Raw genomic sequence first — 57,671 nt, forward strand, 5'->3', positions numbered from 1 at the left:
CCTTTTTCTTGCAACCCCTCCAAGAGGTTTTGAACCCTTGGAGGGTTTAGTGTGATTAATTCACCACCACCTTCCTGCTCACCGCTTTCCTTGAGTCGGTAGCACTTAGTAAATAGACACCAGTTGATAGCAGCCCTTCGGTGTGAACGGTCATTTCATTTCCTTCGGTAGTCAACTCGTGCACCAGCTTGCCTCTCAGGTCATATATTTTCACCAGAGACTGGTTCTCGAACCCCGACAGCCGGATAGTAAGCTCGCTGGTGACCGGCATGGGAAAGAGCTGGATTTCTTCATTAGGTTTGTTCTCGGCTACGGCAGTTACATCATAGAATCTGTACATGTCGGGCATTTCGTTCCCAAATATCGCTGCGGACGAACTTTGGAAGGCAATGAAGCTTGCTTTTGCAGCCTCGCTGCTATTGGCGTAGGGCACGTAAGGAAACGACCAGGCCGCATTGATCCAGGTAAGCACCCAGGCGATGTTTTGGGATCGGCCGGTTGGGTCTCCTGTGATGGCAGGCAATATTGTATCCAGCCAGTATCGGGCTGCATCATCTCCGTTGGAGACCCCTCCGTTGGTTCGGTTGCCAGTTTCTGTAAACACTGCTACTTTGCCGCTGGCAAATGAGTAGTCGACAATGGGCGCCAGAATGTTGCGCAAGCCCGAAACAGAAACCTCATAGGCATCTACGCCCACAATGTCCACATAGTCGTCGCCAGGGTAGTAATTGAAATCGACTGGATTGTTGGGCGACCAGGCAAAGAGCACGGTGTTCGTCCGTTCTTCTATGTATTGCTGCGTGAGCCGGTAAAGGGCCTTGTAAGTTTGCGGAGTAGTGGCTTTGCTGCCCCACCAAAACCAGCCGCCATTCATTTCGTGGAGGGGCCGGAAAACGATGGGGATGTTTTCACCATCGACCACCAGCTCGTTATTGATAATGTCAATTACTTTGTCGAGTTCTCCCAGGTACCAGTCTTTGTCGCCGTTCAGGTCATCCACAATATTGCTCACAAGGTCTTTCACATCATCCTTATATTCATAGCTGTTAGTGCCCCTGGCACTGAGGTGCCAATCGTAAGTGATGACATAGCCTTGCTGGTAAGCCCATTTCACAGCCTCTGTGTGGTAGCGTCTTTCTCCTTCCGATTTCTCCAAATAGTAGTGAAAATCGGACCCTAATACAGCAGGGTGTGTCCCTGTCACGTCTTTACTGTCCGATGATTCCTTGTCTCCGTGGGCTGAACCAGAAGCGTAACTGAAGCTGTTGAAAAACTCCTGACCGAAAAGAAACTGGTTGCTGGCTTGTACCCTTCTTAGGTTGTCGTAGAGATAGAAGGTTTTGTCAGAAGCATCCGGATCGACCTGACACAATGCCCGGGAACAATAAATGGATAAGCCGAGACAAAGAAGGGCTAATGGAATCAGTTTCATAAACCAAAGTGTTAGGAGGTAAGTTACATATTGTTATGTGGAATCTAAAAACGGGAAATGACAGGATGACTCGACTTTGCCTGGCAAGTCGAACAATTTCCCAATTCCTCCTTACCTTTGTCGCATGCAAATCAAACCGTGGATTTCGGCCTTCAGGCTCCGCACTCTTCCTTTGGCGCTTTCGGTCATCGCTATGGGCTCGTTTCTGGCTGCTGCCCACGGCCAGTTTCGCTGGTCGGTATGGTGGCTGGCGGCCCTTACCACTTTGCTGCTCCAAATTCTTTCTAACCTGGCCAATGACTACGGTGACTCCATTCATGGAGCCGACAAAGGTGACCGCAAGGGGCCAAGCAGGGCGGTACAGTCGGGGCAAATAACTTCTGCTGCCATGAAAAAGGCGATGGTGGTTACAGCGCTTTTTTCATTTGCCAGCGGCTTGGCATTGCTGTGGGTAGCCCTCGGGGCTGAGTTGAAACTGCTGCTTATTTTTCTGGGACTTGGCATATTGTGTATCCTGGCAGCCATAGGCTACACCAACGGAAAGCGACCGTATGGCTATGCCGGCCTGGGCGATATTTCTGTACTTATTTTCTTTGGCTTGGTGGGAGTGGGCGGCTCTTATTTTTTGCACACCCAAACCATTGACTGGCCTGTACTGCTTCCGGCTTTGTCTGTTGGGTTTTTCTCTGTGGGCGTGCTCAATGTGAACAATATTCGAGACATAGAAAGTGACAAGGCGGCCGGAAAATATTCCATCCCCGTGCGTATTGGTAGGTCAAAGGCTGTTATTTACCATTGGATACTGCTAACGGCGGGCCTTTTTTGCGGCGCTATCTATGTTTTGCAAAATGCCGGGGGCTATAGCAGTTGGCTGTTTCTCGTCAGCTTGCCACTCTTCTGGAAAGTGGGGAGGGGTGTGCAAACCATAGAAGATCCAATGCAGCTCGACCCATTTTTAAAAATGATGGCTTTGAGCACAATGCTTTTTGTCATCACCTTCGGAATAGGCATTCTGATTTAAATCAGTTACCTGTTTGTTTAAAAAGCTTAGTAAATGCTGAGGTATTTACTATTTTTAGGTTCATTCTAACATCACAATTTTTACGACATGAAGAATATCCTTGTTCCAACCGACTTTTCAAAACAAGCCAAATATGCTTTAGACTTTGCAGCTGTCATCGCCAAAAAAGCGTCAGCTAAAATCAAACTTGTTCATGTGCTTGAAGTGCCCAGCAGCTCTTCTCTCCATGTAACCGGCGAAGTGGAAAGCGACGATCCGATGGAGAAAATATTCACCATCAAGCTGATTGAAAGCTCCGAAAGAAGATTGGCTGAGCTTGCTGCGAGCGTGTCGGGAGTAACGGTGGAAACACATATTCATTCTGGCAACCCTTTCCAGGTTTTGACCCATGAAATCAACGACAGCAATGTTGATTTGCTGGTAATGGGAACTTCAGGCTCTTCCGGAATCGACGAGCTGACGGTTGGCTCCAATGCCGAGAAAATGGTTCGTCATGCTACCTGCCCGGTGATTACTTTAAAAAGACCCGTGACGATTGACATTAAAGACATTGTGTTTGCTTCCGATTTCACTGAAGACCAACCTGCTTTGATTGAGCAGCTTAAACTGCTTCAAACATTTTTCGGTGCCAAGCTTCATGTTGTAAAGGTGAACACCCCTCATGACTTCCATCCATCTCACGACGATATTATCGCCATGGATGCCTTCATTAAAAAATACGGACTTGAGAACACCTCAAGAAGTATTTACAATGATTTGAATGCTGACGAAGGGATCATGCACTATGCTGGTGATATAAAGGCGGATATGATAGCCATGGGCACCAGTGGCCGGACCGGTATTGGTCGATTCTTCCTTGGAAGTATTGCAGAGGACGTAGTTAATCATGCTGAAAGACCAGTATGGACCTACCGCCTTCATAAATAATAAAGAAGGTTTAGTTCATGTCGAAAAAAAACAGTCATAAGGATAGGGTGGGCATTGTGTACTCCACTGCGTCGGACTTTGATTATACCACAGATCAGGAGGAAGAGGCGGATACACTGCCTGCTAATCAGCAGGTGCTGAAAATTTTTTATGAGAACAAGGGCCGGGGAGGCAAGCAGGTCACGCTTGTGAAGAACTTCATTGGAACCAATGCTGACCTGGAGACACTTGGTAAAAAATTGAAAGCCCACTGTGGCACTGGCGGCAGTGTGAAAGATGGCGAGATTTTGATTCAGGGAGATTTAAGGCCCAAGGTTGCTGAGTTTCTCAGGAAGCAGGGCTATCAGGTGAAAGGAGCATAGAGCTATTGCTTAAAATAAGTCGTAAAACATAAAAACCCCGGCACACAATGCCGGGGTTTTACTTTTCCCTGAGAGGGAATTTGATCGCATAAACCAGTGAGCCATCGACCAGATGGCCGGTTTACTGATGAAAGGGACTTATGCTGCCATGCCCTTTCGTTGTCGTTGTGGAATTACTCTTTGATGATTCTGTAGGATTTTATTTTCCCTTCGGTTGAGACTTGCAGCACATACACCCCTGCGGTTAAGCCAGTCAAACTGATAGATTCGACTTCATAGATACTACTGCTGACCTGATTGATGATGGCGCCGTTGAGAGTTACCAGTTGAAGGCTGCTGCCTTTGGATAGCCCCGCCACTTTTATTTGCTCAGTTGCAGGGTTGGGGTAAACGGTGACGTTGGCGAAGGCTTCGGCAATACCTGTTTTTGTCCCTTCTTTAACTGTTACCCTAGCCGTCCATTCTTGTGTGCTGCCATCCTCAGCCGTAACGATGTACACAACTGCTGATGAAAAATCCTGGGCCACTTCACTACCAGGGCTTATCGAGGCATTGTCTGACACGGTAATCGCAGGACTAAGGTTACTGACGTCAGTGCCAGCTTCCACCTCCACAGTCACGGTGTGATCCGTGGTATTAATTAGTGCATCACCTGTTTGTTCGTGAAGCGAAAAGCTGATGATGTCCTTAGCGGCGCTTAAAGGTTCAGTGGCTGGAGCTACTGTCACGGTTGCTGTCCACTCCTGGCTACTGCCGTCTTCGGCCGTCACCGTGTAGACCACGGCACTCGTGAAATCCTTAGGGGCACCACTTGCAGGACTGATAGAAGCAGCAGCTGAAGTGGTAATGGTAGGGGTAAGGCTGGTTATATTGGTGCCAGCAACTACTTCGATGGCCACGGTATGTGTAGTAGCGTCAATCACTGCTGGCCCGGTTTCTTCCGGCAGCGAGAAGGTGAGGATGTCCCTGGCACTGCTCAATGGCGCAGGCTCAACTGTTACCGTGACTGTCCATTCCTGGGTGGCACCATTCCCGGCAGTTACCGTGTAGGTGACTGGAGCAGAAAAATCTTGTGCTGCACCACTCGCCGGACTAATTGTCGCCTGATTCGAAACAGTAATGGTGGGGGCAAGCACTGTGGCATTGGTACCAGTGGCAACAGTCACCGATACGCTATGATTTTCTGCGTCGATCACTGCATCACCAGTTTGCTCGGCCAACACGAAGGTCAGAATATCGGTGGCGGAATTCATAGCAGACGTTACTGTTACAGTCCACTCCTGCGTGCTACCGTCGCCAGCGGTTACGGTATAAACGACAGCAGAAGAAAAGTCGACAGCGGCCTCATTTGTTGGGTCAATGGTTGCCTGCTCGGAAACCGTAATGGTTGGAGTAAGGGCGGTCAGGTCGGTGCCGTAAGGGACTCCAATGGCTACCGTATGGTCTGTTGCGCTGATCGTTGCGTCGCCTGTTTGCTCAGCCAGCACGAAGGTCAGGATATCGGTGGCTGAATTCATAGCGGGCGTTACTGTTACTATCCACTCCTGAGTGCTACCGTCGCCGGCAGTCACTGTATAAACGACCGCAGAAGAAAAGTCGACCGTGCTTTCACTTGTTGGCGCAAGAGTTGCCTGGTCGGAAACGGTGATGGTTGGTGTAAGCGCCGTAAGATCTGTGGCATAAGGAACACCTATCCCTACCGTATGATTTTCGGAATCGATCACAGCGTCACCTGTTTGCTCTGCCAATATGAAGGTGAGGATGTCGCTGGCTTTATTGGGAGCGATGGTAACTGTCACCGTCCACTCCTGCGTATCTCCGTTTTCGGCAGTGACAACGTACCCTACAGGATTGGTGAAGTCTTGTTCAATACCGCTTTCAGGATCAATACTGGCTTCCTCGGAGATAGTGATGGTTGGTGTGAGCGCAGCAAGACTGGTGCCGTAAGCGACCTCTATTGCCACCGTGTGGTTGGTTATACTAATTACCGCATCTCCAGTTTGTTCAACAAGGGCAAATGAAAGGATATCAGTGCCCGTGTTTGGAGCCTCTGTGACAGTTATCGTCCATTCCTGTGGAGTGCCATCTTCGGAAGTTACAGTGAAGACTGTAGGTAAAGAAAGATCAACACTAGTGCCGCTGGCGGGGCTCACGGTTGCGCCGAAACTCATAGTTACAGTAGGAATAAGCGTTGATAAATTGGTACCCAGTGCAACCTCGATGGTCACTGTATGATTTTCTGAATCAATCAGGGCATCGCCTGTTTGCTCGTCGAGTTCAAACGCCAGGATGTCGTTTGCTGATGATAGCACCCGCAGGACAGTGACTGTCCATGCCTGTGTGCTGAGATCTTCGGCGGTGACTGTGTAGGTAACAGGGGCGGAAAAGTCCTGAACAGCTCCGCTTGCGGGCGTTACAGTTGCTCCGTATGATACGGCCACGGTGGGAGTTAGAGCAGTCACATCCACTTCTGTTGGAACTTCCAGGGTCACTGTGTGGGCAGTGCTATTGATAATGGCGTTGTTGAGCTGGTCTTCCAGTTCGAACGTAACAATGTTTGCTTCCGGGCAAGTCTCAAAAACCTCGATAGTAATGAAAGCGCAAATACCCTGATCGGCGCAGCCGCCTTCACCTCTCACGTAGTAGGTAGTTGTGCTTGTTGGACTTACCTCAACAGAGGCACCCGAGCCTACGAATGTGCCATTGCAGTCTCCAGCATACCATTCCCAGGAAGTAGCGCCATTCAATACTGCGTCGCCTACGGAGAGTGTTACGGTTGTTCCCTGGCAAATTTCCGCATCAGATGCAGTTATCTCCGGTAAATCTGGATTTTCGCAAAGACTAAATAGGTAAGCTGAACCAGCACTACTAAGAAAGTTTAAGCCTTCTGCATCTTCTGAATCACGTTCTGAGGTTATCAATGCGAACTGTCCGTCTACCGCTATCACACCACCAAAATCGTCATTTGAAGTACCATCCGACGAAGTTAAGGTGCCAGTTGTTACCCATTCACCCTCGCTATTTTTACTGTAGATAAAAACGGCAGGTAGGTCCACAGACTCCTCCATTCGTTCAGCTGATATCATCAGCGTTTCATTTTCAATGGCCACACTACGCCCAAAATATTGTTCTTCAAATGGTGTTGAAAACAATATTGTTTGGGACTGCTCCCAAACCCCTCCTGCCGATCGTGAAAAAACGTAGACTGCTCCGGCATCTGATGTTGATTCATCAAAACCTTTATTTTCGTCAGTCATGACAATGGTTTCTCCACTCATGGTGATTGCATAGCCTGCGTAGTCGTATTCTTCACCCTCGGCTGCAGTGAGTTTTTGAACTTCTACCCAAACCCCGCTTTCGTTCCTTTCAAATACATAGATAGCGCCTGTGCTCTCAATTTCGGTGATTCCATCGGTATCCAGGCTGTAGCTTTCAGGAGCTCCGATCGCCAGGTAATCACCTGAAATAGCTGCCGACTCACCAAAATAGTACCCTCGGGTGCCCCTGTCACTGGCAACAATTTTTTGCACTTCAATCCATTCTCCTGATTCATTCCTTTCAAAAACGTAGGCAGCACCTGCATCATCTGCATAGTTCATCCCGTTTTCGTCGTAGTATTCATACAATGCTGTAACCACCAGCCGTTCGCCTGAGATGGCAACTGCAGTACCAAATTCTACGCCTTCGTCTTGTCCATCCGAAGGAACAAGCTTGTTAATCAGTTCCCATGTGCCGCTTGCGTTTCGCTCATATACATAAGCTGCACCGTCTGAATTTCCGGTTGTTTGATCCTCGTCGTTTGGCACCCCAACTACTGCATAGTTTCCGGAAATGCTCACGCTGTAGCCAAAAAACAAATACCCGGTACGAATCGGAGCCACTAGTTTTTGCACCTGCTCCCAGGTGCCATTTTCCTGCTTTTCAAATATATAAGCAGCACCTGCGCCATTTACATAGTTGGCACCGTTCTCGTCAAAGTCACTATTAGTTGACCCAACGATGGCATAATTTCCTGAAATAGCTCCTGCCCCTCCAAAATTATCACCTGTGCGTCTGTCGCTTGCCACAATTTTTTGTAGCTGGCTGCCAGAGATGCCCTGAGCACCAGCAGAGAAATCTTTTATGGCAATGGTAAAAGCCTCTTCGGTGAAGTTTGCCCCATTGTCCGTTGACCGAATTCTAACAGAATAGCTTGAGCCCATGTTAAAATCGAAACTCTTTTTACTGATCAGTTTATCGCCGCTGATATCGAAGAGGGAATTGTTAGCGTCGCCCGCCCCGCTTGCAAGCGTATAGGTGTGCTCATCACCAGCATCTAAATCTTCTGTGCTGAGCAAGCCAACGGTTGTCCCGGCAGGAGCCCCCTCATCCAGGCTTAAGTTGTCAATGCTGATGGCAGACGGTGTTTCATCAGGGAGGTCGTTTACGCTGATGGTAAAGACTTTCTCGAAAGTCCCGCCATAAGCCACCTGGTCGTCAGTTCGCACCCGGATCGAATAGCTGGTTTTGGTTTCGAAATCCAGCGAAGTGTTGACTTTTAGGTTGGACCCATCGATAGTAAAGGAGCCGTTGTCGGTACTTCCTGTTCCACCAACGAGGGTGTAAACGTGAGTGTCGTCGCCATCGGCATCAGTGGTTGAAAATATTCCGATGACAGTACCTGTGGCAGTGTTCTCGTCTACATCGGCATTGCTTAGGATTATATCAGTTGGTGCGTCATTTTTATGAACAAGTGTGACGGTCCAGGTATCTGTCGTCACGCCGTCTTCTGCTGTTACTGTATAGGTCACCGGTGAGGTGAAGTTTCTTGTTACACCGGTAAGTGGGCTAATCGTAGCGCCGTAATAGGTAGTTATAGTGGGCGTTACGGCACTAAGATTTGTAGCTGTGGTTACCTCCTGAAACACCGTGGAATTTGAATTATCGATAATGGCGTACTCATACTGGCCGGCATGGCTGAAAGTTAGGATATCAGCCACCATATTGGGTGCCTCAAATGCTCCTTTGCTGGGCCGGGCCGGATGACGGGTTGTGCCTTCTATGTCTTCTGTGACCGTCGTGATAAAGCTGGAACGGAAGTCTGGATTAGTAAGCGATGCACCTGCCAGCGACAGGTCGCCATTTACCGCATCTGTAAAGCTGGGCTCTGCAAATGTCGTCGTAGCGTCGTAGGCCAGGGCAGCAGCCTTATCTCCTCCGGCTGTGTTGCTATAGTATTTAATTGTGCTTACGCCGTCATCTTTTATGTAGATGTTGTTGCTCTTGGCGCTGAAGCTGCCGGCGAAAATGCCGGTTTTCCCTCCCGTGGCATCACTTTCGCTTTGAATGCTGATCAGGTTATTTTGTATTTTCCCGTTGGTCTCGCTGTAAATGGCGCCATTGTTAATGCCAACTGACGAGTTCCTCGAGCTGGTATTGCCACCGTCGAACAATATGGTGTTGTGCATCACCTCGATGTCGCCCCTGTCGGAATGAATACCAATGTTAGTTGGCATGGCAGTGCTGTGGGTAAGATGAATATAGTTATTGTAAGCCCGCAGGGCGTTTCGGACGTAAATAGCATATACATTGCCCGAATTGTTGGTTCTTTCGATTTTGTGGAAAAGGTTGTTCTCCACTCTGAAATTGGTGGGCCACTGAGAAACTGCTGTTGATGTCGGATACGATATAATCGCATATATATTGCCTGTTAAATCAAGTGGAGTTTCTGTAAAGAACTCGTTTCCTTCTATAGTAACATTATGCCAGTGAGCGGTGCTGGAAACGTTGTTTCCGCAGTAAATACCGTATCTGTCCACCATATTGATTTTCATGTTCTTGATGGTAATGCCATCATTCAAATATTGGATCGTGATTACCCCATTCAGCTGGATGACCCGATCTCCACTCACCGGATGTGCACCGTCGAAGATTACATTTCGCTCACCACTGAAAGTGATGTCGTGATTCAGTTCGATAAATGTTACGTCGGCCGCCGGCTTCACTGTGAGAGAATAATCCAGATAATTTGGAGGACTTGTCACGCTCAGGTCAGTTGATGATGTGTAACCTGCTTTTAATTCAAACACCACATCAGCTGTGAATGGGTTCGATGGCGAAATATCATTGAAGGCATCTTGAAGAGTCGTGTAGTTGCCCCCTGTTCCTACGGTATAAGTACCGCCTGTTACCTGAGCTCTGGCTTTCTGACTTGAAAAAAATGCAAATACTCCCAGCAAGGCCAGTGTGCTGAGGCACGAAGTTTTCAATTTGTAAAAGGTTTTCATGGCATAAAGGTTTTTGCGATTTATGCCAATGAAGTTGCGCCCAATACAGAAGAAAAGGCCTATCCTACCGGGGTAGTTTCGCACCTACCCGGGTGGGTAGTTTTTTTAACTAACTGATAATTAGATTGTTGAATTCTACTCTTTGGGAGTGCTCAATGCGAACTGTAGCGCTTCTTTGCGGTTGGTGACGCCTAATTTTTCGTAGATATTTTTCAAATGATACTTCACTGTATTCACCGAAACGAATACTTTCTCGGCGATTTCAGAATTGTTGAGGTTACTCAGTGCGTGGGTGAGTATTTCAAATTCACGCTCAGAAAGAGGTTGGGCAAGTCTTTGGTTGATGTCATCAAGCTCCATGTTCAGTGCCTGGGTATCCGGGTTAAGCACGACTTTTATCTTTGTGCGCATTTCGTTGACCTCCGCTTCCAGTTGCAGGCGCTTTGCCCTGTACCTCGACATTAGCGCCAGTGTGATCGACAACAATGAAATAACCACGATAGCAAGCGAAAACATGAGCCATCTTTCACGAACCTCCTGGCTCGCTATCTCGCTTTGTTGCACCTCATTCTCAAGCCGGAGTATGGTGTTTTCCTGCTCCTTTACATCCACTGCATATTTGATGTTGAGTTCGGAGATGGCATTTCTATTAAAGATGGTAAGGGTAGAGTCTTCCAGTAGTTTATATTGTTTGAATGCATCAAGGGCTTCGATATATTCACTTTTATACTCTTTTACCTCAGCAAGCAAGCGGTAACTCTCTTTCAACTGAGTGAGGAGTTGGTTTTTTTTACTAAAGTTGAGGTTCTCGGTCAGCAGGGCCTCTGCTTGTGCAAACTGGCCGGTTAACATAAAGTTTTCTGCCAGTGTTAGCCTCGCAGAAGACAGGTGCTCACTTTCTTCCAGCCCCTCATAGTAATGCATGGCCTGCTCCACCAACCTTCGTGCCTCACGGTATTTCTTTTGCTGGTTGTAGATGGAGGCAAGATTCACCCAGCGCTCAGCTATATTGATGCTGTCGTTGAGTGCCTGGTGGGCCTGAAGGGATTGCTGTACATAGTACAGCGCACTGTCGACCACGCCTAGTTGCTGATAGGCTAACCCAATACTGTTCATTCGCTCGGCAACTGAGTTGGCATTACCACCACCTTTTTTGTGCATCAGTATGGATTCCTTGTAGTGAGTGATGGCTCTGTTGTAGTTTCCATTTTCCTCACTGAGGATACCCATCTGCTTTAAATCAAAAGCTATGGCCGATGTGTCTCGTTTGACTCTGTCGATTTCGTAGGCTTTGTTAGTATAGTCAATAGCATTGGCAAAATCACCAAGCGACTGATAGCCAGACCCCACGTTGTAGTAGGCAGTGGCCAGTTCGGTAGAATCCTGCAATGAAACTGCATAGTCCAGCGCTTTGAAATAGTAGTCCAGCGCTTTGGAATAGATGCCCAACTCCCGGTAACAGAAACCAGCATGAGAGTTGCATTCCAGCATCAGCAGCAGGTCGCTTACTTCTGATTTTGACGCAGCCTCGATGGCCAGCAGGTAGTTCTCGAGCGACTCGGGCAGGTTGTTAATGTAGTATAAAGCATCGGCTTTTAGCTGGTAGAGCCTGGCTTTTTCAAGCGGGTCTTTTGAATTTTCGAGCAACTGATTTGCAACGGATACCACCTGCTCGTACTCTTCCGCCCTGACCATTTCTTTCAAACGATCAATAGTGATTCCCTGTGCCAGGCAGTGAATACTGATAAAAAAAACAACGACAAATAGAGAGGCACCTTTCTCAGGAACTGGACACCACATACTCAACAGCTTCTTTTCGGTTACTTACCCCCAATTTAGCATACACATTCCTCAAATGGAACTTAACGGTATTAATAGACACAAATAGCTTATTTGCTATTTCCTGGTTTGTTTGGCCTGCCAGGCTGAGCGTGAATGTTTCGAATTCACGTTCGGTTAGCGGATCCACGAGTTTGTTATTTATGGCGGCAAAGTCTACGGCAAGTTCTGAGGCCATGGGGCCTTCCAGCAGGTCTACATAACGCCTTTGCAAGGCGTCAAATTGGTGCTCCTGAATAATCATTTCTGCTTTTCGGTGTTTCCCCTGCATGGTGGCATAAATCATGAGGCCAATCACCAGCATTGATAGGCAAATAACGGTGCCTGTAAACCATGCTCTTTCGTTGGCTGCCTTAGCATCGTTGACCTGGCTTTGAAGTGAAAGGCGCTCAATTTGCGCTTCTTTTTGGGCAGTGCTAAATGCCACCTCCAATTCGGCTATTCTATCATTTTTTTCCTGGCTTACCATTTCGCTCCACACAGACGCTGATTTTCTTTCGAACTCCAGGGCTGCTTTGTAGTTCCCGGCCATCTCTTCAATGTCGGCCCTGTTAGCATAGGTGAGATGCTCTATTTCTTTGGAGCTAATGGTGGCCGCAATTGATTCCGCTTCTAACAGAAGAGCTCTCGCCTCGGCAAAATCCCCATAAAAGGCCCGAACCTCTGCCAGCTCCCCAAGTGTGCGGGCGAGGCCTTGTTGGTCGGCAATCTTCCTTTTTAGCGCAATGGATTCTTCAAAATATCCTGCAGCCTTCTTTAGGTCATTTAACGACACATAAGCAGAGCCAATATTGTTCAGGGCATTGGCTATTTTCTTCTCGTCGTTGAACTCTCTCGCAATGGCAAGCGACTCTTCGTAGTAAGCAATGGCTTCCTTATACTGCTCTTGTTTTCTTTTGATGATACCCAGGTTCAGCAGGCTATTGGCGAGGGGAAGTTGTTGGCCTTCCTGCCTTTTTAGCTCCAACGCCTTTAGTTGATACTTTTCAGCATTTGCCAGGTCGTTCATGCGATCATAGGTAATACCGAGGTTGTTGTAAGAGGAGCTAACCCTTGGGTCGTTCGACGCTTCCCTGAGTGCCAATGCTTGCAGATGGTAGTCAATAGCTTTATCGTAGGCCGATTTATAAGTGAAGCAAAGTCCGATGTTGTTGAGGAAACTGGCCAACTGTGCAGTGTCGCCCGCAAGCTGTGCGTTGGGTATGCCTCGGTCAAAGTAATAGATGGCGGAGTCGTAGGCGGATGTTTGAAAATGATAAATGCCTATAAGATTGAGCACTTTCACTATGGCGATTGGCGGGGTGTTGGCGTCAGTGAGTAGTAGCGCTTGCTCGGCATACCACCTCATTGAGTCGCCGTCCTTGTTTCTGAATTGGTTGGCGACCTCCGTCAAGAGGTCAATTCGTGCGTTATTGTTGGTGGTCTTTGATAAAACTGTTTTAAGGCTGTCGACACCGCCATCCGATGCAACTGCATCGCCAATTGTACAAATGAAAAGCATTAGTAGCCAGGGCAGCTTCAACATTAGGCAGCTTGATTAAAAAAAATGAATCCTTAAAATAGCAAGGGAACTCCTAAATGACAAAAAAAGAGCCGCTATGATCTTTCACAGCGGCTTTAATAATGTAGCGGTAATATCAGGTATTAACCTACTTACTCATCCAGCTATACAGGAGATCAAGCTGCTGCTGAGTAGGACTTGCCATCATTTCGATGGATGGAGGCGATTGCGTTTTTACCATGATCGCCTTCGCTTTTAGCTTCACATTCTTGATTTTTCCTGGCTTTACTTCACGTTGGACCAATGCTGTGATTTTGTCACCCTCTTTGCGGCTTTCTTTGTAAGCCATTACAGCCTCCTGGAAATTCTGTACAGTAAGTGGTATACCGTCAAATTCTAGCAGATGATCTCCTTCCTTATAACCCATGTCGATACCAAAAGCATTCAGGTTATCAGCTTTCGCTACCACCAGATGGCCGCTTTCCTGATCTAGTCCGAACGAGATATTTCCCATAGACGGTTCCATTTTTGCCTGAGATGGAGTGAAGCTGACACCAATTTTGGCCAGGTATTCTTTCAATGGCAGAGGCTTGTTCCCTTCCACATAGGTGCTGAAAAACTCCCTGATTTCCGGGTACGTAAGCTCAGTGATTTTATCGAACAGCTCATCGTCTTTGAAAGAACTGTCTTTGCCGTATTCATTTGACAGGTCTTTTAGGAGTTGGTTAACGCTGTACTTGCCGCCGGAAAGCTCCCGCAACCTGATGTCCAGACAAAGCCCTATCAGTGCACCTTTTTCGTATACGTTGCCATACTGATCTTTGTATTGGTCAAGGCAAAGCTTGCTCATAACAGTGAAGGGCACCGTGTCGTTATAGCCAGCGGCGTTTACCACCTTCTCTTCAATCTTGGCGAGGTATTCGTCGATGCCAAAAAGCCCTTCGGCCAATTGCACGTGTCCGGCGAAGTACTCAGTTACGCCTTCGTACATCCAGAGGTGCTTCGACATTTTCGGATCAATAAAATTGAAATTTCCTATTTCTTCGGAGTGAATACTTAATGGCGTGATGATATGGAAGAACTCATGGGCCGATACATCTTTGATCAGCTGAGTAAGGTACTTGGGGTTCACTTCTGGCAGGCTGTACATAGAGGAATACGAATGCTCCAGTGCACCGAGTGCGCCTGACTGCGATGGCCCTGCAAAAAGATAGATAATGTAAGCGTACTTTTTAATGGGCAATGTTCCCCCCAAATAGTTTTTCTGAGCTTCCAGTATCTGGTTCACATTGTCTTTTACAAACTCAGCAGTAAGCAGGCCGTTGGGTGAGTAGACAGAAAAGAGAATTTCGGCGCCCCCCACATTGATGGTGGTGGTGTCCGGCACCGAATACATCATCGGTGCATCGGCCAGATTGAAGTAGTTGTCGGCGATGTAAGTGTCAGTATTGTTTTCTGACCTGGCAGCCTGCAAAGAGGTAGCACCGTAGAAGCCCTCAGGGTAGGAGATATTCACTTCGTACTGCACATCCTTCATTCCTTTGAGATAGCCAAAGAACCCGAAAGTGTTGATGACGAAGTTCTTTCCTTCTTCAATATTGGTACCCGCCGGCTCAAATACTGTGTTGCCTTGCTCGGTATCATACGAATCCTCCACCCAGTATTCCACTTTGGCCAGTGAGGCGGCATTTTTGATCAGCCACCTGTTCTGGTCAAGTGAATCAACGGAAAGCTCCTTGCCATTGATGTCAAAGGCTTTGAAGTCGGAAAGGAACCTGCCAAAGTCGTAGATGCTGTAAGTGCCTGGTACTATTTTTGGCATTTGGTATTCAATTTCGGATGCTGACACAGCAGGTAACTCAATGCTCACTTTTACTTTATCATTCTTCACAACATTGAGGTCGAGAAATGCCCGATATCGCAAATTGGCAATTAACTCATCGGTAGCTTCACTTTGAGCTGGGTTGGTCGTTTTTGTGGATGAGGATAGAGCTGATTTTCCAATCGTTAGAGTATTATTAGAATAATCGAAATTTATACTACCTAGTCTGCTTAGCGCAGATTGTCCCAAAAGTAACGGAGCATTCATGTTATGGGTAACACTTGCCTCAACGTTGAAGATTTTTATGCCTCCAATTTCGAGCTCTCTTAGAATTATTTTTGTTCCTTTCTCTATATCACCATTTGCGATTTGATAGTATTCTGAACCAATTAAGTCTTTCTCATTTAAGTATCCATTTTTTAGCATAAAGGCAGCTTCTGTTACCGAGATTGAAACATCAGAGGCTCCAGTGTCAAAAATGAATCTCAGTGGTAGGTTATTTACTTTGCATGGAAGAGTAAAAACACCATTGTTCTTTTCCATTTTGACAACAGATTGTGCCGTAGTGTTTAATTGTAATAATAGAAAGACTAAAAAAGTCATGCTAAATAGCTTCATCTTGAGGGTCTTGTCATGAAGAACATTGGAGGAATGGGAAAGCTTGCCTGCTCGGCTCAGGAACAGACTCAGCAGTATTGTCAACTTTTTCATTGAGAGTTTTTGTGTTTGGGCTCCATTCCTGTCACCAGATTGCGGATCATTTAATGAAAGCCATGTTGTTTTAGAAAGTTGCAAGCGAAAGAAGGGCGCAATTAAGCTAAATAGTTTTTGTTGCTCAACATTTATTATGGTGAAAAAACGTTAAACCTTCCTCTTTTCTACCCGAATAACGCCTTTGAGGCCCGACCAGTCCTCATCGACGGCACAGACTTTCACATCCACCATGTCGATGGTTAGCATCAAGTTGCGGATGTCGTCTTCGATGAGGTTCTTAGGTATTTTGGACTTTCCCTTGGGCCAGGATACCCAAATCATGCCATTTTGCTCTATTTTTTCCTTTAGCTTCGGCAGTTGTGTGTGGAGGTCGTCTTTGCTGGTGGTGAAAAAGTGGATGATGTCATACAGGTCAACAGTTTGCGATTCATGAGCCAGCACGTCGTCGGGAAAATCCTCAAATAGTTCGAAGTAATGTGACGGACGGTTGATGAGAAGCACTTTGCTTCCTTCTTTGATGCCCAGTTTTTTAGCGAGAGGAGTGCCTGAGTAGCCAGCCATGGTGTGTCAGTTTATTGTAACGGAGACTAATTTAGGCAAACTAGTTTAATTGATTTGACAGATAGTCATGTGGAAATTCCAAAAGACAAAAGGCAAAACCCAAATAAATAACAAATCCGAAGCACCAAAATCAAAACAGAAACACGGGTAGTTTGAGGTTTTGAGTTTCGGCATTGGTGCTTATTTGTTATTTGGTGCTTGAATTTTGTGATTTCACTTTTGTAGATGAGGTTTAGGAAATACCAACAGCCAAAAAGCAAAACTCAAACAAATCCCAAATTCTGAATCCCAATTTCAAAACCCGACGCCTGACGTTTTGAATTTAGCATTTGGTGCTTATTTGTTATTTGGCGTTTGCGTTTTGTGATTTCACTTTTGTAGATGAGGTTTAGGAAATACCAACAGCCAAAAAGTAAAACTCAAACAAATCCCAAATTCTGAATCCCAATTTCAAAACCCGACGCATGACGTTTGAAGTTTTGAATTTGCTATTTGGTGCTTATTTGTTATTTGTTATTTGGCGTTTGCGTTTTGTGATTTCACTCCAAGTGCCTTCCTAAAATAAATCCTCGACTCCATAGGATCGGTGTGCTCAGAAAAACCACTTACATAGTAGCCCTGCGACAGACAAAACCGAATCATTGGCTTCAGCTTGTTCCTTGTTTTGAGCAGCATGTGGGTATAACCTTTCTCAGCGGCCCACTGTTCCATTGCGGCGGTTAGCTGCTGATAAATACCCTGGCCTCGGTAGGCTGGCAGCAGCCCGCCCATCCACGAGTAGAAGCTGCCGTCTTTGTATCGGTCGTACCCCACTTTGAACCCAATAATTTTGCCGTCTGCTTCAGCGACTAGTATGAGATGCGGCCTATCTTGAAAGCGTTCGTGGTAGACCGGTTCTTCGTAGGGGTTCACTAGCTCAGGAACGTGTTGTGAAGCCGCCACAACCTCCTCTATGGTGCCTTCCCTAATTGTCATTTGTTGGAAACCTTGATGTTAGCCAGCAGCCATGTGTTTGGGTCTGCTACAATACCGGCCGGCATTTGGGGTACCTCCCATTCTGCTGTTGTGCTTTCTCCCGACACCTCTATGGTTTTAATTTCGCTGATGGCTCCGTTAGTGCCTTTGATGCCAAGCTCCAGCGGCAACTTGACCGACTTGCTTAGTCCCGGGCTTTTCACCTGAACAGATAGCTTGCCCAGCTTTTTATGGTACTTCCAGCTCAGGGAAAGCTCGGGCAACAATGGCTGGAAAATCCACTGATCAAAGAACCAGCCAAGCTGCTGTCCGCTGGCTTGTTCCATCACGGCCTGAAAATCGCTCGTGAGTGCATTGGAGAATTTGTAAGTGTCGTAGTAAGTGCGCACACCCTGAAAGAAAGCCTCGTCCCCGATTTGTTTACGCAGCATGTGCAAAACCCATGCAGCTTTTTGGTAAACATTAGGGCTGAGCAGTGTTTTGATGTCGGCGATGGTGGAGTCTACAATCGGCGAGGTGGGGTATTTTGCGCGGTATTCATTAATTTTTGGCAGCATGTGCTTCATCCCTGCCTGCAAACTGTCTTTTCCGTAGGTTGTTTCTCTGTACACTTGAGTAAAATAGGTCGCAAACCCTTCGCTGAGCCAAACATGGTGCCAGTCCTTTTCGGTAGCGGAGTTGCCAAACCACTGGTGGGCTATCTCGTGAGCGATCAGGCCTTCAATATCACGGTCACCCGAGACCGTCTTTTCGTTATAAAAGATATTGCCGGCATTTTCCATTCCGCCAAATTTCGTTTTGGACTGCACATTGGCCAGCTTTTCGAAAGGGTATGGGCCAATAATGTCCTGGAGAGTAGCCAATATCTCCACAGCCTGAGCATAGCGATAAAACCCTGCATTTCTGTTTTGGTGATACACCCATGATGATACGGGGATGTCGCCTACCGAGCCCACATGATCCACGGCAAAGGTGGCCGCCCCAAATACCATCACTTTAGTAGAAATGGGCACCGACTCTATCCAGTGAGTGATTTTTGTGTCGTAAGAAAGCACCGTTTCTTCCTTAAGTCGCCCGTTGGCCACAACGGTGTAATAGATCGGCGCTTCAACGATAAACTCGCAGGTGGCTTTGTCTGAAGGATGATCCACCACGGGAAGCCAGTGATGCGCCCTGTCGGGCCAGTTGTCGCCAAAGAAGGTTTTTTCGCCAAACAGGTTGGTGTCAATAATAAGTCCATCCTGCGGAGTACCCTCATACTGGATGGTCATTCTCAACGTTTCGCCTTTGCTGGCTTCTACGTTGACGATAACTCGGTTACTGTTATGCGCATAAGTGGTGGTCTTTCCATCAATATCGAGCTGGGTAATCTTCATGCCTCCCCTTGCGTCTTCATTTTGCAGGTCAAGTGCAAAAGTCTTGATGTCCTCTTTTAACAAAACCTCAATGACAGACTTCCCGGCAATGTTGTTGGTTTCGGCAGACAGCTGCAGCCGGAAGGCATAGTGCTGCACGTCAATAGCCGGGTTCAGTGGGTAGGGGTCGCTGCCGAAGAGAAGAAACGGGCCTAGAGCGAAAAGAAGGGTGCTTAAAATGGGCTTCATGTTGTATTTGGTTACAGCCCTAAAAGTAACGTAAAAACGAGTGTTTTAAATCGAAAGAAGTGGAATTGATCAATGGCAGGCGACCACGCCTTCAGGCAACGGGGCAATTCTCGCTGCCAGGTCTTTGTATTGGCAGGCCACCTTTTCATCGCCCACCGTCTGGTAGCAGTCGGCTCGTAGCAGGTAGATTTCCTGCGCCTTGGGCCATACATTGGCGAGCCATTTCGTTTCATGCAGGCTTTGTTCCACGTTGCCCACAAGAAGATAGCCCCTTGCTTCACCCAGAAATATATCAAGATCTTCCCGGCCCACATTCCCGCTATGTATCAATATGATATATGCCTCTCCAAACGACGAGATGTAACTATTAATGACGACATCTGCTGCTTTATGATAGTAGTCGAGCGACGCTTCATAGTCCGATAGGTTATCCCGGTAAATCTCGGCCATGCTCTTCAGGATGTGCCGCTTTTGCAATCCCGATTGCAACAGATTGGTGTACGTGTCGATGGCGGCGTTGAATTGGTTGGTTTCTTTGTAGCATTGGGCCATCCTGAGCTTAAAGTCAAAGGATTGGTAAATCAGGTATGGTTCAGCAATCAGGTAGCTTTCGAGTGCAGAGCGGTAATCCTTTGCTTCGAAAAATACGTCGCCGTCGTGAATCACTTTGGAAAGCAGCGACTCTTTGAAATCTTTGATATATTCTTCAGTTCTATAGAAGGTCACAAAAGGAGAGAGGATTTTCAACGATTCGTCCACATGGCCAAGCTCTGCTTCTTTTACTGCCGTATCAAAAATACCCCTTCTCTCATCCAGAAGGGCTTCCATTTTCATGTTCTGGTAAAAGGCATAAGCTTGCATGGCAGCCATGATGACCGTGGCCAGTGCCAGTGAGAGGCCGAAAGCCCACAGTGTGCCCTTGTTGTTGCGCTTGAGCTCCTCGTACGAATACGTGCTCTTTTTGCCTCCTCTCGCATAAGGAGGTCGCCTGGTCTCATAGGTTTGGGAGGGAGGAGTGTATTCATACGTGGGCACGCTGTACTTGAACCGGTAGTCGTAGTTGGCCTTTTGAATAGGGTCGGATAGTACCTGGTAGGCCATGTTGATCTCCTTGAAGCGCTCCTCCATGGCAGGGTCACCAGCATGCTTGTCAGGGTGATAGGTCATGGCCAGCTTTTTGAAAGCAGCCTTGATCTCGTAATGCCCCGCCTCTTCGGGAACGCCCAGTATTTCGTAGTAGTTGCGCAAAGGAAATTCGGTTCTGAGAAATGAATTTAGCGATTATCCTTGAAAAACGATGAGCGATGCTGTTTTGTTGCTAATTAGCGCATGTCCCGTTGATAGGGAAGGCTAATTCTTCATCAGTCTGATGGTTTGCTGACTGCCTCTCGACTTCATGTGTAAAAAATATACGCCAGATCGGTTGTTTTCCAGATGCATATTGAGATAATCTTCCACCACCGACGACGTCTGGTTGGCAGTCTGAAATACCACCTGCCCATCGGACGACGTAAGTGAAATTGAATCAAACGAAGAGTGCTCTGAGTCCAAGCTTACATGTCCTTTAAAGGGGTTGGGATATACAGTGGCCAGACTTGTGCCTGGTTCGGGGTTGCCGAGGTGGTGCATTACGGGGCTTATCGACTGCGTACCATCGAAATCGGTCTGGGTGATTCTGAAATAGACATTAGCTCCGCCAGCTAGATCTACGAAGCTGTAGTTGGAGATGGATTCGGTGTTGCCATTTCCTTTCACGGTGCCTATTTCCTTAAATGTCTGCGTGTTGTCGCATGATTTTTCGATTGTGAATCCTTCGTTGTTGACTTCGGAGGCAGTAGCCCATTTTACCTCAACCGACCTGCCGTCGCCCTTTTCTACCTTTGTGTAAAGCCATTCTACAGGAAGGGGGGAGCTACACCCGGTGCCGCAGCATCCGTCGGCGCAATCCGAATCACCCGACATTAAATTCGTGCCGTTTTCGTAGTAAGTGCCGGTTACTGACATCGTGCCGCTTCCAGCCACTGAGCCCAGGGGGTTATTGTAGAAGTCACCCCCAACGGCGACGTCTCCGTCGTTTGTTAGCCAGCCAGTGGTAGGAATTAGTACAATAGTGGCCCCATTATAAAACGTGCCTGTCATTGTAACTGTGCCAGTAGAGTTAACTGTTAGGGTACCAGTATTCACAATAATGTTGCCATTGACGATTAGGTCACCGTTAACCACTATGTGGTCATTTATAATAAGGTCGCCGTTGATGGTCATTGTGCCATTGACAGTAAGGGTAGGGTCGCTTATTATATTACCTTGCGTAACATTGCCTGTAACGGTGCATGAGCCCGTTTGCGTTTGGTTCGTGGAGTAGTTGGCAGGGCAAGCAGCCCAGGCACTTTGGGTAGTGAACTCAACCATAAGAGCCAGATAAAAGAAAAGAGGTAGTAACAAAGCTTTCATTGAAGGAAAGATTAGTGTTGAGAATTAAACTCACTACTAAATTAGGCGCTTCGTGCGACTAACCGAAAACCGGATTTTTTTCAGACTGTTATATCCAGGCCATGGCTGAACTATAAATTGTGAAAAACTGCAATTGATGTATCAACCTTACTCCGTTTTTTGTTGCTCGGAGTCGGCAGCAAAACAATTGAACATTGGCTCACCAGGATAATGAAGGGTTTTCACAAACAGGTTGCGGTTTTTTTTATACTATTTCAAAAAAAGTATGTCGCATAGTACTAAATCGTATTTGCAGTAAATTTCTGGGTTTGCTCTGAGGTGCAACTGTCTGTTTTTGTTGGGGTTGGGTGGGAGAAAAGTGATGCACCGACCACATAAGAATTGCCGGGCATTGTATTGAACTTCGAAACAGACCGAGTGCCGTAGGTACGGTATATAGAAACCACGCCAGGGCGTGGCTATGGTGCGAAGGGCTGGCACCGATCGCAGTGATATTACACTCCGTCCGGGCCCCTTCAGGGCTTGCAGATCGCCAGCCGCTCCAGCACCACCAGTCCCGTTAGGGACGACATGGCGGTAACGCCAAAAGTAGGGCAGTGGAGTAGAGCGAGTGCCGTAGGTACGGTATATAAAGTATCGCCTTGGCGTGTCTGCTTCGGTGCGAAGGGCTGGCACCCTTCGCAGTGATATTACGCCCTTACAGGGCTTGCCAGTGGCGAGACCTAGCCACACTGCGAGTCCGGTTAGGAACGACGTGGGAGGTAACGCCATTGGCTCAACGACCAGTTTCCTGGCATTTTATTTGTATCAAATAGGTGTTATAGCTAAGATAATTGTTCTTATAAAGGTGTTTTTCTGTAGAAAATGATCCACTATTCGTTAGCATTTCACTGGTAGAAATATTCAATAGAGCCGTTTTCCTACTTACTTGACTTTGCATATTATGAACTTTCCAAAACGATCCTCCCTTTTCGTGGCCATGATGGCCGCAAGCCTGCTCTTTGCTGCCAGCTGCAACAAAGACGACGACCCTACCGAATTGTCAGCGGAAGCCGAGAGTTTCCTGACTGAGATTTTGGACATCATGGAAGCCAACTCAATCAACAGGGATAAAATAGACTGGACAGTCTTTAGAGAAAAGGTATTTGCTAAGGCTATAGGAGCAAAGAGTATAGAAGATACCTACATCGCTGTTGAGGAGGCATTGACATTGCTGGGCGACAACCACAGCAGCTATAGAAAAAGTGGCGGAGCAGGCACTATCTTCGTTGGGCAGCTTAGCTGCGAAGGGCAAAATAATGTGCTGCCCACTATTCCGGATAACATAGGCTATGTGAAAGTGAATTTTTTTTCGGGAGGGTCTGCCGACGGAGCAGCGCTTTCCTTTGCACGAGCCATACAGTTGCAGATCAAAACTCAGGACAGCGAGGATAATATTGGCTGGATTGTGGATGTGAGAAATAATGGTGGAGGTAATATGTGGCCTATGATAGCTGGGATAGGGCCTATCCTGGGCGAGGGAGTCGCTGGTTATTTTGTTTATCCCGACGGATCGGAAGAGTCGTGGGGATATCAAGCAGGTGCTTCGACTTTAAACGGAAGTGCCGTGACAACGCTGACCGAACCTTACGAGCTGATGAAGGATAACCCTAAGGTAGCGGTGCTGTTGAACAATGGCATTGCGAGCTCAGGCGAGATAGTGGCGATTAGCTTTATAGGTAGGGAAAATACCAAAAGCTTTGGTGAAGCTACCTGCGGATTATCCACCAGCAATACCGCTTACCAAATCAGCGATGATTCATTGCTGATCCTCACTACGGCCTACCAGGCCGACCGGAACAAGAACGTCTTTGGTGTCCCCATAGAACCTGACGGCCCAACTAGCAGCGAGGCCTCGATCAACCGGGCAATTGCCTGGTTACAAGGGGAGTGAGGTTGTTTCTAAGAGGTTGGCATTGCTGTTCTGATGTGAAGGTTAACTTAAGGTCATTGCTCGTGGTGTGAAGGTCGTCATCGGTCAGATGGTGTGGCTAGCTATAGGTCACTTGGCTTGCCTCTTACTCTCCTCCCATGGCCACTGTAAACGGCCACCCCTCAAACTGTCCGGCGTCGCCCTTGCTTACATCTGCTTCTCTGGGCCAGCATTCAAAGGTGACACTTTTGTTCTCTTTGTTGAAACGAATCAATCCGTAGCCTGAGCCACTGGAAGGGCTTTCAGGGTTGACATAGGCATACATGGTGATCTTGTTATTGAACCCATCGAGATAGTCGCCCGTCCAGGGTAGGTTGGTAGCGGTATTCGGATGGGCACCTGCTTTTCCATCAGCAGGCCACCACCAGCGGCTGTAGTAGTTGTTGACAATGGCAGGCACTACAAATGCCCATGGGCCATCGCCAAACTCGTCGATGCCATGTTTGATCACCGTGGCCAGGTGCTGGTCGCCGGCAATGTGCACTGCACCGGCAGCCCTGATTTTCTCCAGTGCTTTGTTGCGGCCGGTCTGGGGCCAGCCGTTGGAATCGAGGTCGGCATGCAGGCGGTTGGTGGAATCGCCGTGGATGTGAGCACCACCGCAAAACCCGGTTTGCGAAAGTACCGCTTTCATCACGCCCTGGCTTTCGGCGCCCCACTGGTCAAGGAAGGCAAGCTGCCTGTCGCCCAGTAATTGCAGGCCTTCCACATCAATGGACGCTGGGTCATAATCGGGATTGCGGATGTGATCGGGGCGTGGGCCCTGCTGCGGTATTTTTCCACCCGGACCCGATTTGAATTTGCGGTCTTCGATGATGGCAAAGTCAACCCCGCCAACCATCAGGTTGGTGTAATACACGCCAATACCCTGCTCTATGGGCGTAGGGTCGAACGGGTCGGGCAGGTGGGCCGTTTGGCACCGCTCCACCATTTTCACATATTGATCATGATAAAAGTAGCCTCCGTCATCACCTTGCACCCGGGAAGCCTTCCTGCCATTTTCACCCCAAAGATTGCCCTGTCCAATATCATGGTCGTCGGGGATGGTAATGCAGGGCCTGGTGCGAAAGGTCTCTTTGAACTGCTGCCCGAACTTGAGCCATGCTGCCGTGTGCTCGGTGTGGTCGTACGACTGATCGCCAGCGAAAAACATGAGGTCAGGATCCTGGAGGTTGATGTTGCGCACAAAGTTGGCCCTGTCGCCCCGGTCTCTGTTGGAATTGCAGGAAAGGGCTGCTATAGAAATATTGCTGTTATCTACCGGGTCTTTGCGAATGAGTCCTTCGAAAGTTGCTGAGTCGCCGTGAAGGAGGCGGTAGGGAGTGTCGAGGGTGCTGTCCCAATCGGTCACCCGAAACAGTGCCGACCAGCCCAGGTCGTTGACCTTCGCTGTTTGGATTTCCTTCCAGCTGCCGACTTCTTTTACTTCGAGTCGAACCTCCCGTGATTCATCGGGATATAAAGGGTAGAGCTGGGCCGAGAGCTTGAGGGTATTGTTGGACACCGTGTAAAGCCCAAAGGCCACCACTTCGCTGCGGTGCACTTTCAGGTCAATAATGGGATTGCTGGGTCGGTTCCACCAATCGTTGGTGGCCAGGGTATCGAGTTTCTCAAATGGTGCCGTGACCAACGGCTTACTGTTGGTGTAGTCTTTTGGCTGGTTGCCTGGTGCGCAGGCAGCAAGGAGCAGGAGGAAGGGTAGGTACAAAGCGTGTTTCATTTAGCTAATATAGTAGACATTCGGTGTGGGCGTACAAAAAATGATGAGAAAGAGGAAGGTTTCACGCAGAGGCGCAGAGCCGCAAAGGGAGGACAGCAGAGGAGGAGGTTTCACGCAGAGGCGCCGAGCCGCAAAGGGAGGACACAGAGGAGGAGGTTTCACGCAGAGCCGCAAAGCCGCAAAGGGAGGAACGCCAAGGAAGGGAAGGTTCTCGCAAACGATGCAGAGGAGTAAAGGAGGAGTTCCGTAGGGATGAAATGTGTCTAAAACCACAGGCAATACCCCAACGATGGAGCGAGTGCCGCAGGTACGGCACATCAACTACCGGAGAAGGGGGATGGCACGCCAACCAGTGTATCGTCGGTAGACGGGGGCAAGGAAGAGGAGGGTTCACGCCGAGGACGCAAAAGGAGGGAAGTTTCTCGTAGAGGCGCAGAGTCGCCAAGGGAGGACACAGAGGACGAATACGCAAAGGTCCCAAAGGGACGTAGTTTCACGCAGAGGCCGCAAAGGGGCGGAAACCTCAATGTCAGTTGGTCATTCAGCACATTGCCAGGCTCAGAAGGGTGCATTACATGCTGCTGCCATGCTCGGAATAATGACCAAAATCGTTATCTTTATCATCGTAAAAAAGGGAAGACTATGCCTCACGCTATTAACAGAGATTTGCTACAGGAATTGGAAAAGCTCGGGGAAGGCCAGCAGGAGAAGGTGCTTACGTTTACCAGGGAGATGCTCACCAGCGAGGAAATGGATCGGAGAGCGAACCTTTCCGAAGAGGCTATTTCAGGAGGAAAAGTAAAATCGTTCGATCAGTTTGACAGAGGTTTTGAGGAATGGATGGCCCAGAAGAAGAAGAACGATACGAAGTAATAATTACCAGTCCTGCAGAGCTGGCGTTTTACGAAGTGCTGGAGTATCTGTTTGACAACTATACATTTGATCGGGCCGAACAAGTTGCCCATTCTCTCAGAAATCTTACTAAAAGCCTTTAACTCCTTCCAAAAAGGGGAACCATAGAATCCAGACTCAGCCATCGGGCTAACCAATACAGGTTTATTCTTTTCAGAAGAAGCCCACGAGCTGACATTAAAGTCATCTATTACATCGAGGAGAGAGAAAGGAAGGTCTATGTAACGGATTTCTTTCCAACAGAAAACGACGATAGCCAGATCGGGTAGCGCAGCAACCAGCAAGTGGTGATGGTAGTTCGGCCGGATTTGGTTCCGAAACTGGAGTGCCTCGTTCCGGCATCGGGTTCCGGCATCGGGTTCCTGCATCGGGTTCCACGTCGGCTCCGCTTTGCTATCGCTGCACTGCGTGACGATCGAGTAACAATGGCGCTTCGATTGACCAATGCCTCCTTGCGTGAGGGACAGAGCCCCGAAAGCTTTCGGGGTTGGAGCCCGCTGTTGGTTTTTCGTGCGTTGGCCGGCGACTGGTGAAGGCCCGACCCCTGCCGCCGAAATGGATTATCGGGTGAGTAGTAACATTCCGGCGGCAAAGGGGGCACGCCCAAAGCTGTTGAAGCATTTGTTGATGGGGTGATTGGAGACACGAGGATTAAAGAGGTTACTACTTGCAGGAACGCAGAGAGTAACCTCTTTAATTCAATCCTGCTGGCAGAAGCGCAGAGTAACCTCCTTTCATTCGTCTCACATGAACGAGACAAGGATGCCCTCCGATGTCTGACGCCTCTTTCAGGGTGGCTATGGCCGTGCCGACGCCCCCAAATAATCCCCGTTGTATCTTTTGCCTTTTTGCCCTAACTAGCAGGCTTTTACTAATTAACCCAAAATGAAAAGAACAACAACCCTGGCCCTAATGCTGTGCCTTTCAGTGGCGGCACTTGCCCAAAAGAAAGATGACAAAAAGAAGGGCCTTCCCCTGGACTCTCTTCGCACCATTCCCATTGAAGTAAACGAGGGGTCGTGGATTCACCTTGATGTGAGCCCCGATGGGAAGACCATTGTGTTTGAACTGCTGGGCGATATTTACACCCTGCCCATAGTTGGCGGGCAGGCATCACGCCTGACGAAAGACATTGCCTTTGATTCGCAGCCCCGCTTCAGCCCCGACGGCAAGGAGATCGTTTTCATTTCCGATGCTTCGGGCGGAGAGAATGTGTATGTGATGACACTGGCCGATACGACAAAGCGCCAGCTCACAGAAGGCAATAACAACGTGTTTCAATCGCCGGAATGGACGCCCGATGGTCAGTATGTGGTGGTATCGAAAGGGGCCATCCTGCGGAGTGTACCAAAGCTACAGCTATTGCACAAAGATGGTGGCAGCGGCATCGAGCTTATTAAAGAGCCGGAGCAGCTAAAGACAGTGGAGGCTGCCTTTGGCCCTGACGGCCGCTATATCTGGTTCAGCCACCGCAACCGCAACTGGCAGTACAATGCTGTGTTTCCGCAGTACCAGCTGGCTGTGTACGACAGGGAAACGGGCAAATACGAAACCAAAACAAGCCGCTACGGCTCGGCCTTCAGGCCCACGCTGTCACCCGACGGCAAATACCTGGTGTATGGCAGCCGCCACGATGCAGAGACAGGATTGGTGATCAGGACACTGGCTACTGGCGATGAGAAGTGGCTGGCGTACCCTGTGCAGCGTGACGACCAGGAATCGATTGCCACCCGTGACGTGCTGCCCGGCATGTCGTTTACGCCCGATAGTCAGTTTCTGGTGCTGTCGTATGGTGGAAAGATCATGAAGCTGCCTATCGCCGGTGGTGATGCGGTAGAGATTCCGTTCACGGTGAAAGAAGACCTTGAGGTGGGGCCGTCTGTGCATTTCAACTATAAAATCAGCGATGACCCAACCTTCATAGTGAAGCAGGTCAGGAACCCGGTGCTTTCGCCCAATGGCAAGAAGCTGGCTTTTACCGCCCTTGACCGACTCTACGTAATGGACTATCCGAACGGCACGCCTTCAAGAGTGACCACCTTTGATATGACAGAAGCCCACCCTTCCTGGTCGCCAGATGGCGCTTCGCTGGCTTTTGTGACCTGGAGCAATGCAGCCGGTGGCCATATATACAAAACTACGTTTGGGAAGAAAACCACGCCGCCTGTGAAGCTGACGCAGGAGCCAGCGGTATACCGTGACATCGCCTGGAGTGCGACTGGCAGGATAGTGACTTACAAAGCACCTATGCAAGCCATGACCGACAGCTACGGCCCTACTGATGCGCTTGGTGTTTCGCAGGATCTGGTATGGATTCCTGATGGGGGAGGCAAACCCACGGTAATTGCTACAGCAAAAGGCAGAAACGTGCCTCACTTCACGGCCGACAAGGACAGGATTTTCCTCTACGACGATGAAAAAGGTCTCGTTTCTATCCGCTGGGACGGCACGGATGAAAAAGCTTATTTGAAGGTGACTGGAAAGACAGTTCCTGGCACGAAAAAGCCAACAGAGGCTGACTATATTAAAATGGCACCCAAGGGAGACAAGGCCATGGCGCTGCTCGATAATGAGGTTTTCCTTGTCACCGTACCCATGGTGGGTGGTGAAACGCCCAGTATTTCTGTAAATGATCCGGACAAGGCGTCGTTTCCAGCCAGGCGGTTGACCGATCTCGGTGGGCAGTTTCCAGCATGGACAACGGATGCCAGCGCCATCACCTGGTCGATAGGTAATGCGTTTTTCTACTACGACCTGGCCAAAGGAGAGGCCTTTGCCGATAGCCTGAAGCTGTCTGAGAAGGCCAAAGCGGAAGAAAAGAAGGAAGAGAAAAAAGACGAGGGCGACGAAAAGACAGAAGAAAAAGAAGACGAGAAAAAAGACAAGCCCACTTTTAAGCCCGACGAGTTGCGTGTGAAAGTGGAGGTGGCCAGGGATATACCCAAAGGGAAAGTTGTGCTGACTGGCGCCCGGGTGATCACCATGAATGGCACGGAAGTGATTGAAAATGGCGCTGTTTATATCGAGAACAACCGCATCGTAAGGGTAGGGAAGGCGTCAGAGATCAATGCACCCGCTGATGCGCAAGTGATTGATGTGAAGGGCAAAACCATCATTCCCGGCTTTGTGGATGCGCATGCACACATGTGGCCGGAGTGGGAAATCCATAAAGATCAGGCGTGGATGTACACCGCCAACCTGGCCTACGGTGTGACCACCACCCGTGACCCGCAGACAGCCACTACGGATGTGTTGACTTACGAGGACATGGTGATGGCAGGCAGGATGCTGGGGCCTCGTATTTATTCTACTGGTCCGGGTGTTGGCTATTGGAATACCAACATTCGTGACCTCGATCATGCCCGGCAGATCATGAGGCGCTACAAGGAGTACTTTGACACGAAAACGATCAAGATGTACATCACCGGCAACCGCCAGCAGCGGCAGTGGGTGATTCAAGCAGCCCGTGAAAATGAGCTGATGCCAACAACAGAAGGTGCGCTCGACCTTAAGTTGGATTTGACGCAGGTGATTGACGGCTTCCCCGGGCATGAGCATTCGTTTCCTGTTTATCCGCTGTATTCAGACATTACGTCGCTGCTTGCTCAGCTGAAGACGGCTTACACTCCCACATTGTTGGTGTCGTATGGTGGCCCCTGGGCCGAGAACTACTACTATGCTACCGAAAAGGTGCATGATGATGAGAAACTGTCGCATTTCACTCCTCATGAAGAGTTGGATCAGAAAAGCAGAAGGAGAGGAGGCAATGGCTCGGGTTGGTTCATGGACGAGGAGCATGTGTTTCAAAAGCATGCCGAGTTTGTAAAGGACCTTTATGATGCGGGTGGTTTGTCAGGCATCGGCAGCCACGGTCAGCTGCAGGGGCTGGGCTACCACTGGGAGCTATGGTCGGTGGGCTCCGGTGGGCTTACGCCGCATGAGGCGCTGAGGGTGGCTACCATCCAGAGCGCTGAAGATATTGGCCTGAAGAATGAGTTGGGTTCGCTTGAGGCAGGTAAGCTGGCTGACCTTATTGTACTGGATGCCAATCCGCTGGAGAACCTGCGGAACACCAATACGATTCGCTTTGTGATGAAAAATGGCAGGCTGTACGATGGAGCGACGCTGAGCGAAGTGTATCCGACCAAAGTAGAAAGGAAAGACTGGCCGTGGAATAACTTTAAGCCGGTGGGTGTGCCTGGGGTGAAGTAGGCAGGCAAGCTGCCAATCCCTGAAGTGGCCAGGACGGAATGGCATAAAACAGGATGGTGGTGCAGCTCCATCCTGATGCTGGCGGACGCCAGATTGAAGGAACCCACATGCCTGTCCCGGCTGGGCAGACGCTTGCGGGATTTCTGAGAATTTACTCTTCTCCTTTGCGTGAGATTACTTCCTACTTCCGATACCCCTCCGGTACTTCGATGCCTTCCAGGTTCATCAGCTCCACTTTCCTGAATTGGATGGGGTGGCTTTCGCTTTGCAGGGAAATCCAGCCTTCGGTGAGAGGCATGCCGTCCTGTTTGGCAGCGGGGTCGAAGCGATTGACTACGCCGCCGCCCACTTGAGGGCGGGTGTATTCCAGCACATTCATGCCATTTACATAGTGCCGGATCAGCGAGTCGCCCAGCACAAGTGTCTCCACTCTTACCCACACTTCACCGTCGAAAGTAGGTGAAGTGGAGTTGATGCAGTGGTCTGTAAACAGGGAGTCGCCGAGAAACACATGTGTGCCGGGCGTGCAAAGGTTGGCCGTAGGTCTTTTACCGCTACCCAATCCGCCCAGGAGTTGCACTTCGATGGAGATGGGGAAGTCTTGTTCCACAGTCATGGTGGCCGGATCCTGGCCATGCACCATGATGCCACTGTTTCGCTCAGCCCAGCCTTCGCCGCCGGTGACCTGCTCACCAACGAATCGGTATTCGGTGGCGATGATATATTTCGAGAACTCCTCTTTGTAAAACAGGTGCCCGTACTGGTAACGAAAGGAGTCATATTGGTCATAGGCTACGGTCAGTAAGCCATCTTCCACCCGGAAGGTATTGCCGAAGTTGTCATTCACAGGATGCCCGCTGATCTTCGGAATCCAACCTTCAAGATCTTTGCCGTTGAAAAGCTGCTGCCATTCCGGCTGTTGGGTTTCAGTTACCTGCTCAGCTTGTTTTTGATGGGAAGAGCAGCTGTAAGCGATGACAAGAAGGGTGGCTGTAAATGCCTTGTATTTTAAAATATTCATTGCTGGTTGGTTTAAGGGTTATTTAGGGTGTGGAAACACACTCACGAACAAGATGAAACGGAAGGGTGTGAAGACTACCCTGACACTACACTTAAAATGGGATGTAAAAAATACATCAACAAACGCAGGGTTGGAAATGAAATAGGGTGTGAGACACACCCTAAATTCATTTGTAAATTTAATCCGGTAGGACGTGCTTCAATGCCCCACCCCGTTCTGGTGCGTTTTTCACGAACCTGCTTAAGCATCGTAGCTTACGCCAAGTCGATCCAGCCACTCCTGCGGAGCGCCGTTCCACACTGTGGGGCGGTTGCCCATGTACTGCAGGTCTTCCACTCCCAGTTTGCTGGAGAAAAAGCCTGTAAGCACCAGGCTGCGGAAAGTGCTGAAAAAGGCTACCCCCTGGCTGAAAACAGGGCTGGCGGTTTGTGGATAGGCGATATCATCCAGTATCTGCTTTTGTTCTGCTTCCGAAATAGAAGTGAAGTTCTTGCCGAAACGTTTTGTGCTTTCAATGTTCATCCACCGCAGTCCACCACGTATGGGCGTTTGCATATACTCTCTGTCGATCAAAGTGAATTCAATGAATTCTGTTGTAAGGGCATCTTCTGCGCTTCCTGACTTATCGTCGGCAGGGATGACAAGGTTGGCCAGCACCTTCACCATTTGTCTTTCCTCGTCGGTGAAAAACTTCTGATTAAGCATTTCCATCACCTCAGGGGTAAGGTTGGCATAGCCCTCGGGCATCTCTGTCGGGTGCACATGTTCTGCCATTTCGCCTTCCTTTCCTGGTTCGCAGGCAATCAATGCGGTGGCGGACAGGGAGGCTAACGTAATATATTTAAGGGAATCTCTTCTGCTAATTGGTTCCATGTTGATTAAAGGTTTTGTTGCTTCATCTGATCAATGATGTAATCACAAGTTCTCCAGCTCAACGCCAGAATGGTCCACGTAGGATTCTTGTCGGCCTGCGACACAAAAGGCCCTCCATCACAAACAAAAACGTTTTTGGCTTCATGCGCCTGACAGTAGGCATTCAGTACACTGGATTTAGGGTCGTTGCCCATGCGGGTGGCACCCACCTCGTGGATGATACGCCCGGGAGCCGCAATGCCATAGTTGCTTTCAGGGCCGGGTTTTGGCCCCGTGAAAATACCGCCCATGGTGGTCAGAATCTCCTCGAAGGTATCCTGCATGTGCTTCACCTGCTTGATCTCATGGTCGCTCCATGTGTAGTTGAACCGTAGCACTGGGATGCCCCATTTATCAACGACATTCGGATCAATTTCACAGTAGTTGTCGTAGCGGGCAATAGATTCACCACGACCAGAGAAGCCCACAGTGGCACCGTAGAGCGTGCGGGCATCCTGCTTCAGCTGAGCGCCATAGCCACCCCCGCTGGGGCGGGTCTTGCCGTCAGGAAGCTTCAGGTGCTTGTTGAGGTTTTCAATACCCGACATATAGCCGTACCCAGGCATATCACGGCCTCCCCAAATTTCGATGTGATAACCCCTGGCAAAGTCCAGTTTCTTGTTGTCGAGCCACCAGGGAGTATACACGTGCAATCCGCCTACGCCGTCTTCATTGTGAGGGATGCCATCCAGCAGGGCAGGAATTAGCGCCGAGCGGGAAGCACCGGTAGAGTCTGTAATGTAGTGTCCAAGTATGCCGCTGCTGTTGCTGAGGCCGTTAGCATGTACCGACGACTTGGAATTCATCATCAGTCGGCCCGACTCGCAGGCGCTGGCAGCCAGGATCACGATCTTGCCTTTTACGTGGTAGTCCAGCCCGTCTTCTTTGCTCACATAGCTTACACCTGTGGCTTTTCCTTCTTTGTCCGTAGTCACTTCTCTGGCCATGGCACCATTCAGAATGGTTAGGTTGCCGGTAGCCAATGCAGGCCCGATCAACACTGAGGGCGAAGAGAAGTTGGAGTGTGTGCTGCAACCCCGGTTACACTGCGAGCAGTAGTGGCAGGCGGCTCGCCCGTTGTGCGGCTGAGTTAATATGGATAGGCGGGAAGGAATCACTGGTATTTTGATCTCGTCACACGCTTTTTTTACCAGCAGCTCGTAGCCACGAGGCTTTGGAGGGGGTAGGAAGTTGCCATCGGGTTCGTTGTAGATGCCTTCTTTTGAACCGAAAACGCCTACCAGGTCGTCCACCTTGTCGTAGTAGGGCTTGATATCGTCGTAAGAGATTGGCCAGTCGTCGCCAAGGCCATCTATGCTTTTCCGCTTGAAGTCGTTGGGGCCAAAGCGCAGGGAGATGCGCCCCCAGTGGTTGGTGCGGCCACCCAGCATGCGGGAGCGAAACCAGTCGAACTCTGTGCCTTTGGTGCGAGTGTAGGGCTCGCCCTCCAGCTCCCAGCCACCGAAGGCAGCATCGAACTCACCAAATGCTCTTTCTTTGGTGCCAGCACCACGGCGTGGAGAAGAGTAATTCCATTTGAACATATCGCCCTTGGCGGAGTCGAAATGGGGGCCAGCCTCCAGCATGAGCACTTTGGCGCCAGCCTCGGTAAGCACTTTGGCAGACATACCACCACCAGCACCTGAGCCGACGATTACCACATCGTACTCCTCGGGGACTTCTTTGATTTGAAATGCGGACATAGTAGGATAAAAAGATTAAGCGTTTTCTAAATATCCTTCATTTTACGAAAAAGGGTTGGGAGTGGAAAGGGGTTTGTGTATTAAAGTAGGAGAGGAATGAGTGGGAGAGTTTGGAGGTGATGAATGGGAGATGGAGTTGGGAGACCGGAGACGGAAGACCGGAGTTGACCAATACCGGGGAGGCCCCATAAGTTTTTATTGCATGTGTCAGGAACGGTATGATCAACCAGATTGAGTCAGTATTGCTGGGATGTAATTCAAAGCTGCTGCAACATAACAGCAGGTGTGAAAAAGCCGGGAGAGGAGATGTTTCTGGCCTTTTAATGCAATATTGAATTGGCTTAGTCCTATTCTTCAAACTAATTGTCCCATATCCGTCCAATCCCCTTTGAATGGTCATAGTATTTTGGCAATTTATATATTGATCTCAACCTGATTAATTGACTAATCAATAGATGCGACTCGCCTGCCTTACCTGCACCTTGTTTTGCCTATTCTTTTCCTTGTCCGCCCAGCCGCCTGATTTCGAATTGATCAGGAAGGATTTGGAGAAGGTGGATTCGCTGATTTTTACGCTTAATCAAGAGAAAGCATATCCCATCATCAAAAACCTGCGCAAGCAGCGCTTGTCGCATGAGGCCGGGTTGTTGCTGGATGTTTACGAAGCTCGAACACACTTTCACAACAGAGAGTTGGAGAAAGGACTGAAAATGCTCAGGACTCTGAAGGAACCGGTTGAGAGGAAAGGTGATGCTTATCTTAAAGGAAATTGGCTATTGGCTAAGGGTATTTATCATTTTAGAGAACGGGAAAATGATAGCGTTGTTGTCACTTTGAACAGGGCGGAAATAGTTTTAAGGCAGTCTTATACGGAAAAAAAGGTTCCACTTTTTTTTGCAGTTCACTACAAAGTGCTGACGTACTGGTGGCGACTTGCTAAAAGCAGAGAAGGGTTGCGGGAAGCTGAAAAACTGATGGATCTCGTTAGATCGCATTCACCAAAATCGATTTTCTATGCCGACGCTTCCTACTCGCTCGGAACTCTCTATCAGGATAAATATGACCTTGAAAGTGCTAAATCTTGTTTTTTGGAGTCCCTCTCGATTGCTCAGAATAACCAGTGGGGTCAGCTTGTCAATGATTGCCTCGTGGCGTTGGGTAACCTCTATTACAACGCTGAACGTTTCGGTGACGCCACGGATTTTTACGAAAAAGCGATTGATCAGGAAATTGAAAGAAATGGCGTTAATAGTAGAAGTTTAATCAACTATTATAACAATTGTGCCAGTGGCTATAAAAAAGCCGGGGTGCCAGATTTGGCTTATCAGGTGCTCCAACGTGGTAAATCTTTGGCGGCCCGGGTTGCAGGACAAAAGTCTCTGGAATCGTCATGGTTTAGTTTGAATTTGGCAAATTTCTTTCTGGATCAGAAAAATTACGATTCTGCACGCTATTATTTTAACGAAAACCTATCTCTGAAGACATCCCTTGTTGGTTTAAAACACGATGATGTAGGGTGGGCATATGGCGGATTAGCTGAGTTCCATCACAAAATGAAGAATAACGATTCGGCGCTCTACTTTATTCAAAAGGCGATTGTTGCGGCCCACCCTACCTTTGAAAACTTTGGAGTTGGCGAAAATCCTCCCTTTGACACTGTGTTATATAGTAATAGCCTATTCACCTTTATGTATCGGAAAGGAGTATACCTTCACAAGAAAAGCCTCGAGAGCACAAGTGGTGTCTTAAATGATGATGTGTTTTTCTATTACAACGAATTAGAGAACTTACTCTTGTCAAGAAGAGAAATCTATTCTGGAGATATGACAAAGATGTACATGTTCAGTGACATGAAGAAGGTGTTTGAGCTGGGTCTCGACATATGTTATGCTCGCATGGCTATTGCATCCGACCGTAAACGGATGTTGGAGAGGAGTTTTAAAATACTTCAAATGAGCAAATCTGTCCAGTTATTGGAAGAAATACTTTTAGGAACAAGAAGGGATGGAAATGGCGTCGAACCGGGCCTGCTCGACTCACTTAAAAAGTATGAAACCTTGTGGGCGACATTTGAGGACTTGTCAACAGAAAAAACTATCAACAAGCCGATGATAGTGCGAAGGCAGTTTGTGAGGAGCAAACTTGACAGTATTTCTACCGTCCTTTCATCTAACTATCCACAGTTCAGTAATATTGATTTGCAAAACAATCTTGGGGGTCTTGACCAGCTGTCCAGATTTTTATCGTCGTCTTCGTCTTACTACGCAGAGTTTTTTTGGGGGGCAAACTCCATTTATTGCATGTCTTATGATGGTGACGATTTTGTTGTAAAAAAGGTTGCTGATGTCAATCAAGTGGGCAGTGAGCTGGCCACAGTGCTGGGTATTTTGACTGCAAACAAGCAGCAACCAGAACTTTTCTCTGCATCTGCATTTAAGTTATCCTCCATGCTATTCAATAACGCCTTTCTCGATCATCTTGAGTTTGCACAAGTTTTATATCTAGTTCCAGACGGACCCCTGTCTTTTTTGCCATTCGAGGTACTACTCACTGCTGAGCCAGGTTCAAGTGATGGATTTGACACCTTCAAGTATTTGTTGTTTGCTGCTCCAATCGCCTACTCCTTCAGTTCTCAATTGATGATCGCTTCAGGCCACGAGCGGGTGAGCGCTGAAGAAGTTGTTGGGTTGGGATACTACAATTTGTCAAAAACCCGCACCAATAATCTTCCGGGATCAAAGAAAGAGCTTGATTTAATACGACGATACTGGGAAGGCGAGTTCGTTTATGACGCATCTCGGGACGATTTGCTTAAGAATCTCAACACAAACAAAATCCTTCATGTCGCAGTACACGGAGGCACAGACACTTTATCTATTTTTGGCTCCTATCTAAGTTTTGCTAACAAAGAAGGTCGGGAGTTGAAGGTTTATTCGAATCAACTACACAATGAAAAAACGAATTCCCCGCTTGTGGTGCTTAGTGCTTGTCAGAGCGGTTTTGGAAAGTCGGTTAAAGGGGAGGGTATATTAAGCTTGGGAAGGGCCTTTAGATTATCCGGGGCCAGGGCGGTAATTCAAAGTCTTTGGAGAACTGATGACGATGCTTCGGTTGAAATTATGGGTGCGTTCTATCGAGCGATGCGAATTGGTGAACCGCCGCTAATGGCGCTATATGAAGCAAGAAAGAAACTGGTCTCGAAATCTGATTACAAAACAGCCCATCCGGCAAGATGGGCTTCATTTGTTTATTATGGAAATTTAGAAGAAAGGGACTCTCACCCTCTCTTTATTATGATGGCACTAGCTTTGGCAGGCCTTCTATTTTTTCTTTACATCATACGCAAGAGGTAAAACCCGCATTTTGCCGTCAAGGGGAAATCTAACCCGACCAATTTTGTATGAAACGCTATCCTTGAGCGATACTAATACGCCTGTAGACTTTAGAAACATGAGTGTTGTATCACCAAAGGACACCATGCCGTATGGATTGGCGTTTCCATAAATCAATCCATTGGTATAGGGATCTTCAACTATCCCGAATCTGTCAGGGCTATTGTTGGTTATTATTTTTACCTCGTCAGGCAGAACGGAGTGGGGGTGCCTACATTGAGACCCATCTTCAAACTCGCAGAGATCAAAGGCAATTGTCATTGGGTGATCCTGAGCTAGCCCCTTTAGCATGGTAGTTCTCACTACCATGGAGTAGTTCTTGTTCGTAAACTGGAGATTGGGAAGATTTCCGTTGTTTATTCCGGGAAGCAGAAAAGTGTCTGCTGTTGAGTCATATGTCGTCAGTGCATACACATATTTATGTATTCTTTGCGCTGAGTCTGTGGTCGATTTTTTATCACATTTCGAGCACGGGTTATGTACCTCTCCGTTAATATGGGTTCTGCGACCTTTTTTTCTCAGGTCTTCCAGATCAAGATCCGGGTGGTAAAAGATCAGCGTGTCAACCGTGCTTTCGGAGTTATCTGTTGACTGTCGGCTGCTCCCACAACTTGCCCCAACAATTGCCAGTAAGATGATGAAAACACTGGGATTTGTAATTGAATGCTTCATAATGGTAAGTATAGGTTGAAAATAAAGTTTATATAGCCTTCAATATCGCCCTGCTCCTCTCCTCATAAGCCGTGCCCGACTCTGCCAACTCCTCAAATAACTCTTTCGCTTTCTCCTCCTCGTCCAACTTCAGCCAGGCCAGGGCCAAATACCATTGCACCTGTGTTTTGTAGTCTTCAGCTTCCCCAATTAAAGGCTCCCAGATACTCGCTGCCTTCGCCGCCTCATCATTGGCCAAATAGCTCATGCCCAGGTAAAACAGCGTGCCTTCGTCGGGTTTTTGAATACTCTCAAAGATTTCAATAGCCATGTCATAGTCCTCGTCGGCGTATCTCCTGAAGGCCAGGTCTTTGCTCGTCAGGCTGTCTTTGGCGCTACTGTCTCTGTAAATCGGGGCCTCCACATTGGGGTATACCTCAAAGTATTGGGCATACAGCGCCTGTGGCTCCGTACTTCTTAGCAAAAAGAACCAAGCAGCTACTACCAGCAGCGCCACCGAGGCTGCCACTGGCAACCAAACCTTCCAGCTGAAAGTGGCCGCTCCGGTAGGTGCCGTGTCGACAATGTCGGCTTCTGCCGCCTGAATCGACTGCCAGGCTTTCTCCAGTTCTGCTCGTTCCAGTCCTTTCTGTAAGTATCTCAAATCCTCGAACAGTTGTGCGAAATCTTTTTCTGCCGCCAGCCTTTGCCGGAATTCTTCTTCCTCGCTTTCTGAAAGCTCTCCGTTGAGGTACCTGTCGATTAGTGCTATGTCCTGCTCTTCCATTTACCTCTATTAGGCCAAAGCCATTTGAATCTTTTCTTTTTGCAGCAGCTCCCTTAGTTGCTGTAGGCACTTGTACTTTTTGTTCTTGGCCGTTGCTTCGTTTTTGTAGCCAAACTCTTCCATCAGCTGCCTGATGCTTGCACGGAAATAGTAAAACCGTGTGAGCATACTCTGGCACGGATCGCCCAGTTTTTCGATGGCCTTTTTGGTGGCCTCCAGCAAGCTTTCCTTCAGTTGGGCTGCGTCGGTCGCCTCTTGTCCTTCCCCTCTGTCATCCACCCATTCCAGGGGATTACTGCTCAAAGGTATTTTCATGCCTTCCCTCACCATCTCCTTGTACACATTGAGTCCTATGCTGAACAGGTAGGGCTTTATGCTGTCGTGCATCATGGTCATTTTTCCCTTCACCACATTGTTGTAAAGCCGCAAGGTGGCTACCTGATAAATGTCCATGGCGTCGTCGTTGCTCATCTTATATTTAGCCCGGATCATGGCGATAAATTCCTGACGGTATTTGCTATATAATTCGCCGAGGGCCTGCATGTCTCCGTTTTTAAGCGAAGCGATCAAGGTTTCATCCATTCCGGTTGTAGTATAATGATTGAAAAGACTAAAGGTCACCTAAAATACCTAAATATAAGTAGCAGCAAAAAAATCCAGAATGTGCGGTGACCTTTTCTTGGAATCGTCATAAGGTAGTGTATTAAAAATGAAACTATCATGACCGAACAAGCCAATCCATTAACGAGAAGAGAAAAGGAGATCATTGAGCAGTTGTCGTTTGGCTACAGCGCCAAGCAGATTTCGGACATCCTTTTCATTAGTGAATTAACCGTAGCCAAGCACAAGAGCAACCTGTTTATGAAGCTGAATGTGAACAATACACCGCATTTGGTGAGCCTGGCCTTGAGGGAAGGACTAATTTGTTAAAACTATACGCCCAAGGAATTTACCACATCAACAACATATAAGTAGGTAGTAGAATCTTTTAGTTAGGTACACAGATCAGTGGAAAGCCGGGGGTGGGTAACCTTCGGCTTTTTTATGTCGGCGATGGTGCATCGGCAAACTGCCAGCGTAAGATCAAGAAAAAGCCCGTCCTGAAGGTTTTTTTGGCGGTTTTACAAGCATAGAAAAAATACGGTGTAGGTATGCCTGCTACCTGGCTGGGGTAACACATGAGGGTAAAAACCTCTCTGTTTACCTGCATGAGATTGGCCGCTATTCCTGATGGTGGTATCGAGTGCCCTTTCTCTCTCCAATCTTTAACAATAACCCTTCATTGACCAGGTAAGCCATGTCTTTCTTCAAAGTGTTTCGTGAATGAGTTTTAAATGCTTCCTCTATTTCGCTCATACGAACAGCCTTCCGCTTTTTGACGAACTCAAGCACTGCTTGCTGTCTTTCGTTCAGCTCTTTTGTTAACTTGCTGTAAACCTCATATTTTGCTTCTAAGCGCTTGATAAGTGTAGACAGACAATCCAGGAAAAATAAGATCCATCTGTCTATCCTTTCGGTTTTCTTGTACCGGTTTTTCTGGCCTTCCATCAAAGCCCTGTAGTAGTCTTCTTTCCGCTCTTCAATGATATGTTCAAATGATACGTACTGAACGAAACCATACCCTTGTTGCATGAGTAGCAAAGTGGTCAATAACCGTGACAACCTTCCGTTTCCGTCCTGATAGGGGTGGATGGATAAAAATTCGTATACAAAAGCGGCTGTAATCATCACCGGATGCATATCTGCTTTTGTCAGGCGTTCGTCAGTCCAGTTTAACAACTCTTCCATTTCCCTGGATGTCAAAGATGGCTCTGTCGTTCTGAAAATGGTTCGCTGTGTTCCGTCAGGATAATTAGCCACTACCTGGTTAGAAAGGGTTTTATACTGCCCCTTTTGGCTCTGGTCTTTGGCACTGTGCTTTAGTAGCATCCCATGCAATTGATGGATATATCTTTCTGACAACGCTATGTCCGTATAATTATCCAGGATGACTTGGAGCGTTTCATAATAGCCAACCACTTCTTGTTGTTCTCTGGTGGTCAGCTTCGTAATTTTTACAGACCTAAGGAGCTTTTCAACTTCTGCATCTGTCAATGTTGCTCCTTCGATTCGGGTAGATGAACCTATGCTTTCTATGGTCGCTATTTTCCTGAGTTCTTTGAGGTGTTTGCTGTGCTTTAGTTCTATTGATTGCCAGTTTCCTTTGAAGCTGTCAATAATACTTAGCAGCTTCATCAGTTGTTGGAAAACATCTCCGCCGAATTCAAGTTTTTGATTCATTGCCATCTGATTTTTATGGACATATCCAAATAACATCCAAATGTATCCATAAATAGTTCCTTCTCTATTATGTATTTTCAATATATCCAAAACGCATCCAAATATACCCATAAATCTTCTTAGTCAGAGGCGCCAAAGGATATGAGTTTACCGCTATCAACTTGCCCCTCAGGTCGGTGGGAGTTTGGACACACATTAGGAAGAAGTAGACCCTGGTTTCTATAAGAAGAAGGAAGGGAAGGTGTATCCGGCAGGCACTATTGCCCCGGAAGACCTTGTGATTACCAGGCCGGGTAACACATGCCGCATCTGTTGGGCCTGGCCCTGAGGGAGGGACTGATATGCTGGTAGTTTACTTTGAATAACGCAACAACGAGAACTAATACGTAGAAGCTTTTAGTTAGGTACACAGATCAGTGGAAAGCCGGAGGTAGATAGCCCCGGGCTTTTTTGTACATAAAAAAAACCGAACACCTTCCGGCGTCCGGCTTTTCGGACTTGAAAATTGGGCAAATGAAAATCTTGGTTATTGGTAAGTAGTTAGCAGTAAGTGGTTGGCTTCTCTTCACCACTTACTGCTCACCTCTTACCTTCTTACTCTTTCCTTACCGACCCTGCTCCTGACCTTCTGATATCGGAGCTTGCCTCGCCCTGGTACACAATAGTGCTGGCACCGGATGCTTCTGCTTTCAGATCGACCATGGCGTTTACCTTGGCACGGGCTGCTCCCTGGGCCTTTACTTCGACATAGCGGGCTTCGCTGCCAAAGGCGTCGAGCGAGGCAGCGCCTTCCACGTCGGCCTTTAGCTCGTTCACATTGCCCCGCAACGTAAGCTTGCTGCCGCCGTCCATTTCTATATCGAGCTTGGAGGCGTCGATGTCCATATCCACCTGGGCAAAGCCGGAGAGGTTAATATTAAGTTTGTTGGCCTGGAAGCCGTCGATATAGGCTTCCGAGGCGCCGGACAGGTCAATACTTTCCAGGTCCGGTGTGCTGATGTAGACGTAGATTTTGTCACTCGACTCCCAGTTGTCACGCCAGTCCCAGTTGCGGCCACGGATATCGAATTTCAGCACGCCACCCGACTGGCTCACTTTCACTCTTTCCAGCCATTCGTCGTCGCCAGTGATTTCGATGTCTTTGTAGTCACCCTGCTTAATGTAGAACTTGAAGATGCCGCCGGCTTCAATCTCATCGTATCCTTTGAAGTCGTAAGTAAGGGGTTTTGCATCGAAGGAGCTTTTTCCTGAGCCTGAGTTATATGAGTAATAGTCGTCATCTTCCTCGCAAGTGGTGCACTTCAAGCCAGCGTCAGTAAACACCCAGGTATTGCCTTCCATTTGGCGGGTAGAGTAGCCATTTCTGTAGATAGTGTTTCTCAGAATCCTGGCCAGGCTTTCGTCCATTTTGAAGGGCTGGTTGTAGGGGATGTACAGCGTGATGTCCAGGTTTTGCACCCTGAAGCGTGCGTCGTTTGTAAACTTAAGCTCTCTTGGGAAATTGAATACAGAGTCTTGCACATCGACGTCATAGGTTACCATCTGCGCATTTTCAAGAGCTGTCGAACGGTCTCTTCCTCTTGCTTCAAAATCGAAGACGGCTTTGTACACTGAATCTTCGTGGCCTCTCAGGCGAAGCTCCACGGCTTCGTACTGACCGTTCCACTCGTCCCAATCCTGGCGGTCGCTTCCTGAAAGTTTCAAGATGGCTGTTTTGCCGGCCATGTCGTAAGTCTTGGTTTCGGTGTAGATGGCATCTGTGCGGAAGTCCATGATAATGCGTGGCACTGTGTAGCTCACAAGCACCAGACTGATGATCCACAAGCCGAACAGTGTCCATCCTAAGAAGGACCCGGCCACCCATCTTTTCGCCATGATGCTGATACCACCCAGGGTGATAGCCAATGCTGGTATGAAAGCCGACAGGAACAGCCCAAAGACAGCCCAGCCAGGTAGTGTCTGCTGGAAAAGCTCTACTGGCACGCCGTCAACCGATACCCAGTCCCACCAACCAATGGTGAGCCCAAAGAACATGGCACATGTTATCGCAATGGCGGTCATTGTCGACAACCCAATGATGCTGAAAAGCAGTCCGATGAATACCCGAATGATATCAACGAATACGTTGGCGGCAGGTCCGATAAATTTGGCGATGCCATTGATGATCAATGCGATCAAACGGAATGGGAATAGCAGCACTTTCACGATCGGACTTTCTTCGTCTTCTTTTATGTTGAGGTTCGACTTAATGTTTGTCTCAATATTGGAAAGTGTAACAGGCTCTCCCTGCATCTGCATTTTTTCAGTAATGGTCTTTGCCAGGGGCGTGATGATCCACAGGATGATATAGACGAAGAATCCCGTGCCCCCAAGGAAGATGGATAGCACAAACAAAAGCCTGATCACTGTTACATCCACTCCGAAATAGGCAGCCACACCACTGGCCACACCACCCAGCACCCGGTCTTCCTGGCTGCGGAACATCTTCTTGATCTTCTTGTCGTCTTCAAGGGCTTTGTTGCCAGGCACCACAATCCACAGGATAATATAGGCGAGCAAAATTGCACCACTTAAGCCTGGTAGAAAGAAGTTGAAGAACATAAGCAGAAAGAGCAAACGCACCCACATGGGGTCGATGCTGAAATAGTGGGCAAGACCACTGCACACCCCACCAACGACTTTTCTGTTGATGTCACGATAAAGTTTTTTCGAAGCGGTCTTCTCTTTTTCTTCGGTCTTTTCTTCTGCAGTACTAGTACTTTCTTCGCTGCTGGTGTCGGCTGCGGCAGCAGGTGCTGCTTTGTCCTCCACGTCTTCAATCGCCTCAAAGTCGGCAATGGTACCCATGGTGGAGATCAGCATATTGACATCTTCGATGGCCACCACCTGCTTGTTCTCCTTGTCCAGCTTCTCGAGGAAAATCTCAGCTATTCTGCTTTCGATATCGGCGATAATTTCCTTGTTGTCTTCGAAAGTCGAAAAATAGGTGGTAATGGATTCGAGATAGCCCTTTAGCCTTTCATAGCCATCTTCCTCTATGTGGAAGATAATGCCGCTAATATTGATGCTTATATTCTTATTCATTTCTTTTGCCCGTTTTGCTTTTTCGTTGTCATAATTTTACTGGTGGAGCCCACAAGTTCATCCCAGGTACCCTGGAGCCCATTTAAAAAAGTTGTTCCTTCATCAGTCAGGGTATAGTATTTTCTGGGTGGCCCTGAGTTTGATTCAACCCATTTGTAGTCAACGAGGCCGGCCTTTCGCAGCCGGGTAAGGAGGGGGTAGAGTGTTCCTTCCACTACCATGATCTTTGCAGAGGTAAGCTCCTGCAGCATGTCGGAGGCATACACCTCGCCACGTGATATGATATGAAGGATGCAAAACTCGAGAATCCCCTTCCGCATCTGCACCTGTGTATTCTCAATGTTCATCTCGCATTTTGTTTAAGAGTTTTTGACCTTAGCACTATATACGGAAAAGTACCTTGCATGGCCAAGTACTGGCTAAGAAATATTAGTGAATAAACGATTATCATTGAATAGTTATATTTAATGCTTCAAAAAGTACAATATTATGGTGCTTTTTAGGTGTTTGGGCGTCGATTGCCACTGTCGTGCTGCGTCTGTTTATTTTGCTAAACAGTTCTTAATCCCTTGACACCACTGGGCGTACCAGCGCAAACACGGACGGAAGGCGGTTGGTAACTGCGTTAAAGCCGCATTCCGATAAGTGGCGGTGCGTCAGTGAATCCTTTTTCGCCAGCTTTCAGCAAGAATCGGCATCTTCATCTACTTTTGTCGTCTATTTGTCGAAGTATTCCAACAAGTGAGCGGGTATGTTGGTGTGGAGAATGTTATATCATTAATTTTGGGTTGAATTAGTCACTGAATGCGGATAGCGTTACTTTTTACTTTGTGTTTGTTTTGTTCCGGCCTTGTTGTGGGTCAGGGAAATGCACCCAAATACAGTAATGAATTTCTTGCCATAGGAGTAGGAGCCAGGGCACTGGGCATGGGCAATACCCAGGTGGGTTTGGCCAACGATGTAACGGCGGGCTATTGGAATCCGGCGGCACTCACTCAGCTCACCGAACAATACCAGGTGGGACTGATGCATGCAGCTTACTTTGCCGGCATAGCCAATTACGATTTTGCGGGGTTTGCTACACCAATAGACAGCAATACCTTCATGGGAGTCTCCGTAATTCGCTTCGGGGTGGATAATATCCCCGATACCAGGTTTCTTTACGACGCCAGCGGAGCCATCAACTACGACAATATCAGATTCTTTTCTGCTGCTGACTATGCCTTTATGTTTTCGCTTGCTAAGAAAATGGGTGGCCTGTCGCTGGGCGGCAACCTGAAAGTAATCCATCGGACTGTCGGCGATTTTGCTAATGCCTGGGGTTTTGGTCTCGATGTGGCACTACAGTACAACAGGGGAAATTGGAAGATGGGAGCGGTGTTAAGAGACGCCACAGGAACGTTCAATGCCTGGACACACAATTCTTCACTGGTTATTGATGTATATACTCAAACTGGCAATGTGATCCCGGAGAGCAGCCTCGAAATTACGCTCCCTCGTTTGTCGCTGGGATTGGCCAATGCAGTGGTGAATAGAGGAAAATGGACGGGGCTTGTTGGCGCCGACGTTGATTTGACGTTTGACGGACAAAGAAACACATTGATCAAAAGTAAATTAGCCAGTATAGACCCGAAAGCAGGCTTTGAAGTGAGCTATGCGCAAAAGGCCTTTTTAAGAGGTGGCGTGAGTCAGCTACAGCAGGTCAAAGACTTTGATGGCAGCAAATCCTGGACTTACCTGCCGTCGTTTGGGATTGGGCTCAACCTTCAGGGCGTGCAGATCGACTATGCTTTGACAGACATTGGAAACAGGGCGCAGTCGCCTTATAGTCACATCTTTTCATTAAGGTATGGATGGAATGCGAAATAGAGGGTGGACATACAGAAGTGCTTTATTAGCCGGGTTGCTATTTGTAGCAGTAATGGTGCAGGCGCAGCCATGGGGTAACGAATGGATCAAGCCAGGGCAATCGTACTATAAAATCAAGGTTGCCAGGGAGGGGATGTTTCGCCTCACGCAGCAACAGCTGCTGGAAAGCGGCGTGCCATTGAGTTCCATCGATGCCAGGCGACTACAGCTTTTTCACAGAGGCGTGGAGCAGGCTATTTATCTGCCGGGGCAGGAAGACGGCAGGCTTGATGCCAGCGATTATATTGAGTTTTACGGGCAACCGGCGGATGGCAAGACGGATACTGAACTCTACGTTTCTGAAGATGCGCAGCCTCACACCTTATACAGTCTTTTTTCTGATTCAGCTACCTATTTTCTCACGTGGCCGCTAACGGCTACATCTGGCAAGCGGATGTCGGCACCTGTGGCCGAAAACAATGTAGGCAACTTGCCTGCGGAGCCATATTACCTTCGGGAGGTGCTCAAACTACAGGTGAACAATTACTCACAAGGAAAAACCTACCAGGGCGGCGACATCATTCTTAGTCAGTACGACCATGGCGAAGGATGGACAGGCAGTGATATTGCCAAAGGTGCCAACCAGGTGATCACTTTGACTGGATTGACCAATCGGGTTACTTCCGGGCCTGACCCCGCACTCGAGGTGCTCCTGGTTGGAAGAAATAACCTGGATCACAACGTGGAAGTGTACGTCGGCCCATCTTCGGCAAGTTTGCGGCTTTTACATACAGCTGAGTTTTCAGAGCACGACCCCTATACTGTTTCTGAAACTATTTTATGGTCAGATATTTCAACTGCCGGGGAGTTGTTTGTGCGGGTGAATGTGGTTGGCATCGGCAGCGCTGCTGATCGGGCTGCAGTGTCCTATGTGAAAGTGAACTACGCAGCTAGTACCGATATGGCTGGCCAGTCACAGAAGATTTTGACGCTAAGAGAGAGCACCGGCGACAAGTCTTTTATAAGGGTGACCAATCCAGCGGGCGTCAGCAGTCTTTTTGATGTAACGCAGCCGGATAATGTGAACAAAATTGGCGTCATCACAGGAACCATTGATTTCACGGCAGTGGTAAACGGCACTGTTGTTCAGCGGAAGCTCATCGCTACTAATACCCCCTATACTCCGGCAGCAATTAAGCAGGTGACCATGCCAGCTATCGATCCAACGGCTTTTAATTATATCATAGTCACTCACCCCGAGCTTAGAAAGGCCACTACTACAGGAACTGCCGATCCGGTAGCAGCCTACAAAGCTTTTCGTGAAAGTGCAGCTGGGGGGCAACATCAGGTGCTCATTTTAGAAATGGAGCAGATATTTGATGCCTTTAACTATGGGGAAATATCTCCCTGGGCTATTCGCAGACTGGCGGGCTACCTGCTGGCCAACGGTGCGCCTGAATACTTTTTTCTTATTGGAAAAGGAACAGGCGTGCACCGGAATTACTACAGGCAAGACCCTGCCACCACGACGCTTGTCCACTTTGTGCCCACTAACGGTGTGCCTGGAAGTGATGTCGCCATGCTGGCCGGGCTGGCTGGTACGACTTACGAATCGCCGATTGCCATCGGCAGGCTGAACGCCAGAAACCCTGACGACGTGCAAGCCTACCTGAACAAGGTCATGGAGATGGAAAATCAGCCTTTCGATCAGTTGTGGAAAAAGAACTTCATCCATTTGAGTGGGGGAGCCACCCAGGGAGAGCTGGCTACCTTTCGTTCATATGTCAACGGGTTTAAGTTCATTGCAGAAGGCAAGTACCTGGGAGCTAATGTGGTCACAAGTAGCAAATCCACCAGCAATGCAGTGGAGCTTATCAATATAGCGGAGGAAGTAAACAACGGTGTTTCGATGATCACATTTTTTGGTCACTCGGCGAGCTTTTCTACAGACATCGACATTGGTAACGTGTCTAATCCGGGCTTTGGATACAGCAACAAAGGCAGGTATCCCGTGATTTTGGTCAACGGGTGCGATGCAGGCAATATTTTTGAAACTTCGTTTACCTTTGGTGAAGACTGGACGTTGACGCCCAACCTTGGGGCAGTTGGTTTTATGGCCCATACCTACAAAGGCTTTTCCAGTGACCTGCGAAACTTTTCTGGTGTGTTTTATGAGACGGCCTTTGCTGACACCTTGTTTGTGAAGGAGACACTTGGGAATATTAAAAATGAGGCATCGAAAAGATACCTTGAGCGATATGGCTCTTCGGAAAGGAACATTACACAGGTGCAGGAAATGCTGCTTCAGGGAGATCCTGCGATCAAGATATTTGGTGCCGGGAAACCTGACTACGAAATCAGCACCGATGCACTGGAGGTTGTAGACACGGAAGGAAACCCGCTACAGGTAGCGAAGGATACATTTGCGCTCAAGTTTGTGGTGAAGAATTTTGGGATAGCCACTGAATCTGACCTGAAGATTTACGTGAGACGGAGGCTTGAAGACGGAAGCGTAAGTCTTGATTCGCTGATTTCTCCGTATGTCCTTAGGGAGGACACCATGTACTTCGGAATTTCAAACCCGAACCTCGCTGGATTGGGTAACAATACCTTTGAGGTGATCCTCGACCCAGCCGACGAAATAGATGAACTGAATGAGGGGAACAACACGGCCAGTATTGATCTTTTTCTGGCCAAAGGAACCACGATCCCTATTTTACCCATGAAGAGGGGCATTACAGGATCGAATGTCGATTTTGTGATTCAGGCAAGTGACTTGTTTTCACCCTCACGGGGTTTCGAACTTGAAATTGACACGTCGCCAGATTTCAATGGCCCAATGAAGCGCCGTATTAGTGGCGACATGCGGGTGATCACCGTTCAAAATGTGGATTTGGCTTCTGCATTTTCAATCGCCGATTCTACCGTGATTTACTGGAGGAGTCGCTTCCTGAACCCTGAACCTGAAGAGGACACCTCCTGGGTTTTGAGTCAGTTCACCATGATTAATGATAGCCCCAGTGGATATGCGATGGTGTCTGCCAACCAGTTTGCTGACGCTGAAATAAAAGGAATGTCCCTGTCACCGGGAGCGTTTGATTGGTCTTTCCCGGCGAACAACCTGGATATCACTATAAAAACCTTTGGCCCCAACAATCCTGGTGCAGCCGCCCGTGACTACAGCGTAAAAGCCGGTACGCTGGAGCTTTTTGTGGAAAGTGAAAGCTTCAACGTATGCCGGGCCAACACGCTTAATGTTGTTGTGTTTGATAAGCAATCGACGGTGCCTTATGCGCCGTTTCCCGAATGGCAAAAGTTTGACGTAAGGCTCACCTGTGGATTGAACTCAAAACGTATTCACAACTTCACCGACGGAGAGATGTATGACCCGGCGGCTTCCAACGGAGGAGCCAGAAGGCTTTCTCAACTGCTGAATGCCGTGCCTGAGGGAGACTTTGCTGTCTTTTTTAGTATAGGCACTGTGCAGTACGACAGATGGGATGCTGAAGTAAAAGAGCAGCTAAAAGCGTTCGGCATACAAACAGCCACATTGAACAGTCTTGCGAATGGGCAGCCCGTGATTTTCTATGGAAGAAAAGGCCAGGCAGAAGGAACTGCGGTGGAGTTGCTTTCCGATGGAAGCGGTAGCCCGTCCGATGAGCAACAGCTCGTGCTGAACGACGTAGTGGAGGGCAAATTCTTTAGTGGCAGCGTGCTGTCGGGAAGGATAGGCCCGGCCAAGTCGTGGGGCTCGCTTTATCAGGAGGTAAAGCTTGGTGCCGGGCAAACCGCCGGAAACTTCAACCTGGATATTTACGGGCTGCGCAACGATGGCATTAAAGATTTGCTGTTTGCCGATGAAAATGTGTCAACAATAGACCTGACATCTGTAGACGCTAATTTTTACCCTTATCTGCAAATAGATTACCATACGGCCGATGAGGCCAATCTGGTGCCTGCGCAATTGAAAAAATGGATAGTCACTTTCAATCAGCTACCGGAAGGTATTTTACTGACCAGCGACCCGACTGCGAGGAAGAAGCTGACCAGAACTGCCAATGAAGGGGAGGAGGTTGTTGTGCCGTTTTCATATTTCAACCCTTCTCCGGTTGATTATGCCGACTCTCTTACTGTCAGGTATCAGCTCGTGTCGAGTGAAACCAGCACTATTGAGGAGTTTGAAATGAAACTACCGGCGCTGCCTGCGGGAGACTCGGTGCAGTTCAATGTGCCGCTGACCACCCTGGGAGCAGGAGGCAAGGAAAGCCTGCGTACCATAGTAGAAACCACAGAAAGGGAGCTGATATCTACCAACAATCAACTGACATTTACCAACTATTTAGACGTAAACGCTGATAACGTTAACCCAACTCTTGACGTGACTTTTGATGGTACCTATATCCTCAATGGCGACATCGTTTCTCCCAACCCGCTGGTAAAAATGAGACTGTACGACGACTATGAGTACCTGCAAAAGCAAGATACGATTGGCATAGAGGTGTATCTCAAATCTCCCTGTGAAGAGTGTGACTACCAGCGTGTGCCTTTTTCCGGAGGCAAAATGACATGGTCAGCCAACACCGAAAAGAAGGAGTTCAATATTGAACTCAGACCGGGGCCATTGGAAGACGGTATTTATGCCATGCGTGTGATAGCGACCGATGTAAGTGGAAACCAGGCTGGAACAGCCCCTTACGAGATCAGCTTTGAGGTCATCAACGAGTCGACGGTAACAAACTTCTATCCCTATCCCAATCCCTTCAGCACAAGCACCAAATTTGTGTTTACCCTCACAGGGTCAGAAATACCCGATCAGCTGAAAATACAAATCATGTCGGTGTCAGGCAGGGTAGTGAGGGAGATTACGCAGGACGAAATAGGCCCGATTCGCATTGGTAATAACATTACGCAGTTTGCCTGGAATGGAACCGACGAATATGGCGACCAGTTGGCCAATGGCGTTTACCTTTACAGAGTGCTGCTTCGCATGAATGGCCAATCGCTGGAGCACAGGGCAACGTCAGCCGACAAAGCCTTTAAGAATGGCTTTGGGAAGCTGTATATTCTGAGATAGGCAGTCTTACCAAATCTCATTGCTTTCAGTAAGAATCACAGGCTCTCCATCTGTCACTATAATGGTATGCTCGTGTTGTGCGACGAAGCCACCCTTATTTCCTACGAGTGTCCAACCATCTTTTTGCGTTCGTGCATACGTGGAATGCGTGGCAATGAAAGTTTCAATGGCCACCACAGAATTTTTCTTAAACCGCTCTCTATTGAAACGGTTGTAACAATTCAGAATCTCCTCCGGTGCCTCGTGGAGGCTTCTGCCCACTCCATGCCCTGCAAGGTTTCTTATCACAGTAAAACCAGCCTTCCTCGACTCAATTTCCATGAGCCTGCCAATGTCTGCCACACGTACGCCCCCTTTTATTTCATTGATGGCTTTCTGAAGTATTTCCTTCGAGGCTTTCACCAATCTACCATGGTTTCTGTGGTCGTTCCCCAACACGAATGAGCCCCCATTGTCGGCCCAAAAGCCATTGAGCTCTGCAGAAACATCGATGTTCACCAGGTCCCCATCCCTAAGCACTTTCGTTTTTGCAGGGATGCCATGGGCAATTTCATGGTTAAGACTGATACAAGTGTATCCCGGGAAACCATAAGTTAGCCCTGGTGCGGACCGGGCACCAAACTCTTTCAGAATTCCCCCTCCATACTCGTCCAATTCCTTGGTGGACATGCCTGGCTGAGCATATTCTCTCATAAGCTTTAAGGTGGTGCCCACCACATGACTAATTTGTTTGATACCGGCTAATTCTGACTGAGAAGTGATCGACATACGTTGGGGTTAATGGTTCTTAAAGGCCAGAGGGCATTTACGACAGTTGCGGTTGATTAGTTTGGTTTTTCGAACTAGAAATCGACATTATCCTTTTTGGCTTGGGCGAAAAGAAAAGACGCCTCAGCGTTTCCAGTCCATGCAGGCCAATTATTATCGCTAAACCTATCAGAATAGGCTCTTTGATTGAAAGCGTCAAAAGGAATAACACAATAAAGAAATTTGTGCAGGCAACCCATAAAACTGCGCCCCATACCTTGTTTTCGGCAAGCCCACCGTTGGCGATAGTGCCCAGGAAAATAATGCTAAACAAGAATAGCTTAGGAGCACCTGCCCACGATGGTTCCTTGTAGATATAAAAAAGCAACAAACAGAACAAAAGTAGCCCGCCAACGCCAACAAAGGCATCGCTAAAGAAGGTTTTTTGAGTCTCATGCTTTCTCAATTGCGGCAGCGGAAGACGAAGCCACTTCAAAAAAGGGATGTTATTGGCCCAGAATGGGTTTTCCGATGGAACAGGATCATTGGTGCCGAATTCAATATCAATGTCATCACGTTCTGCCTGGAATGTACCGAATAGTTTGTCCCAAATGACGAAGGTACCACCACAGTTTTTGTTGACGTACTCCGGATTCTTGCCATGGTGCACCCTGTGGTGAGAGGGAGTGATCATGATGTGCTCCAGCCAGCCGCTCTTTTTCACAATCCGGTTATGGTTATAAAACTGAATAAAATAGTGGACTGAAGAAACTACGATGAATATCTCCAGTGGAAGTCCCAAGATGGCCAACCCAGCAAAAAATGGGAAGGAGGTAAGTGAAGAATACCAGGAGTTTCTAATGCCGAGGGATAGACTGAAATGCTCCCCTTCATGATGAACTACGTGAACAGCCCAAAGGAAGCTGATAGCATGATGGAGCCTGTGCAGCCAGTAAAAGCAAAAGTCCCAGGCGACAAACGCAAAGACCCACTGCAGGGAAACGGGCCACTGAGCCACCCAGCCAAAACTAAAGTGCGTCAGCAACCAATGGAAAGCTAATACCTCCAACCCTCGGAAAATCCACAGCAGGATATGGCCGGAGTTGAGGTTCATGACGATTTCCTTCCAGGGGATTTTCTCCTGCAGGAAGTACCTGATGGCGACAAGCTCCATCAGAACCAAAAGGAAAAGAAGACCCGTGCCGTATACCAGATTCATAACTTTAGGCTTAGAATTTAAATAACAGTCCGCCAACGGAAAACCCAGCCGCAGTGCCAATCAGCAAACAACTATCGCCTTTTTTGAGCCGCCTTGTTTCGATGGCTTCTGTCAAAGCTAGCGGAATGGAAGCGGCTATGCAGTTGCCATAGTTCGCCAGGTTATTGACGACTTTGTCCTTTTTGCCACCAAGGAGACTGTCAAGCAGCATCAAGCCTGATTTGCTGGCCTGATGAGGGATGATCAGGTCCACCTCTCCGATTGATAAGCCAATTTTGCAAAAGAACTTTTCCGTAAACTCGGGCACTTTTTGCATGGCCAGTTTCAGCAGCTTTTTTCCTTCCATACTAAAGGAATGAAGTGTTGCATCGTAGGGGTGATCCTTGAAGAAGAACCTGTTTCCACCGCCTCTGATGATGGTGTGTTCGGCTCCCTCAGCATAGGTGACCAGACTGTGTTTCACGAGGCCGCTTTCTCCGGTATCATCAAAAGAGACAATGATGGCAGCGGCGGCATCTCCAAAAAGGCTGAACGTTTCCTTGTGTTCGGGGTTGAGGCCCTTTGAAGCTATTTCTGCACTCACAATGGCTACGTGCCGACAGTCGCTGTCGTTGAGCAGGCGGGACGCATAGTCCAGTGCAGTCACAAAGCTGAGGCAGGTGGTGTCGATGTCGATGCATCCAATTTCAGTGTGATGCCAACCCAGCTCATGCTTGATCATGCTGGCTTTGTTGGGTAGGGGATAATCATAGGTGGCTGAGGCAGCAATGAGGCAACCAAGGTCTTCCGGTTGCAGCTCGGCACTTTGCATAGCCTTTTTTAATGCCTCTGCACCAAGCCAGCTGTTACTCTCAGTGGTGGCAATGTGGCGTTTTTCGACACCTGAATATTTGTAAATCCAGCCAGCCGGGAGCCCAAGCTCTTTTTCCATTTCCTGCGAATGGACGCACTTCGATGGCAGGCAATAACCCACACCGACAATCTTAAATGGTCTGATGACTTTCATTCCTTATCCTTTTGAATTTGACTCCCTTCTGGAGGAGTTGCTCTTCTTCCCGAATGATTGTGATGCCGGGAATACCAAAAATTTCAAATAAAGACTGAAGTGCACTTTCAGCTTTTCTGTATGCGTTTAAAAAATCTCCTTTGTTTACTTCAATAAACAGGCCAATTTTTTTCTCACTTCGCCTGATCACCACGTAATTGTCAATTGCATCGCTGCTGAAAGCCACAGCCTGGCGGATAAAATCGGGGTAGATCGTGATTGTTTTGTCATCGTGGACAAACACAAAAACGTCGTCAGACCTGCCCTCTATTTTAGCGATTTGCATTGTTTTTAGCCCGCAACTGCATGGCCCACCTTCATGAATGATGTCGTTCAGTTCGTAACGAACAATGGGCTGGGTCGTTCTCAGAAGGTCGGTGATAATGGGGTGAAATCTTTTCTTCTCCTCGTCCAGGTATTTTTTCTCAATCAGCAGCCAATCTTCATTGAAATGCAGAAAGCCTGCCTTGCAAGTGTGGGCCAAAAACCCCTCCGTGCACTGGTAGACTTGCTCTATCATTATTTTAAAGACCTTTTCTAAGTAGGCTTTCTGATCATCTTCCAATACCTCAGCTACGGAAATCACCTTCTCGAATGACGGCCGCTGCCCTGTCTGTTCATAGTGCCTGGCTATGTGTATCAGCACAGAGGGCTGCCCCACCAGAATGTGAGGGCTGGTGGCTACCACCGTTTGGCAGTGCTCCTCCATATCACTTTTTATGTCAAAGAACTTAAACTGCAGCAACGACGAGTTCACCGACTCATAAAGCGTGCTGTTGGCCCTGAGAAAAAAAGCAACTTTTCGTTTTCGCAATGAAAAACCAATGACCCTGTCAAAAATGGCAGCTACCCAAATGGCTCTCTCCGTTTGACTGGCGAGGAAGATGCCTCTGTTTCCACTTGTGCCGGACGAAAGCCCGACGGTAGTTCCCCGAACCGTGGGGGAGAAGTTCCTTGACTTTTCACTTTCAAGGCCGACAGCGAAAGCCTCTTCTTTTGTAATGCCCACTGTATTGATCTCATCGAAATGGGTCATGAACGAGCTTTTGTCCATGATGGGAAATTGGCTGAGCAACTGACCTGAAAGAGCTTTGTAGAAGGATGATTTTTGGAGGTTCTTTCTCCACCGGGTTTCTTTTGTAGCCCGCAATTGGCCAAGCGACTTTTGGTTGAAGCGCTTTCTTCTTTGCCAGCGGAACAAAAGAAAATGCCACAAGATTTCAAGTTTGAAGCCGATCATGATGGTGAGCTGTTTAATGCTGTGAGCGTGTCGAGGCAGTGGCAGGGGATGATCAGTGTGTCCGGATGAGCCTTGTGGTAATTGTGTACCCGATTCAGGCTGGCCTTGTAGTCGACCCACGAGTCAAAGAAGAGGCGAACGATGGGGTGGGGGAGCTTTAGGTCAGTATAGGCTGGTTTCAGCCAGGCCGCATCGGAGATGAGAAAGACCTGGCCTTTTTCCGAGGCGAGCAGGGCACCCAGCTGCCCTTTGGCGTGGCCATCCAGCCTGGTTAAAAAAATGGAGCCGTCATCAAGCAGGTCATGCAATGCCCCGAGGTGCTCGTCTTTCGATGTGCCTTTTTCAATATCAATAAAGTCGCTTCTTTCTTCACAGTCTTCAGGCATTTGTGCGGGAAGGAATCCTTTTTTTAATGCACCAAACCCGCTTTTTCCTTTGATATCGTTATAAGCTGCCCGGTCGCAGATGAATCGGGCATTCGGGAAGTCTCTAAGCCCCCCGATGTGATCGGCATGGAAATGCGATACAATGATGTAGCGAACGTCTTCCGGCTGTATTCCGTCGGCTTTTAATTGTGCTGCGGCTTCTTCTTCCGGTTGTATAAAAACGGGTGTAAATGCCCGGTACAACTTGTACGGATAGGAGCTTGTGCTAGAGAAAAACCGTTTTGAGTAGCCAGTATCAAAGAGGATTACGCCATGCTTTGGATGTTTGATCACTGCATAGGTGGCGTAAAACCGAATGGTCTTTTTGGGTGCGCCCCTTTGTGCATGGTGCCAGCTGGCTGTGCAGTAGCCAGCGGACTTCAGCTCAAAGCTTACTAATGGGCCTGTTTGGTTTTGCTTTGGTGTCATTGGTAAGCTGTTTTGTACCAGGCGGCAAATTCGTCAATAGCCTCCCAGGTGGTTTGACCTGGCTTGTAGCCCAGCCGTTCTCTGGCTTTGGTGATGTCGAGCGTCATCGATCTGGCAAGGATGCCCACCGATTGTCGGGTGAGCACAGGCTCCTTTTGTGACCGGGATAATTTGGACTTCCACTCCATCAAAGTGGCGGCCAGGGAGGCCACTGCATAAGGCACTTGCCCTTTGGGTGGCGGTAAGTCAAATTTACTCAAAACATAGTTGATGGCTTCCCATAGCTTCACGGGCTCACCATTGCAGATATTGTAGGCTTCTCCGCAAGCATCTTCAGGAGCGTGCATGGCCAGTTGTACTGAGTGAACTACATTGGAAACAGCGGTTAAGTCCACCACATTGTCACCCGAGCCAACTATCTTCAGCCGACCCTCATGGTAAGAGCGGATCAGCCTGGGGAAGATGACGGTGTCGCCTCTTCCAATCAGTGCCCGTGGCCGGATCGAAATATAGCTCAAGCCGGACTTCTCAAGTAGCTGCTCAGCTTGTAGTTTGGTGGCTGCGTAATAGTTGGAAGCCTTTTCGGGCAGGGGGTCACTTTCTTTTACATTGAAACGATTTTTGAAGTTGAAGTAAATAGCTGGCGTGGAGATATACACGTAGCGTCGCACTCCAGCTTTTTTACTGGCAGCAATCAGATTGGCCTGGGATACGATATTGGCCTGACGAAAGGCATCATAGCTGCCCCACGGTGAGGACAGGCTGGCACAGTTAACGACGACATCGATGGGCTGTTCGAACAGCCGCTCTACATACCTGGTATCCACCAGGTCTCCAAGCTGATAATTTAGCTTTTGGCTTTCAACTGTGTGAAGCGGGTCGGGCTTTCGTCCGGCAGCAACTATTCGGCTTATTTTGTCATCCAAAGCCAATGCCTCAGCTATTCTGGAACCAAGGAATCCGGTGGCGCCTGTTACAAGTACGTTCATGATAAGCCCTGGTTGTTTGACGCTCTAAATTAGTCAATCTTCCGCTCATCCGAATGGTGGGAAAAGGGAAAGAGCATTGAACCAACGGCACAATGCTCTTACAAATCATGAGACTTAGTTAAGATTATTCGTAGGGTTGAATGCAAGTGATTTCGACACTATAATGATCGCCCGGATATGCCTGGCAAACGACGACATCAGGATTTGGTTCGTAGTTATCCAGTATTTTGACGCCGATATAGTACTTTGTTCCCTCTGCAGGCCTGTTCCCTTTCATGATATCAAGAAGATCAAACGTGAGTTCTTCGGTGGGAAGTGCTTCGCACATATCATTGTTGCCATCATGGATCAATGCAAAGGTTGCGACGGCGGGGATGGTTGAGGAGTCAATGGTTCCGTCCCACACTAGTTTGAAATCATGTTTTTTGCAGCCGCCAGCATATTGTACGGTTACTTTTAGCAGCGAGTCATTCAGTACAGCTTTTTTGATGAAGAAAGGATCCCCCGTCGTTTGCGAGGTTGCGGCGATAAAGG

Annotated in this window: 37 protein-coding genes (1 of these 37 cut by a window edge); 10 read left to right on the forward strand and 27 right to left on the reverse strand. The window is 48.3% G+C overall.

The annotated features are described in order from the left end of the window. Window positions 1-55 precede the first annotated feature (55 nt). Window positions 56-1,432 carry a glycosyl hydrolase gene (locus RIF36_RS07500; RefSeq protein WP_350076408.1) on the reverse strand — a complete coding sequence of 459 codons (1,377 nt, stop codon included), beginning with the start codon at window positions 1,430-1,432 and terminating at the stop codon, window positions 56-58. Window positions 1,433-1,556: 124 nt separating this feature from the next. On the opposite strand from RIF36_RS07500, the gene RIF36_RS07505 reads away from it, so the two are divergent. The 3 genes from RIF36_RS07505 to RIF36_RS07515 all read left to right on the forward strand — a co-directional run bounded on the left by RIF36_RS07505 (window position 1,557) and on the right by RIF36_RS07515 (window position 3,742). After that, on the forward strand, window positions 1,557-2,453 hold the full coding sequence (locus RIF36_RS07505; protein WP_350076444.1) for a 1,4-dihydroxy-2-naphthoate polyprenyltransferase: 897 nt from the start codon (window positions 1,557-1,559) through the stop codon (window positions 2,451-2,453). Window positions 2,454-2,540: 87 nt separating this feature from the next. Continuing rightward, the gene (locus RIF36_RS07510) at window positions 2,541-3,380 is read left to right on the forward strand and encodes a universal stress protein (protein WP_350076442.1); all 840 of its coding nucleotides are present in this window, start codon (window positions 2,541-2,543) and stop codon (window positions 3,378-3,380) included. 17 nt (window positions 3,381-3,397) lie between these two features. Beyond that, the gene (locus RIF36_RS07515) at window positions 3,398-3,742 is read left to right on the forward strand and encodes a translation initiation factor (RefSeq protein WP_350076440.1); all 345 of its coding nucleotides are present in this window, start codon (window positions 3,398-3,400) and stop codon (window positions 3,740-3,742) included. Between the two features lie 173 nt (window positions 3,743-3,915). Here RIF36_RS07515 and RIF36_RS07520 read toward each other — a convergent pair whose 3' ends face one another. From RIF36_RS07520 to RIF36_RS07560, 9 genes are all read right to left on the reverse strand, one after another. Beyond that, entirely contained in the window at window positions 3,916-10,008 is a 6,093-nt protein-coding gene (locus RIF36_RS07520; protein ID WP_350129899.1) for an SGBP N-terminal domain-containing protein, read from the reverse strand. 135 nt (window positions 10,009-10,143) lie between these two features. Further along, window positions 10,144-11,808 carry a tetratricopeptide repeat protein gene (locus RIF36_RS07525; RefSeq protein ID WP_350129902.1) on the reverse strand — a complete coding sequence of 555 codons (1,665 nt, stop codon included), beginning with the start codon at window positions 11,806-11,808 and terminating at the stop codon, window positions 10,144-10,146. Next, window positions 11,789-13,372, reverse strand: a complete 1,584-nt coding sequence (locus tag RIF36_RS07530) for a tetratricopeptide repeat protein (RefSeq protein ID WP_350129905.1) — start codon at window positions 13,370-13,372, stop codon at window positions 11,789-11,791. Before RIF36_RS07530 ends, RIF36_RS07525 begins: the two co-directional genes overlap by 20 nt. Before the next feature lie 124 nt (window positions 13,373-13,496). Next, window positions 13,497-15,881, reverse strand: coding sequence for a M61 family metallopeptidase (locus RIF36_RS07535; RefSeq protein ID WP_350129908.1), 2,385 nt, complete (start codon window positions 15,879-15,881; stop codon window positions 13,497-13,499). A gap of 150 nt (window positions 15,882-16,031) precedes the next feature. Further along, window positions 16,032-16,445 (reverse strand): DUF3052 domain-containing protein, encoded by a 414-nt coding sequence (locus tag RIF36_RS07540; protein WP_350129911.1) that lies wholly within the window; start codon window positions 16,443-16,445, stop codon window positions 16,032-16,034. 513 nt (window positions 16,446-16,958) lie between these two features. Further along, window positions 16,959-17,420 (reverse strand): GNAT family N-acetyltransferase, encoded by a 462-nt coding sequence (locus RIF36_RS07545; RefSeq protein ID WP_350129914.1) that lies wholly within the window; start codon window positions 17,418-17,420, stop codon window positions 16,959-16,961. Next, window positions 17,417-19,024: a M1 family metallopeptidase gene (locus tag RIF36_RS07550; protein ID WP_350129917.1), complete on the reverse strand. Its 1,608-nt coding sequence runs from the start codon at window positions 19,022-19,024 to the stop codon at window positions 17,417-17,419. The genes RIF36_RS07545 and RIF36_RS07550 overlap by 4 nt, the downstream gene beginning before the upstream one ends. A 69-nt stretch (window positions 19,025-19,093) precedes the next feature. Continuing rightward, window positions 19,094-20,272 (reverse strand): J domain-containing protein, encoded by a 1,179-nt coding sequence (locus RIF36_RS07555; RefSeq protein WP_350129920.1) that lies wholly within the window; start codon window positions 20,270-20,272, stop codon window positions 19,094-19,096. A 102-nt stretch (window positions 20,273-20,374) separates the two neighbouring features. Beyond that, a complete protein-coding gene (locus RIF36_RS07560; protein WP_350129923.1) occupies window positions 20,375-21,475 on the reverse strand; it encodes a T9SS type A sorting domain-containing protein in 1,101 nt (366 codons plus the stop codon). Window positions 21,476-22,418: 943 nt separating this feature from the next. Between RIF36_RS07560 and RIF36_RS07565 the strand changes: the two genes are divergently transcribed. Beyond that, a complete protein-coding gene (locus RIF36_RS07565; protein WP_350129927.1) occupies window positions 22,419-23,408 on the forward strand; it encodes a S41 family peptidase in 990 nt (329 codons plus the stop codon). Between the two features lie 124 nt (window positions 23,409-23,532). Here RIF36_RS07565 and RIF36_RS07570 read toward each other — a convergent pair whose 3' ends face one another. After that, entirely contained in the window at window positions 23,533-25,167 is a 1,635-nt protein-coding gene (locus tag RIF36_RS07570) for an alkaline phosphatase D family protein (protein ID WP_350129930.1), read from the reverse strand. Between the two features lie 642 nt (window positions 25,168-25,809). On the opposite strand from RIF36_RS07570, the gene RIF36_RS07575 reads away from it, so the two are divergent. Then, window positions 25,810-26,040, forward strand: a complete 231-nt coding sequence (locus RIF36_RS07575; protein WP_350129933.1) for a hypothetical protein — start codon at window positions 25,810-25,812, stop codon at window positions 26,038-26,040. Between the two features lie 924 nt (window positions 26,041-26,964). Next, a complete protein-coding gene (locus tag RIF36_RS07580) occupies window positions 26,965-30,291 on the forward strand; it encodes an amidohydrolase family protein (protein ID WP_350129936.1) in 3,327 nt (1,108 codons plus the stop codon). A 181-nt stretch (window positions 30,292-30,472) separates the two neighbouring features. Here RIF36_RS07580 and RIF36_RS07585 read toward each other — a convergent pair whose 3' ends face one another. The 3 genes from RIF36_RS07585 to RIF36_RS07595 all read right to left on the reverse strand — a co-directional run bounded on the left by RIF36_RS07585 (window position 30,473) and on the right by RIF36_RS07595 (window position 33,927). Next, complete coding sequence (locus RIF36_RS07585; protein WP_350129939.1) at window positions 30,473-31,312, reverse strand: 3-keto-disaccharide hydrolase; 840 nt, start codon at window positions 31,310-31,312, stop codon at window positions 30,473-30,475. A 240-nt stretch (window positions 31,313-31,552) separates the two neighbouring features. Continuing rightward, window positions 31,553-32,185, reverse strand: coding sequence for a gluconate 2-dehydrogenase subunit 3 family protein (locus RIF36_RS07590; protein ID WP_152000569.1), 633 nt, complete (start codon window positions 32,183-32,185; stop codon window positions 31,553-31,555). A 5-nt stretch (window positions 32,186-32,190) separates the two neighbouring features. Continuing rightward, entirely contained in the window at window positions 32,191-33,927 is a 1,737-nt protein-coding gene (locus RIF36_RS07595) for a GMC oxidoreductase (RefSeq protein ID WP_152000568.1), read from the reverse strand. 455 nt (window positions 33,928-34,382) lie between these two features. On the opposite strand from RIF36_RS07595, the gene RIF36_RS07600 reads away from it, so the two are divergent. Then, window positions 34,383-37,280 (forward strand): CHAT domain-containing protein, encoded by a 2,898-nt coding sequence (locus tag RIF36_RS07600; protein WP_350129942.1) that lies wholly within the window; start codon window positions 34,383-34,385, stop codon window positions 37,278-37,280. Here the strand turns inward: RIF36_RS07600 and RIF36_RS07605 are convergent. The 3 genes from RIF36_RS07605 to RIF36_RS07615 are packed head-to-tail and all read right to left on the reverse strand — an operon-like array spanning window position 37,248 to window position 39,339. Further along, window positions 37,248-37,991, reverse strand: a complete 744-nt coding sequence (locus RIF36_RS07605) for a hypothetical protein (RefSeq protein WP_350129945.1) — start codon at window positions 37,989-37,991, stop codon at window positions 37,248-37,250. The genes RIF36_RS07600 and RIF36_RS07605 overlap by 33 nt on opposite strands. A 28-nt stretch (window positions 37,992-38,019) precedes the next feature. After that, window positions 38,020-38,757 (reverse strand): hypothetical protein, encoded by a 738-nt coding sequence (locus RIF36_RS07610; RefSeq protein WP_350129947.1) that lies wholly within the window; start codon window positions 38,755-38,757, stop codon window positions 38,020-38,022. Window positions 38,758-38,766: 9 nt separating this feature from the next. Further along, window positions 38,767-39,339: an RNA polymerase sigma factor gene (locus RIF36_RS07615; RefSeq protein WP_350129950.1), complete on the reverse strand. Its 573-nt coding sequence runs from the start codon at window positions 39,337-39,339 to the stop codon at window positions 38,767-38,769. A 138-nt stretch (window positions 39,340-39,477) separates the two neighbouring features. Here RIF36_RS07615 and RIF36_RS07620 point away from each other — a divergent pair, with 138 nt between their 5' ends. Then, window positions 39,478-39,687 carry a response regulator transcription factor gene (locus RIF36_RS07620; protein WP_152000563.1) on the forward strand — a complete coding sequence of 70 codons (210 nt, stop codon included), beginning with the start codon at window positions 39,478-39,480 and terminating at the stop codon, window positions 39,685-39,687. A 291-nt stretch (window positions 39,688-39,978) separates the two neighbouring features. Here RIF36_RS07620 and RIF36_RS07625 read toward each other — a convergent pair whose 3' ends face one another. The 3 genes from RIF36_RS07625 to RIF36_RS07635 all read right to left on the reverse strand — a co-directional run bounded on the left by RIF36_RS07625 (window position 39,979) and on the right by RIF36_RS07635 (window position 44,468). Then, window positions 39,979-41,037, reverse strand: a complete 1,059-nt coding sequence (locus tag RIF36_RS07625) for a Fic family protein (protein WP_350129953.1) — start codon at window positions 41,035-41,037, stop codon at window positions 39,979-39,981. Between the two features lie 594 nt (window positions 41,038-41,631). Continuing rightward, a complete protein-coding gene (locus RIF36_RS07630) occupies window positions 41,632-44,121 on the reverse strand; it encodes a PspC domain-containing protein (RefSeq protein WP_350129956.1) in 2,490 nt (829 codons plus the stop codon). Continuing rightward, on the reverse strand, window positions 44,118-44,468 hold the full coding sequence (locus RIF36_RS07635) for a PadR family transcriptional regulator (protein ID WP_152000559.1): 351 nt from the start codon (window positions 44,466-44,468) through the stop codon (window positions 44,118-44,120). Before RIF36_RS07635 ends, RIF36_RS07630 begins: the two co-directional genes overlap by 4 nt. A 457-nt stretch (window positions 44,469-44,925) precedes the next feature. On the opposite strand from RIF36_RS07635, the gene RIF36_RS07640 reads away from it, so the two are divergent. Further along, window positions 44,926-45,990 (forward strand): putative type IX sorting system protein PorV2, encoded by a 1,065-nt coding sequence (locus RIF36_RS07640; RefSeq protein ID WP_350076025.1) that lies wholly within the window; start codon window positions 44,926-44,928, stop codon window positions 45,988-45,990. Further along, window positions 45,980-51,043 carry a putative type IX secretion system sortase PorU2 gene (gene porU2, locus RIF36_RS07645; protein WP_350129959.1) on the forward strand — a complete coding sequence of 1,688 codons (5,064 nt, stop codon included), beginning with the start codon at window positions 45,980-45,982 and terminating at the stop codon, window positions 51,041-51,043. The genes RIF36_RS07640 and porU2 overlap by 11 nt, the downstream gene beginning before the upstream one ends. Window positions 51,044-51,049: 6 nt before the next feature. Here porU2 and map read toward each other — a convergent pair whose 3' ends face one another. The 7 genes from map to RIF36_RS07680 all read right to left on the reverse strand — a co-directional run. Then, a complete protein-coding gene (gene map, locus RIF36_RS07650) occupies window positions 51,050-51,811 on the reverse strand; it encodes a type I methionyl aminopeptidase (RefSeq protein WP_350129962.1) in 762 nt (253 codons plus the stop codon). Between the two features lie 37 nt (window positions 51,812-51,848). Then, window positions 51,849-53,009: a sterol desaturase family protein gene (locus RIF36_RS07655; RefSeq protein ID WP_350129965.1), complete on the reverse strand. Its 1,161-nt coding sequence runs from the start codon at window positions 53,007-53,009 to the stop codon at window positions 51,849-51,851. A 10-nt stretch (window positions 53,010-53,019) separates the two neighbouring features. Further along, on the reverse strand, window positions 53,020-54,015 hold the full coding sequence (locus RIF36_RS07660; protein ID WP_350129968.1) for a ketoacyl-ACP synthase III: 996 nt from the start codon (window positions 54,013-54,015) through the stop codon (window positions 53,020-53,022). After that, on the reverse strand, window positions 53,993-55,294 hold the full coding sequence (locus RIF36_RS07665; protein ID WP_350129971.1) for a F390 synthetase-related protein: 1,302 nt from the start codon (window positions 55,292-55,294) through the stop codon (window positions 53,993-53,995). Before RIF36_RS07665 ends, RIF36_RS07660 begins: the two co-directional genes overlap by 23 nt. After that, window positions 55,291-56,148, reverse strand: coding sequence for an MBL fold metallo-hydrolase (locus RIF36_RS07670; RefSeq protein ID WP_350129975.1), 858 nt, complete (start codon window positions 56,146-56,148; stop codon window positions 55,291-55,293). Before RIF36_RS07670 ends, RIF36_RS07665 begins: the two co-directional genes overlap by 4 nt. Next, on the reverse strand, window positions 56,145-57,137 hold the full coding sequence (locus RIF36_RS07675; RefSeq protein ID WP_350129978.1) for an NAD-dependent epimerase/dehydratase family protein: 993 nt from the start codon (window positions 57,135-57,137) through the stop codon (window positions 56,145-56,147). The genes RIF36_RS07670 and RIF36_RS07675 overlap by 4 nt, the downstream gene beginning before the upstream one ends. A gap of 124 nt (window positions 57,138-57,261) precedes the next feature. Continuing rightward, on the reverse strand, window positions 57,262-57,671 hold the 3' portion of the coding sequence (locus RIF36_RS07680) for a hypothetical protein (protein ID WP_350129981.1). 121 nt of this gene lie beyond the right edge of the window; the window shows 410 of its 531 coding nt (coding positions 122-531); the start codon falls outside the window, past its right edge — the gene reads right to left on this strand; its stop codon occupies window positions 57,262-57,264.

It is taken from the genome of Imperialibacter sp. (assembly GCF_040222815.1).
Taxonomy (GTDB): domain Bacteria; phylum Bacteroidota; class Bacteroidia; order Cytophagales; family Cyclobacteriaceae; genus Imperialibacter.

Excerpts from the sequence above, each read along its gene's own strand:
- RIF36_RS07500 (WP_350076408.1), bottom strand. The coding sequence starts at position 1,432 with ATGAAACTGATTCCATTAGCCCTTCTTTGTCTCGGCTTATCCATTTAT.
- RIF36_RS07505 (WP_350076444.1), top strand. The coding sequence starts at position 1,557 with ATGCAAATCAAACCGTGGATTTCGGCCTTCAGGCTCCGCACTCTTCCT.
- RIF36_RS07510 (WP_350076442.1), top strand. The coding sequence starts at position 2,541 with ATGAAGAATATCCTTGTTCCAACCGACTTTTCAAAACAAGCCAAATAT.
- RIF36_RS07515 (WP_350076440.1), top strand. The coding sequence starts at position 3,398 with ATGTCGAAAAAAAACAGTCATAAGGATAGGGTGGGCATTGTGTACTCC.
- RIF36_RS07520 (WP_350129899.1), bottom strand. The coding sequence starts at position 10,008 with ATGAAAACCTTTTACAAATTGAAAACTTCGTGCCTCAGCACACTGGCC.
- RIF36_RS07525 (WP_350129902.1), bottom strand. The coding sequence starts at position 11,808 with ATGTGGTGTCCAGTTCCTGAGAAAGGTGCCTCTCTATTTGTCGTTGTT.
- RIF36_RS07530 (WP_350129905.1), bottom strand. The coding sequence starts at position 13,372 with ATGTTGAAGCTGCCCTGGCTACTAATGCTTTTCATTTGTACAATTGGC.
- RIF36_RS07535 (WP_350129908.1), bottom strand. The coding sequence starts at position 15,881 with ATGAAAAAGTTGACAATACTGCTGAGTCTGTTCCTGAGCCGAGCAGGC.
- RIF36_RS07540 (WP_350129911.1), bottom strand. The coding sequence starts at position 16,445 with ATGGCTGGCTACTCAGGCACTCCTCTCGCTAAAAAACTGGGCATCAAA.
- RIF36_RS07545 (WP_350129914.1), bottom strand. The coding sequence starts at position 17,420 with ATGACAATTAGGGAAGGCACCATAGAGGAGGTTGTGGCGGCTTCACAA.
- RIF36_RS07550 (WP_350129917.1), bottom strand. The coding sequence starts at position 19,024 with ATGAAGCCCATTTTAAGCACCCTTCTTTTCGCTCTAGGCCCGTTTCTT.
- RIF36_RS07560 (WP_350129923.1), bottom strand. The coding sequence starts at position 21,475 with ATGAAAGCTTTGTTACTACCTCTTTTCTTTTATCTGGCTCTTATGGTT.
- RIF36_RS07565 (WP_350129927.1), top strand. The coding sequence starts at position 22,419 with ATGAACTTTCCAAAACGATCCTCCCTTTTCGTGGCCATGATGGCCGCA.
- RIF36_RS07570 (WP_350129930.1), bottom strand. The coding sequence starts at position 25,167 with ATGAAACACGCTTTGTACCTACCCTTCCTCCTGCTCCTTGCTGCCTGC.
- RIF36_RS07575 (WP_350129933.1), top strand. The coding sequence starts at position 25,810 with ATGCCTCACGCTATTAACAGAGATTTGCTACAGGAATTGGAAAAGCTC.
- RIF36_RS07580 (WP_350129936.1), top strand. The coding sequence starts at position 26,965 with ATGAAAAGAACAACAACCCTGGCCCTAATGCTGTGCCTTTCAGTGGCG.
- RIF36_RS07585 (WP_350129939.1), bottom strand. The coding sequence starts at position 31,312 with ATGAATATTTTAAAATACAAGGCATTTACAGCCACCCTTCTTGTCATC.
- RIF36_RS07590 (WP_152000569.1), bottom strand. The coding sequence starts at position 32,185 with ATGGAACCAATTAGCAGAAGAGATTCCCTTAAATATATTACGTTAGCC.
- RIF36_RS07595 (WP_152000568.1), bottom strand. The coding sequence starts at position 33,927 with ATGTCCGCATTTCAAATCAAAGAAGTCCCCGAGGAGTACGATGTGGTA.
- RIF36_RS07600 (WP_350129942.1), top strand. The coding sequence starts at position 34,383 with ATGCGACTCGCCTGCCTTACCTGCACCTTGTTTTGCCTATTCTTTTCC.
- RIF36_RS07605 (WP_350129945.1), bottom strand. The coding sequence starts at position 37,991 with ATGAAGCATTCAATTACAAATCCCAGTGTTTTCATCATCTTACTGGCA.
- RIF36_RS07610 (WP_350129947.1), bottom strand. The coding sequence starts at position 38,757 with ATGGAAGAGCAGGACATAGCACTAATCGACAGGTACCTCAACGGAGAG.
- RIF36_RS07615 (WP_350129950.1), bottom strand. The coding sequence starts at position 39,339 with ATGGATGAAACCTTGATCGCTTCGCTTAAAAACGGAGACATGCAGGCC.
- RIF36_RS07620 (WP_152000563.1), top strand. The coding sequence starts at position 39,478 with ATGACCGAACAAGCCAATCCATTAACGAGAAGAGAAAAGGAGATCATT.
- RIF36_RS07625 (WP_350129953.1), bottom strand. The coding sequence starts at position 41,037 with ATGAATCAAAAACTTGAATTCGGCGGAGATGTTTTCCAACAACTGATG.
- RIF36_RS07630 (WP_350129956.1), bottom strand. The coding sequence starts at position 44,121 with ATGAATAAGAATATAAGCATCAATATTAGCGGCATTATCTTCCACATA.
- RIF36_RS07635 (WP_152000559.1), bottom strand. The coding sequence starts at position 44,468 with ATGAACATTGAGAATACACAGGTGCAGATGCGGAAGGGGATTCTCGAG.
- RIF36_RS07640 (WP_350076025.1), top strand. The coding sequence starts at position 44,926 with ATGCGGATAGCGTTACTTTTTACTTTGTGTTTGTTTTGTTCCGGCCTT.
- porU2 (WP_350129959.1), top strand. The coding sequence starts at position 45,980 with ATGCGAAATAGAGGGTGGACATACAGAAGTGCTTTATTAGCCGGGTTG.
- map (WP_350129962.1), bottom strand. The coding sequence starts at position 51,811 with ATGTCGATCACTTCTCAGTCAGAATTAGCCGGTATCAAACAAATTAGT.
- RIF36_RS07655 (WP_350129965.1), bottom strand. The coding sequence starts at position 53,009 with ATGAATCTGGTATACGGCACGGGTCTTCTTTTCCTTTTGGTTCTGATG.
- RIF36_RS07660 (WP_350129968.1), bottom strand. The coding sequence starts at position 54,015 with ATGAAAGTCATCAGACCATTTAAGATTGTCGGTGTGGGTTATTGCCTG.
- RIF36_RS07665 (WP_350129971.1), bottom strand. The coding sequence starts at position 55,294 with ATGATCGGCTTCAAACTTGAAATCTTGTGGCATTTTCTTTTGTTCCGC.
- RIF36_RS07670 (WP_350129975.1), bottom strand. The coding sequence starts at position 56,148 with ATGACACCAAAGCAAAACCAAACAGGCCCATTAGTAAGCTTTGAGCTG.
- RIF36_RS07675 (WP_350129978.1), bottom strand. The coding sequence starts at position 57,137 with ATGAACGTACTTGTAACAGGCGCCACCGGATTCCTTGGTTCCAGAATA.